Source organism: Shewanella sp. A32 (genome assembly GCF_029167175.1).
Lineage (GTDB): Bacteria > Pseudomonadota > Gammaproteobacteria > Enterobacterales > Shewanellaceae > Shewanella > Shewanella yunxiaonensis.
This window is the reverse complement of sequence record NZ_JARFTS010000002.1, coordinates 230367-283427: the sequence shown is the minus strand read 5'-3', so window position 1 is coordinate 283427 and position 53061 is coordinate 230367. Positions and strand designations below refer to the sequence as shown.

The following is a 53061-nucleotide window of genomic DNA, read 5'->3' as shown; positions in this document are numbered from 1 at the left end:
GCTAGCGGAAAGAGTCAATGGCATACTGAAGCAAGAGTTTTTCCTGTATCGATGTAAAACGCTGGAAGAGCTGAAGAGACTTGTTCGAGAATCGATAGCGATATATAACGAAATGAGACCGCACCTGAGTTTAGATATGGCAACACCCAATCAGGTGCACAATAGAAAAGGCCAGCTACGGGAGCTGGCCTAAAAACTGTCAACCTATCTTAGGACGGGACACTGATTAGCGACGCAGACCCAGTTTCTGGATCAGAGCAGCATAACGCTCTGCATCTTTCTTCTGCAGGTAGCTCAGCAGCTTACGGCGAGAGCTAACCATACGCAACAGACCACGGCGAGAGTGGTGATCTTTAGCATGTTCTTTGAAGTGATCCTGCAGATGGTTAATCTGGGCAGTCAGCAGGGCAACCTGAACTTCTGGTGAACCAGTATCGTTTTCGCCACGGCCAAATTCAGCCAGGATTTCAGCTTTCTTTTCAGTACTTAGTGACATGAGTCTCTCCAAATATTTAATCAAATTACCTTAGCCGATCACTAACTCAGCCAAGGGCGCAGAATAATAACCTGTTAGCCCTAGCAGCGCAAGCTCAGTCGATAGAGTTTTCGTGCATGACCATCAACCGCTTAGGTGCCAATAAACCATCATCATTCATGATGCCTACACCAATGAAACGATGCGCCTCTCCCAGCGTAATCCGCACTAACTCTCCAGGTTTCAGGCCATTGGCTCGCACGGGATTACCATTGAGCAAATATGCCCCCAACGCTTCCGGGACATTACATTCTTCCAGGTCAGCTACGGCTGCATCTGCGGGTAACAACAATGGATCTAATAACTGGGACGGCACAATATTCTGCGCGATGGCATCATCTAACAGCTGTTGCAGTTGTTCCAACGTCACCATGCGTTCAGTAGGGTAACGGCCGACCTGCAGCCGCCGCAGCATAATCACATGCGCGCCACAACCGAGCATTTCGCCCAAGTCGTCAATAATGGTCCGGATATATGTGCCTTTGGAACAATGAATTTCCAGCGTCAGTTCATCGTCATTCAGCGCTATGAACGTTAGTTCATAAACAGTGATGGGACGGGCTTCTCTGGGAACCTCTTTGCCCTCGCGGGCATACTTATATAGCGGTTGCCCTTGATACTTAAGTGCCGAAAACATTGAAGGCACCTGCATGGTATCGCCGCGAAAGTGATCCAGCGCCGCGTCCAACTGCACTGCACTGAAAGCCAATGGTCGCTGACTGACCACTTCACCATCGGCATCACTGGTATCAGTACGAACGCCGAGTTTAGCGGTCACCAGATAGCGTTTATCCGCATCCAGAAGATGCTGAGAAAACTTGGTCGCCTCTCCCAAACAGATCGGCAACATCCCGGTAGCCAGTGGATCCAGTGCTCCAGTGTGCCCGGCCTTAACGGCGTTATAAATCCGCTTCACTCTCTGTAAGGCGTGGTTGGAGCTCATGCCGGTGGGTTTATCCAGCAACACAACGCCATCCACGAAACGGCCCTTAGGTCGTTTTGCCATCAGTTGTTTTCCTCGTCCGCTGGCGCTTCATCATCATGGTCAAATTGCTCGTGCTTTGCCTTGTCGCTGTTAATCACCTGAGTAACCAGGTTGGACATCCGCATACCTTCAACCAGTGATTTGTCATACACGAAACGTAACTCCGGCATCACCCGCAACTGCATTCTGCCGGCCACCAGGGTACGGACATAAGGTGCCGCCTTGGTCAGCGCCGCCATTTTTTCCTGGATACGTTCAGGGTCTTCCTCAAACAAGGTGACATATACCTTAGCGAAACTGAGATCGCGTGACACGTCGACATCATTGACAGTCACCATGCCTATCCGAGGATCTTTCATGTCGCGTTGCAACACAAACGCCAGTTCCTGTTGCAGCTGCTGTGCTATGCGTCGGGTACGGCTGAATTCTCTTGCCATTGTAATATTCCCCCAAAATCAATAAAGGCGGCCGAAGCCGCCCTTTTCGTCGCAGTCACCGTTACAGAGTTCGGGCTACTTCGACAGTTTCGAACACTTCGATCTGGTCGCCTACGCGAACATCATTATAGTTCTTCACCCCGATACCACATTCAGTACCTGAGCGAACTTCAGCGACGTCGTCTTTAAAGCGACGCAATGACTCCAGTTCACCTTCGTAAATCACTACGTTGTCACGCAGCACACGGATAGGCGCACTGCGCTTCACCAGACCTTCTGTCACCATACAACCCGCGATAGCGCCGAGTTTAGGAGACTTGAACACATCGCGAACTTCCGCCATACCGATGATCTGCTGCTTGAACTCAGGAGCCAGCATACCACTCATCGCGGCTTTCACTTCGTCGATCAGGTCGTAGATCACGCTATAGTAGCGCAGATCAACACTTTCGCTTTCGATGGTCTTACGTGCCTGAGAATCGGCACGGACGTTGAAGCCCACCATAATCGCGTTAGACGCAGCAGCCAAAGTCGCATCAGTTTCGGTCAGGGCACCCACACCGCTAGCGATGATGTTCACTTTCACTTCATCGGTAGACAGTTTGGTCAAAGAGTCAGAAATCGCTTCCAGAGAACCTTGAACGTCCGCCTTCAGTACGATATTCAGTTCCTGAACTTCGCCTTCAGTCATGTTGGCGAACATGTTTTCCAGTTTCGCCTTCTGCTGACGCGCCAGTTTCACTTCACGGAATTTACCCTGACGATACAGCGCCACTTCGCGAGCCTTACGCTCATCTTTAACAACAGTTGCTTCGTCACCTGCAGATGGCACACCTGACAGCCCGAGAATTTCTACCGGGATAGATGGGCCAGCTTCAGTGATACTATTACCGTCTTCATCTTTCATGGCGCGAACTTTACCGTATTCCAGACCACAGAGTACGATATCGCCTTGATGCAGCGTACCTTCCTGAACCAATACCGTCGCGACAGGACCGCGGCCCTTATCCAGTTTGGATTCGATAACCACACCAGCGGCCATACCGTCTCTGACAGCGGTCAGTTCCAGAACTTCAGCTTCCAGCAGAATGGTTTCCAGCAACTCTTCAACACCTTGTCCGGTCTTGGCAGACACGTAAACAAACATGTTTTCGCCGCCCCATTCTTCGGACATTACGCCATACTGCGACAATTCGCTCTTCACGCGTTCCACATCGGCTTCAGGCTTATCAATCTTGTTGACTGCCACAATCAGTGGTACACCACCGGCTTTAGCATGCTGAATAGCTTCAATGGTCTGAGGCATCACGCCGTCATCTGCAGCAACAACCAGGATCACAATATCAGTAGCCTGAGCACCACGAGCACGCATTGCGGTAAAGGCGGCGTGTCCGGGAGTATCCAGGAAAGTGATCATGCCGTTGTCAGTCTGCACATGGTAAGCACCGATGTGCTGGGTAATACCACCGGCTTCGCCCGCTGCCACTTTGGTGCGGCGGATGTAGTCCAGCAAAGAAGTTTTACCATGGTCAACGTGGCCCATGATGGTCACAACCGGGGCACGAGGCTCAACTTTAACATCTTCGCCATCGCGATCAGCCAGCACTTCATGTTCCAGTTCGTTTTCACGCACCAGGATAACTTTATGGCCCATCTCTTCAGCAACCAGTTGAGCAGTTTCCTGATCGAGTACCTGGTTAATGGTCACCATAGAGCCCATCTTCATCATCATTTTGATGATTTCAGCGGCTTTCACTGCCATGCGCTGAGCCAGATCGGCAACCGTAATGGTTTCACCAATACGTACGTCACGGTTAACCGCAACCACTGGCTTATTAAAGCCATGCTTCATAGACTGTGGCGCTTTTGAACGCAATACACGTTCTTTGCCACCATCCCGGCTTAGGCGTTCTTCTTTTGAACGTTTCTTGCCAGAGTGCTTATGACGGTTGCGACGACCAGAACGTTCTTCGTCCATATCACTGGTATCTTCTGCGGCACGGGCCACTTTAGAGGTGGTGATATGATGATCGTTACGAGTCTCGGCTTCCACACGCTGGCGTTCTTCGTCGGCCCAACGCTTTTCATTCTCTTCAGCCAAACGACGCGCTTCTGCAGCCGCTTTCGCAGCTTCTTCATCCGCTTTACGACGCACGGCTGCGTCCTGAACCGCTTTCAATCGAGCAGCTTCCACGCGCGCAGCTTCTGCCGCAGCCGCCTCTTCCGGCGTTAATTCTTTCTTAGCCTTAGCAACGTCGTCTTTGTCAGCTTCGACAACAGCGGCTTCCGCCTTTGCTTTTGCAGCGGCTTCAGCTTTTGCCTTCGCTTTTGCCTTGGCTTCAGCGTCTGCTTGGGCAGCTTTAGCTTTCGCCTCGGCTTCGGCCTTCGCTTTCTCTGCCGCTTCGGCTTCAGCTTTTGCCTTAGCTTCGGCTTCCGCTTCAGCCTGACGAGCTAATTCGGCTGGATCACGTTTCACGAAAGTGCGTTTTTTACGCACTTCAACTTTCACATCTTTAGACTGGCCACCGGTGCCGGAAACACTCAATGTAGACACAGTTTTACGCTGCAGAGTCATACGCGCAGGAGCCCCTTCCAGGCCATGTTGCTGTTTCAAATATTCCAGCAATTGATGTTTTTCCGATTCGGTCACGCGATCATTGCGCTTTTTTTTCATACCGGCTTTGGAAAATTGTTCGATCAGTCGATCAACATCTTTTCCGACTTCCGTGGCCAGCTTTTCTACAGTAGTTTCTGCCATCAGTTACTTCCCCCTGTTGATCGACTTACTCTTCATCGCCAAACCAACAGATGTTGCGGGCCGCCATGATAAGCTCACCTGCTTTCTCTTCTGTCATTTGCTCAATTTCGATCAAATCATCTACGCCTTGTTCGGCTAAATCTTCAAGAGTCACAATGCCTTTGCTGGCAAGAATAAATGCGGTATGACGATCCATACCGGACAATTCCAGTAACTCTTCACTCGGTTGTGCGCCATCCAGAGCTTCCTCAGAAGCCAGCGCCCGGGTAGACAAAGCCGCTTTGGCGCGTTCTCTCAGCGCATTGACAATATCTTCATCAAACCCTTCAATGGATAACAATTCGGAAGTCGGTACATAGGCGACCTCTTCCAGCGTTGCAAATCCTTCATCAGCCAGTACTTGGGCAAAATCTTCGTCCACGTGTAACGCATTCATGAACAAGTGTGTCACCTTGGCACTTTCAGCCTGATGTTTAGCGTGCATCTCTGCAACAGTCATAACGTTGAGCTCCCAGCCAGTCAGCTGAGTGGCCAGACGCACGTTTTGACCGTTACGACCGATGGCTTGTGCCAGGCTATCTGCTTCAACAGCAATATCCATTGCATGTTTATCTTCATCAACAATGATGGAAGACACATCGGCGGGTGCCATAGCGTTGATAACAAATTGTGCTGGATTATCGTCCCACAGCACGATATCAATACGCTCACCACCTAATTCATTGGTCACGGCCTGCACACGAGCGCCACGCATCCCAACGCAAGCGCCGATAGGATCGATACGGCGGTCGTTAGATTTAACCGCAATCTTGGCACGTGAACCTGGGTCACGTGCGGCGCCCATCACTTCGATCATTTCGTCTGCAATTTCAGGAACTTCGACGCGGAAAAGCTCGATCAACATTTCCGGCTTAGAACGCGTCAAAAATAGCTGAGCACCTCGTGCCTCTGGACGCACAGCATACAGCAACGAACGCACACGATCGCCTGGACGGAAGGTTTCTCGTGGGATCAAATCTTCTTTATATAATACGCCATCGGCATTGCTACCCAAATCGACAATCACGCTGTCGCGGTTGGATTTTTTCACCACGCCGGTCACCAGTTCGCCCTCTTTATCGAGGAACTGTTCCACCACCTGGGCACGTTCAGCTTCACGTACTTTCTGCACGATCACTTGTTTAGCCGTCTGGGTAGTGATGCGATCGAACTGCACTGATTCAATCTCATCTTCAACATAATCACCGGCTTGGATTTCCGGGTTTTCGAATTGCGCAGCTTCCAGCGTAATCTCGCGATACGGGTTTTCCAGCGCTTGACCTTGGTTGTCGATAACCAGCCAGCGACGGAAAGTCTCGTAATCACCAGTTTTGCGATCGATGGCTACACGCACATCAATATCGCCTTCATATTTCTTTTTAGTAGCAGTAGCCAGCGCAATTTCCAAGGCTTCGAAAATCTTCTCACGGGGTACGGCTTTTTCATTGGACACCGCTTCAGCGACCAGCAAAATATCTTTATTCATCGTCTTGCCTCGTTCACCTTGAATCCATCAAAACTTTGCAATTAAATTGCCCTTACGGATGTTATCCAAGGCAATCGTCAATTCACTACCGGACACGTCGAGGGCGATCATCTGTCCCTCTACCCGTAATACGGTACCTTTCAAATTGCGACTACCCGCTACCGGCATAGTCAGCTGAACTTTTACCTCTTCACCGGTATACATCTGGTACTGTTCAGCAGTGAACAGTGGCCGATCTAAGCCAGGGGAAGATACTTCCAGTGTATATTCTGAAGCAATGGGATCTTCAACATCCAATAACGAGCTTACCTGTCGACTGGCATTAGCACAGTCTTCAACATTAATGCCTTGCTCGCTGTCGATGAATAAGCGCAGTGTTGAATGTTTGCCAGCGTTGACAAATTCAATCCCCCACAACTGGTATCCCAGCGCTTCGATGGTCGGCTTTAACATCTCTTCGAGTTTTGACTCTAAAGTTGCCAAATTACACTCCTGAAAACAAAAAAAGGGCCATAGAGCCCCGATATCACACCACCTTTATAGGCAGCAAAATACTACATCCCAGATAACAAAAAACCCCGTTTACTACGAGGTTCTTCTTATTTTATTACCTGTAATTCAGTACTGATTTCTTGAAAAATTCAATACCGGGAACTGGTTGCGGGGGCCGGATTTGAACCGACGACCTTCGGGTTATGAGCCCGACGAGCTACCAGGCTGCTCCACCCCGCGTCAATTGCAGCAAGTTTACTGATTCGACCTTCAACTTGCAATAACTCAGGAATATTAATGTCTTTTCCTGGCTATATGAATGGTGCCGAGGGCGGGACTTGAACCCGCACGACCGTTAGGTCACAGCCACCTCAAGGCTGCGCGTCTACCAATTTCACCACCCCGGCGAATTCTATTAATCAGGAATTTTATTCTCTGATTTTGGCGCTTGATTTTCTGGTTGTGGTGCTTGCTGAGTTTGCTCAGTAGTACCAAGATTCTTCCAAGAATCTTCCTGTTTGCTGTGGTTAGCACTCATGTTGCCAATCACCAGACTCAGGATAAAGAAAATTATCGCCAATACCGCTGTAGATCGGGTCAGGAAATTGCCTGAACCAGAGGATCCAAACAGCGTTGCTGAAGCACCGGCACCAAAAGATGCGCCCATGTCAGCGCCTTTACCTTGCTGGATCAAGATTAAAAAGACCAATCCCAACGCTACCAACAAGTAAACAACTATCAGAACTTCATACATAACTTATGCGCTCATCGCTATGGTACATAAACTCAAAAATTCGGTAGAGTTTAAACTGGCACCACCTATTAGTCCACCATCCACATCTGGCTGTGCGAATAAATCCGCAGCATTTGTTGGTGTAACACTGCCACCATAGAGAATGCGGATGTTTTCTCCAATGAATGGAGAAACCTCGGAAAGTCGCTTACGAATAAACGCATGAACTTCTTGCGCCTGTTCTGGCGTTGCACTCTTCCCGGTACCTACGGCCCACAGTGGCTCATAGGCAATAATTGCGTTATCAAAAGCCATGGTGCCATTCTTTTCGATCACCACATCCAGCTCTTCAGCAATGACTTCAAAGGTTCGTCTTGCTTCACGGGCCGGTCCTGATTCACCCACACAGAGTATTGGTGTCAGGCCATGCTTTTGAGCAGCAGCAAACTTATCTGCAACGATGTTGCTGGTTTCGCCGTACATTCTGCGACGCTCGGAATGCCCGATAATCACATAACGACAACCCACTTCACTTAACATCGCACCAGAGATTTCTCCGGTATAGGCACCAAAATCGTGCTGACTCAAATTTTGCGCACCCATACGCACAATAGAGCCGTTAAGCGCGTCTTTATTGGCTTCCATTTGCTGCCTTACGCTTTCCAGGTAAACCGTCGGTGGACACAGTACAACTTCCACAGCGTCGTTATGTAGCTTAGCGGCGAACTTTTTGAATAGCTCTTGCGCTAACTGCGCATTGCCATTCATTTTCCAGTTGCCGGCGACCATTGGGCGTCTGAGAGCCATCACCATCTCCTTTGAAAGCGGCGTGAATAATAGCGAACCACTTATGAAGTTACAATACCAGTCTGGGTAATTTTTGCGATTTGCCGTGTGTTCGACTAAATTTTACGCTCAAAGGCAGTAAATGCCTACTTTAAAAAAACTAACCCATTAATTTAATTATATTATTCTCTTATCAGCTAACTGACTGCGCTAGTGACTGACGCCGCTATTTGCTCAGCATAATGACGCACTAAGGCTTCATCATCTCCTTCAACCATCACCCGGATCAGCGGTTCGGTACCTGACTTTCGCAATAGCACACGGCCACGTTCACCCAGTGAACGTTCAACTTCTGCCACCGCAAATTTAACTTCGTCTGCTTGCAAAGGATCTACCGCGCCTTCATAACGCACATTGACTAACACTTGTGGTAACAGCGTAATTGGCGCTATAAGCTCCTCAAGCGTCATATCGCTGCGGCGCATTGCTGCGAGCACTTGAATACCGGCGACAATGCCATCACCTGTGGTGCCATGATCAAGGTTGACGATATGACCGGAATTTTCGCCGCCGATGCGCCAACCTTTGTCTAACAGCAGCTCCATCACATAACGGTCACCGACCTTAGAACGTAGGAATGGGATGTTCAGCGCTTTTAAGGCTAACTCCAGACCGAGATTGGACATCTGAGTGCCGACAACTCCGCCCTTAAGCACGCCGCGATTCAGCGCATCTTTGGCGAGGATATAAAGAATTTTATCGCCATCAATGACTTCCCCATGACGATTGACCATCATGATACGATCGCCATCACCATCTAGGGCAATGCCTAAATCTGCATTTTCTGCCAGCACGGTTTCACAGATTTTTGCCATCGAGGTGGCACCGACCTGGTCATTAATGTTGGTACCGTTTGGCTTGTCACCAATGACGACCACTTCAGCACCCAGTTCGCGAAATACATTTGGCGCAATATGGTAGGTTGCCCCGTGGGCACAATCGATGACTAATTTAAGACCTTCCAGTGTCTGATCAGCCGGAAAGTTCCCTTTACAGTACTCAATATAGCGTCCAGCGGCATCAGTAATACGAGAAACTTTTCCTAACTGAAGCGATTCGACACAATCTAATGGTTTTTCCAGCTCCGCTTCAATTTCCAGTTCAAGCTCGTCATCCAGCTTGGTGCCCTTAGAGGAAAAGAATTTGATGCCATTATCATAATAGGGATTGTGTGAAGCGCTGATCACCACGCCTGCCTCTGCACGAAAAGTACGTGTCAGATAAGCAACGGCTGGTGTGGGCATCGGCCCCATCAGCATTACGTTCAATCCAGCGGCGGATAACCCTGCCTCCAACGCCGATTCAAACATATAACCAGAGATACGAGTGTCTTTGCCAATCAACACTTTTTTAGTACCCGTACGAGACAGAACCCGTCCTGCGGCCCACCCCAGTTTTAATGCCAATTCCGGCGTCATTTTGCCGGAACCAACTTTGCCGCGGACACCATCGGTGCCAAAAAATTTTCTTGTAGAACTCACGTTTGTTGGCTCCATAACTCTGCCAAGGACAGAGCTATCTGTAATATTTATGATATTTAGTATGCCTTTCGCGTTGCCGCGAGTACCTTCAACACATCCAGCGTTTCCGGTACATCATGTACTCGAATAATATGGGCGCCATTAATCGCCGCCAGTAGTGCCCCACTCAGGCTACCCGCTAACCGTTCAGCAACCGGACGCCCCAAAAGATTGCCTATCATACTCTTGCGCGACAAACCGATCAGCAGTGGTAAATCAAATTTGGCGAAATCCTGCAGGTGAGCCAATAGCTGATAATTATGTTCTACCGTTTTCCCAAAACCAAATCCGGGGTCCAATAATAGTAGCTCTTTAGGTAAGCCAGCAGCTTCACAACTAGTGATACGTTCAATGAAGAAATCATCAACGTCTTTTAACAGGTTTTCATAATGCGGGGCAGACTGCATCGTACGGGGTTGCCCTTGCATATGCATAATGCATACTGGCACTTGTAACTTAGCAGCGACTTCCATCGCCCCCGGTTCGGTAAGACTGCGGATGTCGTTGATTAAATGTGCGCCTGCAGCGACAGATGCCTCCATCACCTCAGGTTTACTGGTGTCCACAGAAACCCAAACATCGGAGTTAGCGACGATATACTCCACCAACGGAACCACTCGGGCGAGCTCCTCAGCAACACTCACTTCCGCAGCGCCTGGTCGAGTAGATTCGCCGCCAATATCAATAAAGTGCGTCCCCGCCGCTATCATTGCATCGGCATGACGACACGCGGCGTCGAATGCGCGAAATTGCCCACCATCAGAAAAAGAATCCGGAGTAACATTGAGTATGCCCATCACTTTGGGCTCATCTAAATTCAGGCGTTTTGTGCCCGACACCAATTCAAACACCCTGCCTCCTATGTGCGTATTCATTTAATACGCTGGCATTTCACATTCAGAAAACAGAAAACCCCTTCCGGGGTTTTCTAAAGCACACAATCTTATTGCTTAATGCGTTTCACCAGGTTTACTCAAATCTGCCTGAGAAGCATCATCTTTAGGTTCTTCCACGTGTGGCTTTTGACCATTGCTACCATCTGAAGAGCCCTTATCGTCCATGTTCCAATCAGCAGGTGCACGCACCTCACGACGAGCCATCAAATCTGCAATCTGGTTGGCATCAATCGTTTCGTACTTGATCAACGCATCCTTCATCGCATGCAGAATATCGAGGTTATCGTTCAACAACTGACGTGCTCGCTGATAATTACGCTCAATTAACGCTTTCACTTCAGCATCGATGATCGCCGCAGTCTCGTCAGACATGTGCTTTGCCTTAGCCATTGAGCGGCCGAGGAAAACTTCACCTTCTTCTTCTGCGTACAACAGGGGACCTAGCTTATCGGAGAACCCCCATTGGGTCACCATGTTGCGGGCAATCGCTGTTGCCTGTTTGATGTCCTGAGAAGCACCTGTCGATACTTTTTCAGGGCCATAAATAATCTCTTCCGCCAACCGACCGCCATAAGCCACAGAAATTCGGCTTTCCAGCTTACGTCGGTTTTCACTGATTGAATCAGCTTCCGGCAGGAAGAATGTTACCCCCAAAGCACGACCACGAGGAATGATAGTGACTTTATGCACGGGGTCATGTTCCGGTACCAAGCAGCCGACAATGGCGTGGCCAGCTTCATGATAGGCGGTGGATTCTTTCTCCTGCTCTGACATCACCATAGAACGACGTTCAGCACCCATCATGATCTTATCTTTGGCGCGTTCAAACTCTTCCATGGTCACTACACGGCGGTTACCACGGGCAGCGAACAAAGCGGCTTCATTCACCAAGTTAGCCAAATCGGCACCAGAGAAACCTGGGGTACCACGGGCAATCACGCTGGCCTGCACATCATCTGCCACCGGGATTTTGCGCATGTGGACCTTAAGGATCTGCTCACGTCCGCGCACGTCGGGTAAACCCACCACGACCTGACGGTCAAAACGTCCGGGACGCAATAGTGCCGCATCCAGCACATCCGGGCGGTTAGTTGCGGCAATCACGATAACGCCTTCGTTACCTTCAAAGCCGTCCATTTCCACCAAGAGCTGGTTAAGGGTTTGTTCACGCTCGTCATGACCACCACCCAAACCGGCACCACGTTGACGACCCACCGCATCAATTTCGTCAATGAAGATAATACAAGGCGCGGACTTTTTAGCTTGTTCAAACATGTCGCGGACACGAGAAGCACCGACACCGACAAACATTTCAACAAAATCTGAACCGGAAATCGTAAAGAAAGGCACTTTCGCTTCACCGGCAATTGCCTTTGCCAGCAAAGTTTTACCTGTTCCTGGCGGGCCGACCATCAATACCCCAGTAGGAATACGGCCACCCAGTTTCTGGAATTTGGTTGGATCACGCAGGTAATCCACCATTTCCTTCACTTCTTCTTTAGCTTCATCACAACCGGCCACATCGGCGAAGGTGGTTTTGATCTGATCTTCACTCATTAACTTGGCTTTGCTCTTACCAAAGGACATTGCGCCTTTGCCGCCACCGCCCTGCATCTGACGCATGAAGAAAATCCACACGCCGATTAGCAGCAACATTGGGAACCAAGAGATGAAGATTTGTGTCAGGAAACCCGATTCCTCAGCTTCCTGGCCTTTCATATTCACGCCTTTACGGTCCAGATCATTAATCAAATCCTGATCGTAAATGGGCATAACGGTGACAAATTTCTCACCGCCTTTGGTTACGCCCTCGATGGTGCGCTGATCGCTTTTAAATTCAACAGAAGCAACCTGCCCAGAACGAACATCATCCAGAAACGTGGAATATTCCATCTTCTGCGACGAGGAAGAAGACGGCGAGAATCCTTGGAATACGGACATCAGCACAACGGCAATGACCACCCAAAGGATCAGATTTTTAGCCATGTCACTCAATTATTAAACCTCTCAGTCTTGAGACTTACTCTTTCAGGTTACTACAACTTGTAGCCGGTAGCCACCAGATACACTTCGCGAGAACGTGCTCTGGAAGACTCTGGCTTACGGGTTCTGACTGTCGTAAAAGCTTGCTTAACGGCTTTCATAAACTCGTCAAAACCCTCCCCCTGAAATACTTTGACAGCAAAACTGCCACCGGGTGCCAATACCTGATGACACATATCGAGTGCCAACTCCACCAGATACATGGCTCTTGGCTGATCCATCGCATCAGAACCGCTCATATTCGGTGCCATATCCGACAAAACAACATCAACCTTGTCGTCACCCACCATTTCTAACAAGGTCGCGAGTACCGATTCTTCACGAAAATCGCCCTGAAGGAAATCGACGCCCACGATTGGGTCCATCGGTAAAATATCACAAGCGACTAATTTTCCCTGTTCACCCACTAACTTAACCGCGACCTGAGACCAGCCACCAGGAGCCGCCCCCAAATCGACGACGGTCATGCCGGGCTTAATCAGCTGATCCTTCTGTTGCAACTCTTCAAGCTTAAAAGCTGCCCGTGAACGCAAACCGCGCTTCTGAGCCAACTTCACATAATGATCATCAAAGTGTTCTTGCATCCAGCGCGTTGAGCTGGCGCTACGTTTTTTCCCTACCATCAAACATCCGCAACAAATCAGAGTTACACGAAAGTGATATAAGGGTAGAATATCGGCTTTTCAACAGTAACTCAGCAAAAGTTGGTAAAAATGAACCTGACAACCAAACAGAAACAGTATCTGAAAGGGCTGGCCCACAGTCTGAAGCCAGTGGTACTGCTTGGTGCCAATGGCTTGACTGAAGGGGTACTGGCTGAAATTGATAACGCACTTGCCTACCATGAACTGATCAAAGTTAAGGTAGCAGCAGAAGATCGCGAACTGAAACATGCCATCGTTGATGCCATCACTCGCGAAACTCAGTCTGAAAAAGTGCAGGTTATCGGGCATGTACTGGTGTTATATCGCCAGTCTGAAGAGAAAAAAATCGCTTTGCCTAAAGCCAAATAACACCCTTCAACAAAAAGGCCACCTTAATGGGTGGTCTTTTTGTTTACCTTAGTCTCGGGCTATTTTGACAATACTCAATTAAGTCAGTCTTAATTCATCGTCTGCACGCCAACTGGAAAATCTTGTAAAAAAGTTATTTACTAGAGCTGACATATGCAAAAGCCGCCATTAAGGCGGCTTTTTCAGTCACATAAAGCTTAGATATAATCTACGGACACAATTTCAACATCAGTACGACCACCAGGGGTTTGGATACCGACTTCATCACCCAAATTTTTGCCAATCAAACCTCTGGCAATCGGGGAGTTTACTGAAATCAGATTCTCTTTGATGTTCGCTTCATCATCACCAACGATGCGATAAGTCATTTCAGCATCAGTATCCAGATTCAGAATTGTTACCGTTGCGCCAAAAATAACCCGGCCATTATTAGGCATTTTGGTCACATCAATGATCTGCGCATTGGAAAGCTTACCTTCGATATCACGGATACGGGCTTCACAAATCCCTTGCTCTTCACGAGCAGCATGATATTCCGCATTTTCTTTCAAATCGCCCAGTTCACGGGCGGTGGCAATGGCTTCACTCAGCGCTGGACGTCTTTCAAATTTCAGCATTTCCAGCTCTTTACGTAACTGTTCCGCGCCAGTCAGCGTCATAGGAACCTTATTCATGTCTCTGTCGTCTCCTGTAAAACAAAAGCGACCTATGCTGGCCTTAAATGGGCCTGCACAGTCTCAATGGGGGTGAATCAGCGCACAGACGTCAGATACAGTCGGCGCCAAAGATGTTTTTGTCTGATAACCGCGGCGATTACCGGGTAGGTATCACTTCACCATGGCACAAGCTTACCTAAGCTATGGCAGCCTTGCCAGTGATGTAGACAAATTTTATGAGATGCAGCGTGGATAAACTTTGGTTTTTTAGCTGCAAGCCGTTCCTATTACTTGCTGAATTGTCTTATGTTAATTTTTGCCCGCCATTATTTCAGTGGCGCCATCACGTGCTAAATCCTTTTACTCCTAAGTCTGAAAACTGCATCATCAAAAAATCAGCAATTTTTCAAACTTTTGACAAAAAATAAGGCCGCCCAAAGGCGACCTTATTCATCATGTTAGCGTAACGACTTACTTAGTGACGCGTGCATGCAGTTCTTGCACAGAAGATACCTTATTGCGATCGTCTGCAGTGTTTGCCATACAAGTTGCAAAGGCAGCGTTCATGGTGGTGGTGTAATTCACCTTGTAACGCAACGCTCCACGACGCAGTTGCTTGGAGTCTTCAATGGCCTGACGACCTTCAGTGGTGTTCACAATGTAGGTGTACTCGCCGTTCTTCATCCGATCGAGGATGTGAGGACGACCTTCATGCACCTTGTTCACCAACCGAGGGTTGATACCCGCTTCGCCCAGCACCACCGCAGTACCGTGGGTCGCATCAATCTCATACCCCAGGTCAATCAGCTTGGCAGCCAAATCGGCAACCCGCTTCTTATCGCTATTACGTACTGACAACAAGGCGCGACCGGATTTCGGGATATCCTTGGAAGTGGTACCTAATTGGGCTTTGGCATAGGCCTCGGCAAAGGTATCACCCACGCCCATCACTTCACCGGTAGAGCGCATTTCTGGGCCAAGCAATGGGTCAACACCAGGGAATTTATTAAATGGCAGAACTACTTCTTTCACTGAGTAGTAGGGAGGGATCACTTCTTTCGTGAAGCCCTGTTCTTCCAGTGATTGACCAGCCATCACGCGAGCCGCGATCTTCGCTAATGGCACACCGGTAGCCTTGGATACAAACGGCACGGTACGAGCAGCACGCGGGTTAACTTCAATCATGAAGATGGTGTTTTTCTGCACGGCGAACTGCACGTTCATCAAACCAACCACACCTAATTCAAAGGCCAGTTTCCGCACCTGTTCACGCATCTCGTCCTGAATCGCGTGGCTGAGTGTGTAAGGCGGCAATGAACAACCTGAGTCACCTGAATGCACTCCGGCCTGTTCGATATGCTCCATGATGGCACCGACAACCACAGTCTTGCCATCACAAACAGCGTCGATATCGACTTCGATAGCGTCATCTAGGAAGTGATCCAGCAGCACTGGTGAAGCGTTGGACACTTTAACCGCTTCTTTGAAGTAACGGCGCAGATCCTGTTCTTCATAGACGATTTCCATCGCACGGCCACCCAGCACGTAAGATGGACGTACCACCAGCGGATAACCGATTTTCTCGGCCGCAAGTACAGCGCCTTCCACGGTGGTCACGGTATCGTTTTCAGGCTGTCTCATCTCCAGGCGACGGATAGCCTGCTGGAAACGTTCACGGTCTTCGGCACGGTCAATCGCATCTGGGCTGGTGCCGATAATCGGTACACCAGCTGCTTCCAGAGCACGAGCCAGCTTCAGCGGAGTCTGGCCGCCAAACTGTACAATTACCCCTTTGGGCTTCTCGATACGCGCGATTTCCAGTACGTCTTCCAGGGTTACCGGCTCGAAATACAGACGATCAGAAGTGTCGTAGTCAGTCGAAACGGTTTCCGGGTTACAGTTGACCATAATGGTTTCATAGCCATCAGCTTTCAGTGCCAGCGAGGCGTGCACACAGCAATAGTCAAATTCGATACCCTGACCGATACGGTTCGGACCACCACCCAATACCATGATCTTGTCACGATTGGACGGATTGGCTTCGCACTCTTCCTCATAAGTGGAGTACATGTAAGCCGTGTCAGTGGCAAATTCTGCCGCACAAGTATCGACACGTTTGTAAACCGGGAAGATTTCCAGACGGTAACGCAGCTTGCGCATTTCTGATTCACTGATCCCCAGCACATCAGCCAGACGGGCATCAGAGAACCCTTTGCGTTTCAGCTTGTAGAGGAAATCGGCATCCATACCGGCCAGACCGGTTGCAGCCACTTTAGCTTCCAGTTGTATCAGCTCTTCAATCTGCACCAAGAACCAAGGATCAATGTTGGTCAGCTTGTAGATTTCATCCATGCTCATGCCAGCACGGAAAGCATCAGCCACATACCAGATACGCTCTGCGCCAGGCTCTTTCAGCTCATGACGCATACGCTGCATGGCATCGGGATCTTGCCAGTCCACAATCGGATCAAAACCGTTTTTGCCCGTTTCCAGACCGCGCAGTGCTTTTTGCACAGACTCCTGGAAAGTACGACCAATCGCCATTACTTCACCGACAGATTTCATCTGGGTAGTCAGTCGGTCATTGGCACCGGCGAACTTTTCAAAGTTGAAGCGCGGTACTTTAGTCACAACGTAATCGATAGATGGTTCAAACGACGCTGGTGTGCGACCACCAGTGATGTCGTTCATCAACTCATCCAGAGTGAAACCTACCGCTAGCTTTGCTGCAACCTTGGCAATCGGGAAACCAGTCGCTTTAGAGGCCAGAGCGGATGAACGTGACACACGGGGGTTCATCTCGATGATGACCATACGACCATCTTTGGGATTGATACCAAACTGTACGTTGGAACCGCCAGTTTCCACGCCGATTTCACGCAGTACTGCCATCGAGGCATTACGCATCAGCTGATATTCTTTATCGGTCAGCGTTTGTGCCGGTGCCACCGTGATAGAGTCACCAGTGTGCACGCCCATAGCATCAAAGTTTTCGATGGAACAGACGATGATGCAGTTATCATTGCGATCACGCACCACTTCCATTTCGTACTCTTTCCAACCGATAAGGCTTTCATCAATCAGCAGTTCATTGGTTGGAGACAGATCCAACCCACGGGTACAGATCTCTTCAAATTCTTCAACGTTATAAGCGATACCACCACCAGAACCACCCATGGTGAATGACGGACGGATGATGCAGGGAAAGCCTACTTGATCCAACACCTTATAGGCGTCTTCCATGCTGTGTGCGATACCGGCACGTGGACATTCCAGGCCGATTTTACGCATGGATTGATCGAAGCGAGCACGGTCTTCTGCTTTATCAATGGCATCGGCTGTCGCGCCAATCATTTCCACATTGAATTCTTTCAGAACGCCTTTGGCTTCCAGTTCCAGTGCACAGTTCAGTGCAGTCTGGCCGCCCATGGTAGGCAGAATGGCATCAGGGCGTTCTTTGGCGATGATGTTGCGCACCACTTCCCAATGAATCGGTTCAATGTAAGTGGCATCTGCCATTTCCGGGTCAGTCATGATGGTGGCTGGGTTAGAGTTCACCAGAATGACACGGAAACCTTCTTCACGCAGGGCTTTACAAGCCTGGGCACCGGAATAGTCAAACTCACAGGCCTGACCGATAACGATGGGACCGGCACCTAGGATAAGAATACTTTTTATATCAGTACGTTTTGGCATTGCTTGAATCTTCTCCCGGAATTACTGCTTAGCTTGACGGTATTGCTCAATCAGTTCGATAAAATGATCGAACAGCGGTGCGCAATCGTGCGGACCAGGACTGGCTTCTGGATGCCCCTGGAAGCTGAATGCAGGTTTGTCCGTCAGATGGATACCTTGCAGCGAACCATCGAACAGTGATTTATGCGTCACTTTGACATTCGCAGGCAGACTGGCTTCGTCAGCAGCAAAACCGTGGTTCTGACTGGTGATCATCACAGTACCTTTCTCGATATCTTTCACTGGATGGTTGGCACCGTGGTGACCAAACTTCATCTTCATGGTTTTGGCACCACTGGCCAGAGCCAATAACTGGTGGCCAAGACAGATACCAAAGACTGGGATATCGGTCTGCAAGAAGCTCTTAATTGCGCTGATGGCATAGTCACATGGTTCTGGGTCACCAGGACCGTTGGACAAGAAAATACCGTCAGGATTCATCGCCAACACTTCGCTCGCAGGCGTTTTAGCTGGCACCACAGTGACATCACAACCGCGGTCCACCAGCATTCGCAGAATGTTGCGCTTAACGCCGAAGTCATAGGCGACAACTTTGAATTTGAATTCATCGGCAGCTTTGTCTTGCGGTAAACCACCTTCCAGTGACCAGGTTCCCTGACGCCACTGATAAGCACGGTCAGTCGTTACTTCTTTAGCGAGATCCATTCCCTTCAAGCCAGGGAAAGCTTTAGCGGCTGCCAATGCCTTATCAGCATCAACATCGCCCGCCATGATACAGCCAGACTGAGCGCCTTTTTCACGCAAGATACGAGTCAGTTTACGGGTATCGATATCCGCAATACCTACTACATTGTTAGTGGTTAGGTAATCACTGAGTGACTGCTGTGAACGGAAATTACTTGCCAAGAGTGGTAAATCACGAATGATCAAGCCACAGGCATGAATCGCACTAGATTCAGTATCTTCGGTATTAGTACCGGTGTTACCGATGTGCGGGTAGGTTAAGGTTACTATCTGACGGGAATAGGAGGGATCAGTAAGAATCTCTTGATATCCCGTCATTGAAGTGTTAAAAACCACTTCTCCGACTGCTATTCCATCGGCACCAATCGCTGTGCCAGTAAAGACGGTTCCATCTTCGAGTACGAGTAAGGCAGACTTAGTCAACGCGACCTCCGTAATGAGCCAAGCCATTAAAAATTATATATTTTTAGTAATTTAAACCGGTAACTTCCGTTGCTTTACGAAATTTTGGCAAATTCCAAATATTTTATAGGTCATATCGACCTTCGTCTATAGTTTCAACGGTAATCACCGAAAAAAAACCGCCAACGGCGGTTTTTTCAAAACTATAACGGTTTCAGTCCTAACACTTGCTGCATATCATACAAACCAGCGCTTTGCTCAGGTAACCACAGTGCGGCTCGCATGGCACCATTGGCAAATGTCATACGACTCGACGCCTTATGAGTGATCTCCAACCTTTCACCAATATCGGCAAACATGGCGGTGTGTTCACCCACTAAATCCCCTGCACGAATAGTGGCAAAGCCAATAGTTTGCCGATCCCGTTCGCCAGTGATCCCTTCACGACCATAGACGGCCACTTTTTCCAGATCCCGACCGAGGGTCTCCGCTATCACTTCGCCCATTTTCAACGCGGTACCGGATGGCGCATCTTTCTTAAACCGATGATGACCTTCAATGATCTCGATGTCGGTGTAATCGCCCATCACCTTGGCAGTGATTTCCAGCAACTTCCACATCAGGTTCACGCCAACGGACATATTAGGTGCAAACACCACCGGCAATTGTTCAGCGAATGCTTCCAACTGCGCTTTCTGCGCAGAATTAAAGCCAGTTGTGCCGATAACTATCGGCTTTTCATGGCGCACACACCAGTCGATATTAGCCAAGGTTCCTTCTGGACTGGTAAAGTCGATCAGCACGTCAAAACTGTCGGCAACGCTATCCAGATTGTCCGTGACAAGCACATCCAGTTTTCCCACAGCGGCTAATTCACCAGCATCAACACCAACCAGACTGGACCCAGCACGCTCTATTGCGGCACCCAGCGTGATCATCGGTTGCTGAGAAGCGGCCTCGATAAGGGTACGGCCCATGCGTCCACCACTCCCGGCAATGGCAACTCTGACGCTTGTACTCATATTCCCTCCTAACTGCACACAAAAAAATCGCCTGGGCGGACCCAAGCGATTAACAATTACAAAATGTCGAGTAACTCGACTTCGAACACCAAGGTCGAGTACGGCGGAATCGCAGCTCCCGCGCCACGCTCCCCATATGCCAGATGATGAGGCACATACAATTTATATTTGGAACCGACAGGCATCAGCTGTAATGCCTCAGTCCAGCCAGCAATCACACCAGACACGGGAAACTCTGCAGGCTGACCACGAGTCACTGAACTGTCAAACACCTTACCGTCAGTGAAAGTACCGTGGTAGTGAGTACGAACGGTAGAATCATAGGTAGGTTTGGCACCAGTACCTTCAGTGATCACTTCATATTGCAGACCTGAATCTGTCACTACTACGCCTTCACGTTTGGCGTTTTCAGCAAGGAAAGCCTGTCCTTCAGCTGAAGCGGCTTCGGCAGCCTCTTCATGAGCGCGTTTGATGCGAGTGCTGATTTCGGTAAAGGCATTCTGCAGTTCCTGCATGCTAACGGCGCTTTCCACGCCAGCAAATGCATCAGCCAAACCCGCTTGTACAGCTGGAATATCCAGACCGTCAAAAGAGTTAGCAGCCAATTGTTCCCCTAACTGGCGGCCCACACCGTAGCTTGCTTGTTGTTCAACTGTAGTGAACTTTTCAGACATAATCGGATTACTCTCGGTTTATCGTTGAATTCAGCCGCGCAGTGTACCACATCCGAACCATTAATGGTGCAGTAATTTAATCCAAAACACTGTTCTGAAGTGTAGCCATTCCGTGTCCGGAATGGCAGTAATGACCCTGCTAAATCAGCAGATTTTCTGGAATGCAGTCGCAATCACTGTTGCAGATGCGGCATATTTTTCAGCTTCCGCCGCGGTAAGCGGAATAGGAATAGTCCGGATCACACCGCAGCGGCCAATGAGTGCTGGTTGACCGATATGAACCCCAAAACGCTGATCAATGGCTGAAACCGCATATACTCGGTGCGCATCGCTGAACACCGCATCCACTAATTTTGCCGCTGCAGTAGCAATACCAAAGCTGGTCCAGCCTTTACCCGACAATACATCCCAGCCACCGCGGCGAATGTCGGCTTCCATTTGCGCACAATCTGCGGTCTCAGCCTGTGGCCATTGGCTGAACGATAGTCCGCCAACACGTACGCTACTCCAGGCAACAAATTGCGATTCACCATGTTCGCCCAGTACATAACCATCCACACTAGCTGGGTCGACATCCAGCAGCTTACCCACTACCCGCTTCATACGGGCACTATCCAGCGAGGTGCCAGTACCGAAGACTCGCCCTTCAGGCAGTGCTAACCGACGTGCCAGACTCATGGTAATCACATCACAAGGATTAGTGATGTTGATCAGTACCCCGTCAAACCCCGCGGCTTGTAATTTTGGCGCCCAGGTAGCTACCGATGCAGAGGTTTCAGCCAACTCACGCAGACGATTTGAGGTTTCAGTTTTGCTTGGGCCAACAGCCATGATCACAATATCGGCACAGCTCAGTTGCTGTTCATCGTTATGATCAATGTGGACTCTGGAGCCAATATGCGCGGCCATATCCTCTAGTTCTAACTGCTCACTTGCGGCTTTAGCATCCTTGATATCGAACAGACTTAGATGGTCCACTAGATTCTGGGTGACCAGACTAAAAGCCACATCGGCTCCTACATGACCACAGCCAATAATGGCAACATGACGATTCACGGTTACAGCTCCCTTAAATGATAATAGATTGATCAACAGTTCAAGCTCTCACCTCAACAACATGCAAGAGCAAAATAATAACCTTCGATTATATAAAGGAAATTTACGCTTTTTTGAGAGCAGTGTATGTAAAATTTGCCATTTTTTGCGGTTGTCTTTCTGAATCACATTCGTGAGCTGACGCTATATTTATGTTAACCTCGCCTCACCGCATATCGCGGAAGGATAGCTCCCATATTGGGACTATTTCCTGTTATCTCTTATGCTTACCTTCATTACCAACTTTTTACTGGTTTGAGCTATCGTCATGCTTGAAGAATTAGCGCTCGGAGGACTGCTTTTCAGTCCTTTGGTGGTCTTTACACCACTGGCTTTTGTGATGTCATTTGTCACCCGCCAGATACTGCATGTATCCGGGCTGTATCAGAAAATCTGGAAAGTCGCCTGGTTTGAAGTGGCTTTATATATCTGTTATTTGGCCCTGGTTGTATATCTGTTCGGGAGATGAAAGCTGTTATGGGAAAATTACTGCGCATCACTATCACGTTGGCCGTTGTGGTTGCGGCGATCATCGCCGGTCGCTGGGTGTGGGATCATTACCTGTATTCACCATGGACCCGTGATGGGCGTGTCCGCGCCAATATCGTCACGATTGCGCCAGACGTTTCAGGCTGGGTAAAACAGCTTGATGTTCAGGATAATCAAAACGTCCATCAGGGCGATATGTTGTTTGCGGTGGACGATACCCGCTACCAGGCAGCCTTGGCAGAGCTGCAGGCACAACTTGAAAGTAAAAAATACGCCTGGGATCTGGCAACACATAAATATGAGCGCCGCAAGCAGCTCACTGGACGCGAACTTATCAGTGAAGAGGATCTGGAAACCGCGCGGATCAACACTGAACAGGCAAAAGCCGATTACGATTTAGTGCAGGCCGAACTCAATACTGCGCGGATCAATCTACAGCGTACGGCCGTTAAAGCCCCAGAAGATGGCACAATCATCAATCTCACCTTGAGACAGGGAAACTACGTAAAGCAGGGAACTGCGGTACTCTCTCTGGTACAGAGTAACTCTTTCTATGTTACCGGATACTTCGAAGAGACTAAGCTGCCGCTAATACATGTGGGTCAAAAAGCCAAAATCAGCTTGATGAGTGGTGGTCATCCCTTAACCGGCACCGTCACCAGCATCGGCAAAGCGATTGCGGATACCAATGTCAGCAGCAACGGCCAGCTACTGCCGGAAATCCAGCAAACCTTTAACTGGGTACGACTGGCACAGCGCATTCCCGTAGATATTAAATTGGATACCCTTCCTGATAATGTAAGTCTCAGTGCCGGTATGACCGTATCGATTTTCCTGCAGGATAAATAACCTCATGACCCTCTCGCCGGTACAGTCGGTATTTCTCACTCCCGACAAACGCACGCTGATCTTCGCCATCAAAGGCATTATCTCGATGACATTAGCGTTGTATGCGGCGATGTACCTGAATCTGGATCGGCCCTACTGGGCGCTGATCTCAGCGGTGTTTTTGCAGATCCGTCCCGAAGCTGGGCTGGTGATTGAAAAAGGGCTGATGCAGATTATCGGCACCCTAATTGGTGGCGCGGTCGGCATTGCGATTCTGCAAGCCTTTGCGGGTTATCCTGAACTGGCGATATTGTCACTGGCACTGTGGCTGGGGATTAACGCCGGCTTCTCGGCGATGGTCAGATCAATCAACTTTATCTATGCCTTTGCCATGGCCGGTATCACACCATGTTTGGTGGTACTACTGGTAATGGTATCGCCGGCTACCGCAACATCTGATGCTATTTTCCAAGTGGCTCAATCGCGTGTCAGCGAGATTATCCTGGGGGCAATCTGCGCGATGTTAGTCAGCTTGCTGCTGTGGCCACAAACCGTCGCCAGTGGACTACGACAACAAGCAAGAATAGTCATTAACCAAACCCTGGATTATCTGGCACAAGAGTTGGCGCCTGAAGGTTCGCATGAGCAACGTCACCAGTTTATTGACAATATTCTTGAGCAACTCGCCGCCTTTAATGATGACTCAAGCGCTGTGGTATACGAAGGTCCAGAAGGCCCGGGACGCGGCCGTGCGGCCAATATGATGTGCAATAAGGTGTTGTCGCTGTTGGCAGTTGTGCAAATTTTCGGGCGTTTGCAACGTAATCATCCGGAGCAACTATCCCCAGCTTTACACACTATGCTGCAAGAACTGCGGCACAGTTTTGCCCAAATGTCAGCCTCCCGCGATTATGACGAAGCGTATCAGCTTGCACAGCAACAACGCCGTAAATTGATTCACCTGCGTAACCAACTACCGTGCGGTCAGCCATTACAAAACCGATTACTGAAAGTCGCTAGTGAGCTCATTTCAGATTTAGTGATGGTGCTGAAAGCCTATGATGCGCTAGAGAACAGCACGACACAGATGTCAAATGCACCGGCCTTACGTCCGCATCGTGATCCATTGGTTGGCTTAACAACCGGATTTCGTACAGCAGTACTATTCCTGATCGGAGCGGGCATTTGGATCGGTACAGCAGCCAGTTCTGCGTTAATGCTGATGATCCTGCCGGTCATATTTTCGATGATGATGGCGCGACTGCCATTGACGTTACTGATGGTCGTGTTACGCCGACTGTTAGTGGGCGTGGCGATCTCTACGCCATTAGCCATCTTTTTCGCACTGAATTTATTAGCTCAAAGCTCAGGCGATTTCGAGATTCTGATCCTGGTGATGGCCGGACCGTTTTTTATTGGATTGATGGCATTAGCCAATCGCCCAACATTACCCTATGGTTTGGGCTTATGTATTCCGTTTGTGATCCTGGTACGCCCGGCAAACGATATGAGTTATGCCTTTTCCATCGGTTATACCTTAAGCAACGCCTTCGCTATTGCGGTCGGTGTGACCATCTTGTACTGGCTATTTAAGTTGATCACCGGGCCCGGCATTCCGCTGATGCAACGCCGTTTAATTCAGGCAACGGCAGACGATTTACTCGAGATTTCTGAACATGTAGAGCAGGAAGATTGGTTTAACGCCCGTATGGGAGATCGCTTGTTGCGGCTTGCCAACTATGACAAAGCAGCAGCGGATAATGCCAGGGAAATGACCGATTTAGGACTTACTGGCTTAAATCTTGGCCACATATCGGTGAGACTTAGAAGACTACTGCAAAGTGTCAGCGACCAACGGCTGGAGCCGCTGTTGGATAATTGGCAGCAAGCGCTGGCGCAAGCTTTCCTCGCCAGCAGCAAAGGCCAGCAATATCCCGCTTTTAAAACATCGAGTACCGCGCTACTAGAAGCGATCCATGAGGATCAGTTATCACCGGAACAGCTGGAGATGATCGAAGGGATGTTTACCCGGGTATCGCTGACCTTTGAACGCACAGCCAATACTATGGCGCAAAAAATCGTAAATGCTTAACTGAATTAACCGCCATAGCAACCGCACGGCGGTTATATGTAATAGCCGCTCACCAAGCGTAAACATTTCAATAACATTATGTTTAGTATGGATTTTTCATATCTAAATTACTTGCCAGTCCTTTTTTTCAGCGCTAGATTAGCCTCAATAACGTGATTAATATCACAATTTTTTCGACCCGATGACTGAGTTTGAGATCGGGCCACGACTGCAGTGCCCGACACTGCGAGATGAGGCGATAATGAGTTACAAAGAATATTCGGGCTCTGCCGGTGGTTGGGGGGCGTTGAAAGCCACCACGGAACACCTGCTGAAAAGTGAAAACGTAGCCAAGAATCTGATGAATCTATTACGGACGAATCAGGATCATGGGTTTGATTGTCCAGGCTGTGCCTGGGGTGAAAAAGGAGTGCCCGGTCACTTCCGCTTTTGTGAAAATGGTGCCAAAGCCGTCAACTGGGAAGCCACTTCTAAGCACGTTGATAGCAAATTTTTTGCAGAACACAGCGTCAATTGGCTCAATAAACAAAGTGATTATTGGCTGGAATTTCAGGGGCGACTGAGTGAGCCAGTAAGTTACAACGCAGCGACAGATCATTATGAGGCGATCAGCTGGGACGACGCTTTTGCATTTATTGCGCAACATCTGAATGCCCTGGATAATCCGGATCAGGCAGAATTTTACACCTCTGGCCGCGCCAGTAATGAGGCTGCCTTCCTGTATCAACTATTTGCCCGCCGCTATGGCACTAATAATTTTCCCGATTGCTCCAATATGTGCCATGAGGCCACCAGTGTCGGACTCGCAGAAGCCATAGGTGTTGGCAAAGGCACTACCCGCATTGAGGATTTTGAAAAGGCCGATGCGATCTTTTTGTTTGGGCAAAATCCCGGCACCAACCATCCACGAATGCTGGAAACGCTCGCAAGTGCCTATAAACGTGGCGCTCGTATTGTTGCTTTTAACAATTTGAAGGAACGTGGTCTGGAGCGGTTTACTAACCCGCAGGACCCGCTGGAGATGCTTAGCAACGGCTATACCCCCACCACCAGTGATTATTTTATTCCTAAACTGGGTGGCGATATGGCGGCTGTGCGCGGCATGGTTAAGGTTTTGCTAGCCCGTCATCGAGACGCCGTGGCTAGCGGTAATACTGTGTTTGATCTGCCTTTTATTGAACAACATACGCAAGGGATTGATGCTTATCTGGCGCAGGTAGATGCCACTTCCTGGCAGCAGATTGAACAACAATCCGGTCTCAGCCAACAGCAGATTACTCAGGCGGCCGATATTTATCAAGCGGCCGACAGCGTGATCGTCACCTGGGCCATGGGCGTGACCCAACACAAACATTCTGTACAAACCATTCAGGAACTGGTGAATCTGCAATTACTGTTTGGTCAGGTGGGAAAAGAAGGCGCGGGATTATGTCCGGTGCGGGGTCACTCCAATGTTCAGGGAGACAGAACAGTTGGCATTAATGAGAAACCTACCGCGGCGTTTCTCGACAAAATGGAACAGGTTTTTGGCTTTGCGCCACCACGGAAGCCGGGGCATGGTGTGGTCGCCGCACTGGAAGCGCTGCGCCGCGGTGACAGCAAAGTATTTATTGGTCTTGGTGGCAATCTGGTAGCGGCAGCGCCCGATACCAGCAGAGTGGCTAGCGCCATGCGAGGTGCAGCGCTCACCGTGAATATTGCTACCAAGCTTAACCGAACCCACGTCAATCCGGGGCAAAACGCACTCATTCTCCCCTGCCTAGGTCGGACTGATATCGATCTGCAAGCGGCCGGCCCACAGCAAATTACTGTGGAAGACTCGTTTTCGATGGTGCACGGTTCTGCTGGAAAAGTGGATATGCGAGATGAAGATATCCGTTCCGAAATCGCGATTGTGGCAGGCATAGCGAAAGCAACCTTGGGAGAACACACCCCGGTAGACTGGCAAGCACTGACAGATAACTATGATCGCATCCGCGATCTGATTGAACAGGTGATCCCCGGATTCAGTCAATTTAATCAGCGGCTCAATGCGCCGGGGGGATTTTATCTGGGCAATTCCGCCCGTGAACGCCAGTGGCACACCGTATCCGGTAAAGCTCAGATGTTAAGTTATCCCTTGCCAGACGCCATAGTGCCTCTGCCCAAGGCCAAGACTAACGGCCAGCAAATATTCCTACTGCAAACCATGCGCTCACACGATCAGTACAACACGACTATCTATGGTTACGATGACCGCTACCGCAGTGTTTTCGGCGAACGCAATGTGGTGTTTGTCAATCCGCAAGACATGCAGCAGTTAGGACTAAACACCGGCGATTTGGTGGATATCACCAGTCTCTGGCACGATGATATTGCGCGGCATATTTATGCCTTTAAAGTTGTCCCCCATGAAATCGCCCGAGGTAATCTGGCAGCCTATTTCCCAGAAGCCAACGCCTTGATCCCACTGGATAGTTTTGGTGATCGCAGTGAAACTCCGACCTCAAAATCGGTGGCAGTAGTGATCCAAAAGAGCTGCCACGCACCATTATTGGTAAGTACTGACTAACTGGGTGCTGCTCCGTACCTGAATAACGCCTCCACAACGGGGGCGTTATTGTTTACGCCGCTAATCGGCAGTACTGTAACAAGCATCATTAACAAATCAGGAAGGTACTATGACGTGTTTTCTGGCGTTATTTTCAGATAAGAAAGCGGAAAGCCTGACCACTGAGTTATTACAGGCGCATGTAAACCATCTACAATCTCTTAGCAACAGGGGCGTATTGCGTTGCTGTGGGCCATTTGCCAACAATCAGGGTGCCATGCAATTGCTGGAATGCAGTGACAGGCAAACCGCAGAGCAGCTCATTAAAGCCGATCCTTTCATTGCAGCAGGCTACTACAAGCAATTTCAATTGCAGGAAGTGATTGAAGCCAATGCAGCGAATGAATGGCTGCTGCAAGACCCGCAAACACGCCAAAATCTTATCCCATAAATAACTCAAACTACCGCCGTTATGCCTGATAACAGTACTGAATAAGTTTTGTAACAATTCCCTGTGTAAAGATTACCGGGCAACGTCATTAAGACTCTCGTCTAGTGCCGCGTCAGTTGTTATGTTATGAGGTCTGTTAGCTTCAACTGAATCACCTCCGCTGTCAGTTGAGTTTGTCTGCTGAAAACAACAATAAAGGAACCGTTATGCTTAATTGGCTCAGGGCAACCGCCGTATTTATGGCGGGCTGTTCGACGTTGGCCGTTGCCGCGCCAGATGCCCAGAACTCTTCTACCTATAACCCTCAAACCCTGTTTGCTCCGCTGTCCATGCCAAATCCGGCGACCGCTATTCGCAGTGGTGCAGGAAAGCCTGGGGCCATGTTCTGGCAAAACCGGGTCGACTATAAACTTCATGCCACTATCGATACTGACCATGACACTATCCATGGTACAGAAGTTATTACCTACACCAACAACAGTCCTGATGCACTGCCAGAACTCTGGATACAGCTGGATCAGAACATGTACCGTAAAGACAGCCGTTCTACCATGGCAACCGAGTGGCGTCGCGGCAGTTTCACTGATGGTTATCAGCTCGATAAAGTTACCGTGCGCCTTGATGGCGAAAGCTACGACGCTAAATTTCTGGTCGATGACACCCGTATGCGCGTCGACTTGAGTGAACCCCTCGCAGCCAAGGGGGGCAAATTGCAACTGGAGATCAACTACAGCTATCAAATGCCCGGTACCTGGGGCGGCCGCACGGCAGTGACCCCTTCAGAAAAAGGTAAAATTTTTGAAGTGGCACAGTGGTTCCCACGGATGGCGGTCTATGACGATCTTCATGGCTGGAACAACAACCCCTATATCGGCTCTGAATTTTATCTGGAATACGGCACCATTGATTACACCGTAACCGTACCGTGGAATTACTGGGTGGTAGGTTCCGGTAAGCTCATCAACCCGAAAGATGTGCTGACAAAGACCGAGCAACAACGCCTAAAACAAGCCGAAGCAAGCGATAAAACTGTTTATATCCGTCGCGCAGATGAAGTGGAAAGTGCCGACAGCCGTCCAGTTAATCATGGCAATCTTGACTGGCATTTCCGGATGGAACATACCCGTGACGTGGCATTTGCCGCATCGCCTGCGTTTGTCATCGATGCTGCCCGTATCAATCTGCCGAACGGTAAGACCTCATTAGCCATGTCTGCCTACCCACCTGAAGCCGCTGGCGCAAAAAAATGGGACCGTTCGACTGAGTATGTCAAAGGCGTGATTGAGCACTTTTCTCAGTGGTATCCTTATCCTTGGCCGGTAGCTGTCAATCTGGGCGGTCACGGTGCAGGCATGGAATATCCTGGCATTGTGTTTGATGGTATGCGTGATCATGATGAATTCCTGTTTTGGATCACTGCCCATGAAATCGGGCATAGCTGGTTCCCTATGATTGTGGGTTCAAATGAACGTCGCTATGCCTTTATGGATGAAGGTTTTAACACCTTTATCGACGTTTACGCTTCCGACGCGTTTAATCACGGAGAATTTGCGCCAAAACGTGACGGTGAATATGCACCCAAAGGTGGCAATCCCGTGGATGAAATTCTGCCGGTGCTGGCAGATCCTGAAGCACCGACACTGATGGCACCGGCTGAAGCCACTGCCGAGAAATACCGTCATCCGGTTCCCTACTTTAAAGGGGCTTTGGGACTGGTGCTGTTGCGTGAACAGATCCTCGGCCCGGAACGCTTTGACCCGGCATTCAAACAGTACATTGCCACTTGGGCTTACAAACACCCATCCCCTTCAGATTTCTTCCGCTTTATGGAAAGTGCTGCTGGAGAAGATTTGTCCTGGTGGTGGCGCGGTTGGTATCTCAACAACTGGCAATTAGATATGGGGATCACTGCGGTCAAAGCCGTTGATGACAAGAAAGGCAAGGGCACTGCGGTGAGCTTTATCAGCAACCAGAAACTGGTAATGCCAGCCACCTTACGTCTGCAATACACCGATGGCACCAGTGAGAACTTCCGGATCCCCGTTGAAAGCTGGATGCGCTCCGGTACGCCAACCGTGGTGTTACCGGTAACCAAAGCAGTGAAAAACGCTACTTTAGATCCGGATCATAAGTTGCCGGATGCTGATCGCAGCAATAACAGCCTCACGCTGTAAAACTAACAAGACAAGAGGTGCCAACGGCACCTCTTTTTATTGATATAATTCCGTTGCGAATTGTTGTATATCAACCACATGATGATGAATGGCAGCTTCACCACTCGCCTAAATTGTGACTATCAGGATGGAACCCAATTACCGTCACTACAGCACCGAAGAACTGGAAGATGTGTTTGAGCACATCGATAGTGAGCAATACCCCGAACGCTACCACGCTGTAAGACAGCGGTTATTGCAACGGTATTCGCCAATGTCAAACACGCCGCCAGTTGCCGCGGATGCGCCCCCTTCCCCGCCGGCATCAGGGCAAACGACATATCAACACGAGGCAGTACCGGACTGCGTTGATATCGATCTTGCCTTGCTGAAACCGGTAGAAAATAATCAACAACCTTTGGGTGTTGTTCCTTACCTCCTCAGTGGCATCGGCTTTATTCCGTTATTGGGGATCCCTTTTGCGGTTATTGCATTGATTTGGGGGCTGTTAACTTCCCGCCCAGGAGGAAAACGCCTGGCACTTATCGGCTTAGTCGCCCTGCTCAGTGCTAACGGTTATTTGTATCTGGTGCTTCATAAAACCAACATTAGCGGCAATGACAACGAACAGCGCCAAACTCAGCAGTTACAGGACAATCTAAATACCCTTTACTCACAAGTAGAGTTATACCGATTTCGCCATGGTGAATATCCGCCGTCATTACCAGCACTGCGACAAGCCTTTCCGCTAAGTAAGGTATCGCTACAGGACACCTCTTTTAAAAACAGCCAGGAGGATTTTTATTATCAGCGGCTGGATAGTGCGCACTACCAACTGCTGGCGCGTGGTGATGATGGCAAACCGTTAACCGACGATGACATCCTGCCCGCTACCGACCGTAATATTAATGATGTGAGTGGCCTGCTACCCAAATCGGCCAGTTCAGCAGAAGGCGCAACTGCTGCTCAGTAATTTGAGCAATTGGCATACTTAACTTGAATTCACGCGATAGCAATTAACTGATATTTATAGCATTTTTTCCAGAACATTATTCATAAAAGCAACAGTCGTTGCGTTACCACCACATAAAAATATTAAAGGCTGCCAGTAACAGCTCACGCTGAAGGAATGCATTAATGAACTGCCTGAAAGGACTCATCATCGCTGCCATTTTGTGCAGTGCCCATGCGGCCTATGCCTGTAATCCGCTGCCCAAAGCGGTTGCTGATGCGGTACATCAACATCAGATTGTGATGGTAGGTGAATATCGTGGGACTAACGAAGCACCGCAGGCTTTTTACGATGTCGTCTGTGCAGCGTTGGCCGACAATCCAAAAGCAATTACTGTCGGCTTAGAGCTGACGGCTATCAAAGGCATAACGCTCACGAATAAAATTCACTACAGCAGTGGTTGGCAGTAGATAAAGAGTGGAAAGGTTCCCATAATGGCCGCAGCAGTAAAGCGATGTATCAGTTGCTGGAGAAACTCATAGATGTCAGACAGACCTATCCGCAACGCTCCATATTGCTGTTTAACAGTCCTGCCGACGACCGCGATGCAGTAATGGCACAAAATATTATGGATGAGTATCACGGGCAGAAACTGCTGACTTATTCGGGGGATTATCATGCAAAGCATGACGCCTGGTACCACATGGGATCCCCGCGCAATATTCATGGGACAAGGGCTTAAACAGCACAATCCAAAGCAAATTTACAGTATCAGCTTGCGCTATGCAGGCGGCACCGCCTGAGCTTGGCAAGATACCATTGGTGTGCATACCATGTGGTCAACCACTGCACCAGCACCGTTTACTACTCAAATCCCGACTCATGCCGCTTATGACCTGCTGTGGAATATCGGCCCGGTCACCGCTTCAATGCCATATATCGCAACAGCGGCAGAAAACCAGACAAAATCCGGTAGTTGAGACTAAACGCCACGTTAAGTGCTGGCATTCGCTAAGCGATTATTGCAGTATGGAAACCCTGCTGTCGTAATCGTTAACTTTCACAACCAAATGCTTATTCAGAATCTGAAATACCAAACCGCTTCCAGCAAACTGTTTATTGAAGAGTGGCACATTGCCGCGGGTGAACACTGGGGCGTGTTTGCCGGACAAGGCCAGGCAGCCGAACTGCTCGTCGGGCTGCTCAGTGGTGAGTTAACACCACATAAAGGTACGATTGAAGGACTACCCGCCAGCGTGGCTTGTGTGTCGCTGCAACAGCAACAAAAACTATTGGATCAACAGATTGCAGAAGATGAAAGCGACATGCAAAGCGGCGACACTGTATCGCAGATCTTGCTGGATAATGGTTGTGATCTGCAGACACTACCCGAGCTATTAGCGATCACCGACCTAACCCATCTCAAAGATCGTGGTTTTCGCCTGTTATCTACCGGTGAAACCCGGCGCTTAATGCTGGCAAAAGCCATTGCCGGTCAACCGCAATGGTTGATCCTGGATGAGCCTTATGCCGGACTCGACGTTGCCCATCGCGCCGCATTGACCAAACTGTTGCAAACGCTCGCCAAGCATACGCAGTTGCTGCTGCTCACCAGTCGTGAAGATGAACTGCCTGCCTTTATCAGCCATATGGCGTTGTTTGATGACCACCAGCTGACACAAACGCTGAGCCGTGAAGAATGGCAACAGCATCCGTTACTGGCGCAGATGCAGGCGTTATCTGAAGAGAAAAGTGCACGGATGCTGGCGCTGCTAAAGCAGCAAGATCATGCTAATTATCCCAATCCGCTGGTGCAGTTAAATGACGTAAGAGTGGCTTACACCGATTCTCTGATTTTTGAACATGTAAACTGGACGATTAACCGCGGTGAACACTGGCAATTACGGGGTCCCAATGGGGCGGGCAAAAGTACCCTGCTAGGGCTGATCCTGGGTGATCATCCGCAGTGCTACAGCAATGACATCACCATTCTTGGCGTTAAACGCGGTAGCGGGGAAAGCATCTGGGAAATTAAAAAGAATATCGGCGTCGTGTCTTCGTCACTGCATCTGCAATACCGGGTTAACTGCAGCGCCATAGAAGTCCTACTCTCGGGTTATTTTGATTCCATTGGTCTGTACCAGAAGCCCTCTGCGCTACAAATCAGCAATGCGCAGACCTGGCTGGAAATGCTGGAGATGAGTGACTTTGCCAAGACCGGCTTCCGCTCACTGGATTATGGTCAACAACGACTGTTACTGATCGCCCGGGCGCTGATCAAACAGCCAGCGCTGCTAATCCTTGATGAACCCTACCAAGGATTAGACTACCTCAACCGCAAGCTGGTGTTTCATGCCCTAAATCGCATCGCCGCCAGTAATATCAGTCAGTTGCTGTATGTCACCCACCATCATGAAGATACACTGGATGCGGTGCAAAACTTTGCTGATTTTGTGCCAGCAGGCAACGGTAGCCATAAGTTAGTACTGACGCCGGCCGCCGCACGCTGACGGCGGTTTACTGCGGGTTAGTCGCGCATTTATCGCCACCGACCCGCAGTTCTGCTTCCCGAAAAACGTTTGCGATAGGACCGGCGGCAGATTCCCACATTCAACTCTTTGTTAACCTTTAACCTATCCCCCCCTTTGGTGTAGAATCCCCCATTCCCGAATGGATCTCCTAAGGCATTGCTGATACATGAGCCAAGCACTGTTTTATCTGTTGCCTGCTAATCCGGCCGCCAATGTCAGCGAACAGGTGTCGCTACTGGCCTGCCGTTTGGCACAGCAGTATTTTCAGCAGGGGCAATGGCTATATGTGCATTGTGAAGATCAGCAGCAGGCGTATCAGGTTGATGAGTTGCTGTGGCAATTTGAACCCACCGCATTTGTGCCCCATAACCTCAAAGGAGAAGGGCCGAAAAACGGTGCGCCGGTAGAGATAGGTTTTGACAGACTTGGCCCCAATGTGCGGCGGCCAGTGCTGATCAATCTGGCAAACGAGGTCCCTGCATTTGCGGGCAACTTCAGCCAGATCATTGATTTTGTTGCGGGTGATGAAGCACAAAAACAGCAAGCGCGAGCGCGTTACCGCCAGTATCGCACTCAGGGCATAGCGCTCAACACTCAAGATTTAGCAACACAACCCATTAATTTTGTTTGAGAAAACTGGTTCCCATGGAAAAAACATATAACCCCAAGTCGATTGAGCAGGCCCTTTACCAAATCTGGGAAGAAAAAGGCTATTTCAAACCCAGCGGCGACAGCAGCAAAGGCAACTACAGCATCATGATCCCGCCGCCAAACGTCACCGGCAGTCTGCACATGGGCCATGCGTTCCAGGACACCATCATGGACACGCTGATCCGTTATCAGCGCATGAAAGGGAAAAATACCCTGTGGCAAGTGGGAACTGACCACGCGGGTATTGCCACCCAGATGCTGGTTGAGCGCAAGCTGGAAGCCGAACAAGGCAAGAGCCGCCATGACTTGGGCCGTGATGCCTTTATCGACAAAGTCTGGGAATGGAAGGAACAATCTGGCGGAACCATCACCAAACAGTTACGCCGTATGGGCGCGTCTGTTGACTGGGATCGTGAACGTTTCACCATGGACGCTGGCCTGTCAAAAGCGGTACAGGAAGTGTTTGTCCGTCTCTACAAAGACAATCTGATTTACCGTGGCAAACGCCTGGTGAACTGGGACCCGAAACTGCACACTGCGATTTCCGATCTGGAAGTGGAAAACAAAGAAAAACAGGGCCACATGTGGCACTTCCGTTATCCACTAGCGGGTGATGCACTGACCGCCGATGGCAAAGATTATCTGATTGTTGCCACTACCCGCCCGGAAACCATGCTCGGTGATAGTGCCGTGGCGGTGCATCCAGAAGATGAGCGTTATGCATCATTGATTGGCAAAGAAATCATCCTGCCTATCGTCAATCGCCGCATTCCGATCATTGCTGATGAATATGTCGATCGTGAATTTGGTACTGGTTGCGTGAAGATTACCCCAGCGCACGATTTCAATGACTATGAAGTCGGCAAACGCCATAGTCTGCCGATGTTTAGCATTATGACCCTCAACGGCGATATCCGCAGTATTGCTGAGGTACTGAACAGCGATGGCAGCCAGAACACCACGCTGGATAACAGTCTGCCAGAACGCTACGCCGGACTGGAACGCTTCAAAGCCCGTGACGCTGTGGTGGCAGAATTTGAAACCTTGGGTCTACTGGAAAAAATCGAACCTCATGCACTGAAGATCCCTTATGGCGACCGTTCCGGCGTGGTAATCGAACCGCTGCTGACTGACCAATGGTACGTGTCGGTCAAACCACTGGCGAAAACCGCCATCGAAGCGGTCGAAAACGGTGATATCAAATTTGTGCCGCAGCAGTATGAGAACATGTATTTCTCCTGGATGCGCGACATTCAGGACTGGTGTATCTCCCGTCAATTATGGTGGGGCCACCGTATTCCGGCCTGGTATGACGAAGCAGGCAATGTTTACGTCGGCCGCAACGAAGCAGAAATTCGCGCCGAATACCAACTGGCTGACAGCATTGCACTGCGCCAAGATGATGACGTATTGGATACCTGGTTCAGCTCTGCGCTGTGGACCTTCTCCACCCTCGGCTGGCCAGAACCAACACCTGAACTGAAAACCTTCCATCCCTCAGATGTGCTGGTGACCGGCTTTGACATCATCTTCTTCTGGGTGGCGCGCATGATCATGATGACCATGTACTTCATCAAAGACGAAGATGGCAAGCCGCAGGTGCCGTTCAAAACCGTGTATGTCACCGGCCTTATCCGTGATGAACAAGGCAACAAGATGTCCAAATCCAAGGGCAACGTGCTGGACCCGCTGGATATGATCGACGGTATCGATCTGGAATCGCTAGTCCAAAAACGTACCGGCAACATGATGCAGCCACAGTTGGCCGCCAAGATTGAAAAGAGTACCCGCAAAGAGTTTGCCGATGGCATTGAAGCCCACGGTACAGACGCGCTGCGCTTTACTTTAGCCGCCATGGCGTCAACCGGCCGCGACATCAACTGGGATATGAAGCGTCTTGACGGCTATCGCAGCTTCTGCAACAAGCTGTGGAACGCCTCGCGCTATGTGTTGATGAACACCGAAGAGCAAGATTGTGGTCAAAGCGGTGGTGAAATGACACTGTCACTGGCGGATCGCTGGATCATCAGCCTGTTTAACGAAACCGTGAAAACCTTTGATGACCACATCAATGCGTTCCGTTTCGACCTAGCCGCCAACACTCTGTATGAATTTACCTGGAACCAGTTCTGTGACTGGTATCTGGAGCTGACCAAGCCGGTATTGCAAAGCGGCAGCGAAGCTGAATTGCGCGGTACTCGCCACACACTGGTCATGGTACTGGAACAATTGCTGCGCTTAATGCACCCATTGACGCCATATATCACCGAAACTATCTGGCACCGGGTGAAACCACTGGCCGGGGTTGAAGGTGAAACGCTGATGTTGATGCCCTTCCCTGAATATCAGTCAGCTAAAGCCAATCCAAGCGCACAGGCGGATCTGGAATGGGTGAAACAGGTGATCACCGCAGTGCGTAACATTCGTGCCGAGCTCAACATCGGCCCCGGCAAGCCACTGAACATGCTGCTGCGTGGTGTCAGCGTTGAAGATCAAGCGCGATTGGATGCCAATCAGTCATTTTTGATGGCACTGGCAAAACTGGAATCTATCCGCGTACTGACCGCCGATGAAACTGCGCCTATGTCTACCACGCAATTAGTGGGTGAAATGGAGCTGTTGATCCCGATGGCAGGCCTTATCGACGTTGCCGCTGAAATGACACGTATTGATAAGCAGCTGGAAAAACTCACCCAGGAAATGGCCCGGGTGGAAGGCAAACTCAGTAATGAAGGTTTTGTCGCCAAAGCACCTGCAGCTGTGCTGGAGAAAGAACGCGCCAAGCTAGCAGAATTCAAACGCGATCAGGAAAAACTCTCCGAACAGAAAGCCGAGTTAGCCAAACTTGAAGGCTAATTAAACTAAGACATCGAGAAGAAGCGGCCCATGGGCCGCTTTTTTGTTATGCACTACCTAACTCAGAACTACATGATTGTTTTCGTACAACATCCTCTTTAGAATGCCAACTAAATGACGATAGTAAGATAACCGGCAGGCATATTTGTCAGACTATAGTCAGCACGTTCAAGCGAGGCATTACACATACACGTCCGGGTAGCTACGCTGATGCACGGTGAGTTTTTTCAAAGGACTGGCAGCTGTACTAAAACAGCAATATAAATGCGCTTGAATACCCAATAAGATGGACAAATTCGGGACAAATAATGACAGGCAGTCTTTATTGTGTAGGTGTAGGAATGACGCTCGGGGCACATCTCTGCCCGCTGAGTCGCAGTTACATCGAGAACGCTGATGTAGTGTTTTCAGGCGTTTCTGACGGATTTGTCGAACTCTGGTTACGTGAAATTCATCAGGATGTTCGCAGTTTGCAGCCCTTCTACGGCAAAAATAAATCTCGCCACATTACGTATCGCGAAATGGTCGACACCATGCTCGATGAAGTCAAGCAAGGAAAGAATGTGGTCGGTGCTTTTTACGGTCATCCCGGTGTATTTGCCAAAGCGCCCCATGATGCCATCGCCCGTGCCAGAGAACTGGGCTACGAAGCCAAAATGATCCCCGGTATTTCAGCAGAAGATTGCCTTTACGCCGATCTGGGCATGGATCCAGGCAAGCAGGGTTGCCAGCATTACGAGGCCAGCCAATTTATGCTGTATAAGCGCCGGATTGATCCCACTGCCATGCTGATTTTGTGGCAGGTGGGTCTGGCGGGTGATCTGACCATGGGGATTGAAGCCACTGGAGCCGCTGAATGCCGGTTATTACTGGAGATCCTCGCGCAAGATTATCCGCTGGAGCATCCCTGTTGGTTATATGAGGCTGCAACGAGTCCATTGCAAATCCCACGAATGGAACAGATGCCGCTGAAATCATTGGTATTTGCTGATATCTATCTACACACCACATTGGTGATCCCACCTTTGACCCCGATGATCCCCAATCCACTGCTGCGGGCGCGGCTCCAGCAACTCCAGCGGAAAGACATACATAAGGTGACAGCACATAAAAACAACGTAATCCCATTCGATACAAATAGGAGTAAACACTGATGATGGATGTGATCGCTTTATTGGAAAAACTTGGTAGTGATGCAACATTATTACAGCCTGAAAAACTTGAGCAGCTATTACTGAAAAGTGAATTAAGCGATGAACAAATTTACTGTATAAAGACACGAGACTTAACAGGTTTAAGAACTGAACTGAACATCGAGAATACTGTTATATGCTGTGCTCAAGCAGTACCCGATGAGGAAGAACCAAACGAAGATGAGCAACCCCAAAAAGATGATGCGGTTAACGGTTAACCGTTATTTCAAACTCATAATATTGTTGCTTTCACTGGCTTCAGTTTCCACTTTAGCCAGTGACTTCATGCTGCAACTGAAAGCCGCAGATGAAATTCGTTCAAGTGATCCCCGCACCTTTAGTGTTAAGTTGAATGAAATACGTAAACATAGCCTCGAACTATCAGAACAAGAAACATACTACCTACAATATCTTTCAGGTTATGAGCTCGCTTTTAAAGGAGATATCGACGCCGCGATCAGCATTTATAAGAATTTACTACAATCAAATGCCGACCAGGAACAAAAATTCAGAGCAAAAATTTCAATTGTCAATGAGTTTGCGATCCTGAAGAATTGGATTGAAGGACTTCAGTACCTAGATGACGCTTTAAAACAAAAGGAGTCCATAAAAAATGAACAACTACAATCACTTTCTATAATGGTTGCAGCAATATTTTATAATGCTCTGGGTCAGTATCAACTGGGATATACCTATAGTGAACAACTAAAGAAAATTGCAACGACTGAACGCCAAACATGTTTTGCGGCCCAACTAGCACTCGATGCGGCTAGTCAATTAGGCTATATAAAAGCTTCTGCTCAAGCATTCTCTGATGCAATAACCCAATGTGAAGCTAATGGTGAGATATTGATGGCAAGCATTATTATTGGGGTTCAAGCAAAGGGTTATCTATCAGATGGTCACCCAGAAGAGACCCTCACAAAGTTAGAACAACAAATGCCCTTGCTGTTAAAAACGGGATATCAACCAACTATTGGAGAATATTACTCCGTCCTCAGTGAAGCTTATTGGCAGTTAAATATGCAGGGGAAAGCATTCCGAGCCGCCAATAACGCAGTAAAAGTCCAAAGTTCTCAAGCTCCATTGAACGGCGCTAGGACTAGAGCTTACAAGGTGCTGTACCAGTATTACCGAAGTCACGGAGATAATGCCGCGGCCCTAGATGCATATATTAATTACGCTGAAGCCGATAAAGCGAATCTTGATGAAATCAAAACCAAGACCATGGCTTATCAGTTAGCACAACACCAAAGTATTGAGCAGCAAAATCGTATTACTTTGTTGAACCAACAAAATAAAGTACTGACGCTGCAACAAAAGCTGGCGGAAAACGAAAGCCATACACAACGAGATTTGATTGTGGCGCTGATTTGTGTGATTGCGCTATTAATCCTTGGTGCCGCACAATCCTGGCGTAACCAACGCCATTTTCGCAAATTGGCTGAATATGATGGCCTTACCAATATCTTTAGCCGTACCCATTTCACTGCGCTGGCGCATCAACTGCTGGAATGTAGTCAGCAACATCAAGAGCCAGTAAGTTGCGTGATGTTCGATATAGATCACTTCAAACAGATTAACGACAGCAAAGGCCATAAAACCGGTGACTGGGCACTCCGCAATGTGGCGCAAGTGAGTCGCCAGGTATGCCGACATAACGATGTGTTAGGACGTGTCGGCGGGGAAGAGTTTTGTGTTTTGTTACCGCAGACCAATATCATGCAGGCGAAAGAGATGGCTGAACGTTTAAGGCTACGCCTCGTTGAGCTCTACACCCGCGATAGCGGCTATGATTTCAGTCTGACGGCCAGTTTTGGCGTTGCAGCAACCAGCGGTTCCAGTTACAAATTAGAAGCACTGATGCACGATGCCGACCAAGCCATGTATCAGGCCAAACTACGCGGTCGTAATCGGGTTTGTATATTTGCTAAAGAGGAGTGCAACAGTCTGGAACCAGCGATACTACCCGTCACGACAACGCCAACCGTGAATATCAGCCAGTCGTAACATTACCAAGAATCAATTACTCGTTATTCCAATTTAAAATCGCTGAAATCTAGGGTTTCGCTGTCGCGTCCTGCTTCCTCAAAATGCAACTGCTGATTCAGTGCTGCCACCTCTTCACGTTGTTGTAATTGACGTTGTTTCAAAATCGCCAGTTGTCGGCGACGCTTACGCGCGTTACACAGACGGATCACATCAGCTTTTTGTGCATTAGATAAATTCAGCCAACCAAAGCGCTCATCGCGGCTGCGCATACAACCTTTGCAATAGCCGCGTTCATCTGACTGACAGATGCCAACGCAGGGACTGGGAATATCAAAAAATGCCAGCTGTTCCATATTTCGTCGCTTCAATTACCTGTAAGTTTTACTGTTTATACACATCAAAACCGCATGACAGTGTAGTTTAGGTATATCATTAGTTGCTTAAAAAGGCGATTTTCGCTACCTAGATGGTGCTGAAACACCCTCACAATTTTATGTGATTTTCATCACATTTCAATCAGCATGCTGCAAGCGCCCGCTGCAAATGAGTAAACTAGCGGGCATCACGCCGTAGGGCGTTTCACAATAACCACAAAGGTACCCACAAATGATAGGCACTCCCCTGTGTGAAGGCGCCAAGCGCGCGATGTTGCTCGGCTGCGGAGAGTTGGGCAAAGAAGTTGCGATTGAACTGCAACGGCTTGGTGTGGAAGTCATTGGTGTAGATCGCTACCCGAATGCACCGGCCATGCAGATAGCCCACCGTTTCCACGTCATCAATATGTTGGATGGCGCAGCGTTGCGTCAGGTTATCGCCGACGAACAACCGCATCTGGTGATCCCGGAAATTGAAGCAATTGCCACGCAAACGTTGGTCGAGCTGGAAGCTGAAGGGCTGCATGTGGTGCCGACAGCGCGTGCGACTCGGTTAACCATGGATCGTGAAGGGATCCGCCGCCTTGCGGCTGAAACACTCGGTCTGCCAACCTCGCCATATGTTTTCTGCGATACAGAAACCGAATTTAAGGCAGCGGTAGCGCAAATTGGCATTCCTTGTGTTGTGAAACCAGTGATGAGTTCTTCCGGCAAAGGCCAGAGCATTATCCGCAGTGAAGATAAAATCGCTAGTGCCTGGCAATATGCTCAACAAGGTGGCCGCGCCGGTCAGGGCCGTGTCATTGTCGAAGGATTTGTGCCATTTGATTACGAGATTACCCTGCTGACTATCAGCGCAGTTAACGGCATTCACTTCTGTGCGCCGATAGGTCATCGCCAAGAAGATGGTGACTACCGTGAAAGCTGGCAGCCGCAAATGATGAGTGAGTCAGCATTGGCAAAAGCCAAAGAGATTGGTCAGAAGGTGGTGACCGAACTTGGTGGCTACGGTTTATTTGGCGTAGAGCTGTTTGTTAAAGGCGATGATGTTTACTTCTCGGAAGTCTCCCCACGCCCACATGACACCGGAATGGTTACCTTGATCAGTCAGGATCTGTCCGAATTTGCACTGCATGTGCGTGCGATTCTCGGGCTGCCAATTGCTAACATTCAGCAACACGGCCCCAGCGCTTCGGCGGTAGTGCTACGTGAAGGCGATTCCTGCAATATCCGCTATGACGGTATTGCCGAAGCATTAGCAGAACCAGATACCCAACTGCGCCTGTTTGGTAAGCCGGAAATTCATGGACGCCGTCGTTTGGGAGTCGCGCTAGCGCGAGATAATGATGTACAAAGTGCCATTGAAAAGGCACTACGCGCCGCAGCCTGCGTCAAGGTCACGTTCTAAGTATTACATAAACAAACGCCCGCATTGCCGGGCGTTTGTTCTCGCAATAACAGTGTTAGTTCACCTGATTCTGGGTCTTACCCCGCAGATACGCCGCCACATTATTGATGGCAATATCCATTAACTTTTGTCGCGCTTCGGTTGTTGCCCAAGCGCTGTGTGGGGTAATACTGATGTTCGGCGCGGTGATCAGTGGATTGTCAGCTTTCGGCGGTTCGCTGGACAGCACGTCAACACCCGCGCGAATCCGCCCAGCATGTAGCGCCTCTGCCAGCGCCGCTTCATCGACCAGACCGCCACGCGCAGTGTTGATCAGAATCGCGCCTGGCTTCATCAGCGCGATAGTTTCCTTATTGATCATCCCCGCTGTGGTATCACTCAACGGGCAATGCAGTGACATAACATCCGATTGCCGGTACAGCGTCTCCAAATCCACCTGAGTGACACCTTCCGGCAACCCTGAGCGTGGTGAGCGTGTGTGCAGCAATACTTTCATCCCCAGCGCCAACCCGATGCGGACGACCTGAGAACCAATATCGCCATACCCCACAACGCCCAAGGTTTTGCCACTAAGCGATGTCAGTGGTGCCAAGGTAAAACAAAAATCGATGCTATTGGTCCAGTCTCCACGAGCAACAGCTTCATGATGACTGGCAACCTGCTGTGTATGATGCAGGATGTGGGCAAAAACCATCTGCGCCACTGCATCCGGGCCATAAGCGGGAACGTTAGTCACCACAATTCCCTGCGCTGCTGCCGCCTTCAAATCCACGACATTGTAACCAGTGGCCAATACGCCAATATAACGCGCATCTGGTAACTGCTTTAAGGTCGCCGCATCCAATACGGTTTTATTGGTCAGTAAAATTTGCGCCCCTTTTGCTCTGGCGACAGTGTCTACGGCCGGGGTGCGATCATATACCTGTAATTGGCCTAACTTAGCCAGTGGTTCCCAAGAAAGATCACCGGGGTTAAGGGTGTAGCCATCAAGTACCACAATCTTGATTGCTTCGGTCATAGCAACTATCTCCTTTTGTCTAAAACTGTAACGTCAATCCTATATTGGCCTGTCCTTGCCACACAGCATCACCACTGTAATACCAAGCACATTGCTGACTTTGTTCACAATCATACCCGTTGTTATTACCAACGAAGGTAGCAAATCCGCGAATTTCAGTCATTAACGCAAGGTTATCTGTCAGCAGTAGCTGCGCACCGACGCCAAAACTCATCGAAAAATAGTTTGAAGCATCCAATGACTGCGCGGGTTTGAGACGAGTAAGTCCAAAACTGCCGGTCATATAGGGACGAAAATCGCTGCGGGAAAAGTACAAGGTACCACCGGTGTGCCAGTAATCGACCGAAAACTCATCAAGCCGCTGATCGACACTATTTACTTGTTGAATAAGATCGGTTTGTTGATGACTGTATAACACGTAACTGTTGGCTAAAGGCGACACAGTTAAACCGACAATTACGCCATAATGGGCCGAGTCTTCAGCTTTACCACGGTTGTAGTAATCGGTGCTATTTACAGCAACACCCTGACCACCAAAACTATAACCACCGAATGGCGTCACATACAGGCCTTCAGCGCTGGCACTGCAACACAATAAACTCAACAACAGTATTCCGTAGCGTTTCATCATGCGTTTCCCCCAACGGGCTGCAACGTGAATTTATACAACCGTGAAAGTTGCAGGCGCGTACTCTGAATGCTCTGTCATGACATCAGGCTTAGCGCATACCACGCGCTAATCGCACTCGCTCATAAGCAGCCTGAATATCCTGAGCTTTACGTTTCGCAATTTCCATCATTTCTTCCGGCAATCCTTTCGCCACCAGCTTATCAGGATGGTATTCATTCATCAGTTTACGATAAGCGCGCTTAACCTCTTGATCGCTAGCGGAAGGTGTCAGACCCAAAACATGGTAGGCATCGTGCTCAGAAGGAGCATTGTTGTTGGGCTGCTGAAAGTGGAACTCTCCCTGCCAACGACGCAGCAACGCGTCCAATTGGGCCTGACTGAAGCCCAGCTCACGGGCAATAGTCTGTAAAATAGCCAGTTCTTTAGGGTGCAGCTCGCCGTCAGACAGTGCCGTCTGAATCTGGATCTCCAGAAACATCTGCTGCACCTCGCGGCGACCAAACGTCAGCGTGCGAAAACGACGCAGACACTGCTCCAAATCAAAGTCAGCCGCTTTGCCTTCGCGAAAAGCCTGCTGCGCTTCACGGCGTGCGTTGCTGTCCAGTCGCAGGGTATCCATCAGCATTGATGCGATACGAATATCATTTTCGGTGACGCGACCGGATGCTTTAGCGATATGGCCCATCACCGCAAAGGTGGTATTGAAGAACTGCGCCTGGCGCGTTACCGCATCACCACCGTCTGACATACGCTTGTCAAACTGATGGCCTAACCAGATCCCCAGTAACGCACCGAAAAAGCGGCCGAACATAAAACCAATCACGCCGCCAAAGAATTTTCCCCAAATTTGCATGGTTTATCCTGTCTTTCTACACATCCGCAGCATCAGCCAATGTGTTTGTATTCTTAACTAATGGCGCTTACGCGAGACGCTGTTCTAACGCCTGCAGGCGTTCCATCGTACCGACATCACACCAATATTTGCGCCAATGCTCACCACTGACACGGCCTGCAGCAATCTGTGCCTTTAAGAGTGGCCCGAGTGCGAAACGCTGTTCCGTTATCGCGGAAAACAGTTGTGGGCGATAAATACCGATACCGGAAAACGTCAACTTGTCGTCACCGCCGGCTTGTAGCGTGTTACCAGCTAGCACAAAGTCACCCTGAGGATGATGCGGCGGATTGTCCACCAGCCACAAATGGGCCAGGCGATTGTCCGCCAGCTCCGGCAGCGATGGCAGTTGGTCGATATAAATATCACCATTGATCACCAAAAAAGGTTCTGTTCCCAAAAATGGCAACGCCTGTTTGATGCCGCCACCGGTCTCCAACGCTTCGGCTTCAACACTATACTGAATATTCACACCAAAGCGACTACCGTCTCCCAACGTCTCCATCAATAACGGAGCTAACCAGGCGCAATTTATCACAACCTCATGAATCCCAATTTCAGCAAGGTGTCGCAGATGGTAGGTAATCAATGGTTGACCGGCGACTGGAACAAGTGGTTTGGGTAAGGTATCTGTTAGCGGCCGCAGCCGCTCTCCACGGCCAGCAGCCAGGATCATTGCGCGCATCAACGATTCTCTCCACACAAAGGCAACAAACGTTGCCGTACCCACTGGCTGAAAGAAAACAGCTCGGGGTAGCGCTCACTGATATCGGCTACATATGCCAGTGTAAGCGGAATATCCTTGATATAGCCTGACTTGCCATCACGATGTAATAACCTTGCGAAAATACCCGCCGCTTTGAGATGGCGCTGCAATCCCATCAGATCGAACCAGCGGCAAAACTGCTTCGCACTGGTTTGACGGTCCAGCAAACCAAGGGTAATACAATGCTGATAATATTCATCACGTAGCGCATCTACGACCGCATCCGGCCAGCGAACATAACAGTCACGAAGCAATGAAACCGCATCGTAGGTGATGGGCCCCAGCACCGCGTCCTGAAAATCGATCACATACAACTGCTTCTCCATCACCATCAGATTGCGACTGTGAAAATCGCGATGCATACCGACCAATGGCTGCGCCAAGGCATTTTCAGTGAGCAATGCAAACACTTGTTGTAATTGCTGTATTTCGGCGTCTCTTAGCGTTAAATGCCAATGTTTCGCCAGTAACCACTCCGGAAAAATCTCTAGTTCCCGTTGCACAAACGCCGCATCATACTGAGGCAACGGCCCTGAACTGCTGGCTTTCACCGCGGCAATTTGCGGCAGCAACGCCAGCGCCTGTTGATACCAGCGTTTGACATTGTCGGAAGTCAACAATGACAACAACGACTGGTCGCCCAGATCCTGCTGCAAAATAAAACCCTGTGTTGCATCCACCGAGATAATCGCCGGGACAGGTATTCCTTGCCGATGATAAGCATCGGCTAACGCCAAGAATGGCCGGTTATCAACCTTTTCAGGCGGGGAATCCGCAACGATGTAGGATTTATCAGCGGTTGTTACCCGGAAATAACGGCGGAAACTGGCATCCCCCGAAATCAACTGCATGTCTACAGAAGCATCAAACTGCTGCTGTAACCATTGCTTTAATTGAAGAAATCTGGCGTCCGACAAGGTCACCTCGTGGCTCTTGGGATAAAATTGCTTTATTATAGCGGCGGAAAAAAACAGGAAACAGCCCATGATTACAGAGTTTTTCATTGGCTGGCGTTGCAACTATGCGGATGCAACTATACTCTCCGTGACACGATTCCAGACACAGAAGATCCTATAAAGACCCAAGATGCGGAAGCGACTTATACTGGCATTGAGCCTCGTCACCCCCATGGCCGTAGCAGCCACCGATCCTCAACAGGAAGAAACCTACGGCCAGTGCGTTATTGTGCCCCCGGTTCCTTATAATCCATCGGCACAGAACGACGCCAAAAAGAATAACCAACGTATTGAAATTTCTTCTGATTATTCAAAGACTACCATAGGTCACAGTGCGACATTTGAGGGCGATGTTGCGTTGTCTCAAGCTGATCGTCGGATTACCGCCGATAAAGCTGAAGTTGATCAATTAATGCAACAACTAAAGGCAAACGGTAGCCTGGTATTTCAGGATTCTATGGTGACAGTCACGGCTGACTCGATGGAAGCCCAAATGCGCTCCAATGTCGCCACCTTGTCCGGAGCCCAGTATTGGCTCCACGGTCAACAGTTGCACGGCAAAGCCCAAAGTCTGCAAATAACCAAAAACAACAATCTCATTTTGCAAAACAGCAGCTTCACGACCTGTCCACCCGATGATGAATCCTGGATACTGGAAGCTCGACGCATCCGCATCGATTCAAAAGATGAATGGGGGGAGATCTGGGATGCGAAGCTAAGGGTCGGTGGCGTGCCGGTGTTTTATATGCCGTATATGACCATCCCGATCACTGATAAACGTAAAACCGGTTTTCTGTTTCCGTCATTCAGTTCCAGTACCACCAACGGTCTTGAAGTGTCCACGCCGTTTTATTGGAACATCGCGCCCGAATATGATCTTACCTTTACCCCAACTTACATGAGTTCGCGCGGTTTATTTACCAAAACGGAATTTCGTTACTTAGCCGGCGAAGATCAACAGGGCCAGCTCAATCTGGAATACCTTGGAAGCGATGGCATGCTGGAAAATAGCCCTAACCGCTATATGATCCACTGGCAGCAGCAAGGGGAACTGAACAAGAACTGGCGCATTCGTTCCAACTTTACCGATGTTTCTGATAACAACTATTTTAATGACTTAAAATCCGATGTTAACCGCGCTACAGATAACCAGCTAAACCGTGTTGGCGACCTTGGTTACTATACCGATAACTGGGATTTTGGCGTACGGGTACAAGACATTAAAGTGCTGGGTGAAGACGAAGCCCCTTACCAGGTGATGCCACAGCTCACCTATAATTTCCGAGCGCCGCAGTTTTGGCATGGTCTGGATTTTAACCTGTATTCCGAGTTAACCAACTTTGAACACCGCGGTGAAGACTGGAATACGGCCGATCGGCTGCATCTGGAGCCCACAATCACCCTACCACTTCAGGGACCGGCAGGCTCACTGACCAGCGAATTGAAACTGCTGCAAACCAATTATTGGCAACACAATATTCAGGACGATACGCTGAAGCAGTCAGTGAGCCGGACATTGCCACAAGTTCGGGTTCATGGTCAGATTAACTTTGAACGCCAGACCAGTTACTTTGATGATAACTATCGGCAGACACTGGAACCTCAGTTTCAGTACCTTTATGTCGGCTATCAAAATCAGGATGGCATCGGCATTTACGATTCAGCCGATCTGCAACAAGATTATATTGGGCTATTCCGTGATCGCCGCTATTCCGGACTCGATCGCATCGCCGACGCCAATCAGTTAACGCTCGGTCTGACCACCCGCTTGTTTGATGAACATAATCTGGAGCAACTAAAATTCAGTCTCGGTCAGATCATTTATTTTGATAATAGCAAGGTCAATCTCTATTCAGATCAGTTGCAAGACGACAGTTCAACATCAGTGCTAGCGTCAGAATTGGATGCTCACTTGTATAGTGACTGGTTCATCAGTGGTGCCATTCAATACGACACTACCAACAAATCTACTAAGAAAAGTGAAATCACGCTGGATTATCGTCCGGGCGCAAACAAACTGGTGCAGTTGAGTTACCGATATGTGCCAGATCTATTGAATACCAATACCAATGACCGCGTAGATATCTCTCAGACCGGATTCCGTACCACCTGGCCGGTGACTGACAGCCTGTATTTTGTCGGTAACTGGTATTATGACCTCAATGAAAAACGCTCTGTGGAAACCTACACCGGCTTTCAATACGAATCCTGTTGTTGGGCAGTACGCTTAGCCTATCACTACCACATCAAGACCAATTATCAGGACAACTATAATCCGGCGATCAACAACCGCGAGTTGTTTGAAACAGGATTTTACCTGAACTTTGTTATCAAAGGCTTGGGTGGTACAGGCCCCTTGGGCGTCAGTGATATGATGAACGACGGACTGTTCAATTACCGTAAACCACTTTATCTGAGGAATTAGTGCAGAATTGTGGTAGATTGCTGAACCTCAGACAAAACTGACAGTCAAAACTGGACAACTGCGGCTGCGCAATAGCGGCTGACCTAATAAGAATGTGGCAAGGATTTTGTTAATGACCCCCAGTAAAAGTTTATTGTTTGCATTGTGTACTCTTGTACTGAGCCAATTTGCGATGGCAGCACCACAACCGTTGGACCGTATTGCGGTACAGGTAAACAACGGGGTAATTCTGGAAAGTGAAATCCAGACGATGATGACCCAGGTCAAAGATGATGCCCAGAAAAAGGGTCAAAAACTGCCATCGGACGATGCCCTGCGCACCCAGGTTATTGAACGTCTCATTCTGACTAAACTGCAACTACAAACTGCTGAGCGTATCGGCCTGCATATTGGGGATCTGCAACTGGATCAGACAATTGCCAATATTGCAAAGCAGCAGAATATGACAGTGCCAGAGCTGCAAGCCAAGGTTGAAGCTGATGGTCAGAGTTTCAGCCAATACCGTGAGCAGTTACGTGAAGACATCACGCTGGGTGAAATTCAGCGTATTCAGGTGCAGCGCCGTATCCAGGTGTCGCCACAGGAAATTGATAACCTGGTCAAACTGATCCAGGAGCAGGGGTTGAAAGATGTGGAATTCCAGATCGGTCATATCCTGATCGAAGTGCCCGCCAATGCCACACCTGATCAAGTTGAAAATGCGCGTAAACGTGCCGATACCGTATTATCCAGATTGAAAGAAGGCGCGGATTTCCGTGAGATGGCGATTGCTGCGTCAGCTGGTCCTAAAGCGCTGGAAGGCGGTATTTGGGATTATATGAACATCAACGAAATGCCAACACTGTTTGCTGAAGTGGTAAACGGTGCGAAGAAAGGTGACATCATCGGCCCAATCAAAAGCAGCGCTGGCTTCCATATCATCAAAATCATGGATGCGCGCGGATTGGAAACCAAAGAAGTACAGGAAGTTAAAGCTCGCCACATCCTGTTGAAGCCATCACCCATTCTCTCCGAAGAACGCGCTAAGGCGACCCTTGAGAAATTCATTAAGGATATCAAGAGTGGTAAAGAGAAATTTGAAGATCTGGCCCGTAAATATTCTGAAGACCCAGGCTCTGCTACAAAAGGTGGCGAATTGGGTTGGGCTGAACCAAGCATTTATGTTCCTGAATTCGCCCAGACACTCGCTCAACTGAAAGAAGGTCAAATCAGCGAACCTTTCCGTTCCTCTTTTGGCTGGCATATCGTCGAGCTTGAAGGCCGCCGCACCACTGACGCCACTAAAGAGTTCAACACAAACCGCGCTCATGAATTAATATTCCGTCGTAAATTCAACGAAGAATTGCAAAACTGGCTGGACGAAATGCGGGCGAGCGCATACATTGAAATTCTTGATTCTCAATCTAACAGAGGTTAAGCAGATTGGACACTAAACGTATTGCCATCACCGCCGGTGATCCCGCCGGGATTGGCCCGGAACTGGTAGTACAATTGGCTCAGCGCAGCTGGCCAGCAGAGCTGGTGGTCTGCGCCGATCCGTCGCTGTTACAATCCCGCGCAAAAATGCTGGGACTGAGTCTACAGCTCCGTCCATATCAACCGTCACAACCGCCAAGGCCACAAGAGGCCGGTACACTCACTATCGTACCGTTTCAGATGGCCGTTGAAGCGCGCTGTGGTGTGCTTGACGAACAAAACAGTACCTATGTAGTAGAAACCCTTAGCTACGCCGGTGAAAAGAATATGAACGGTGAGTTTGATGCCGTGGTCACCGGTCCTGTGCACAAGGGCATTATTAACCAGGCAGGCATTCCCTTTTCTGGTCATACTGAATTTTTTGCCCACCAAGCCGGCTGTAAAGATGTGGTGATGATGCTGGCTTGCCCTGGTCTTCAGGTTGCCCTGGTTACAACCCATATTCCGCTTGCCTATGTTGCTAAAGCGATTACCCGTGACCGTCTGCATCAAGTGATTAATATCCTGCATCACGATCTGGTTAATCGGTTCGCCATCGAAAATCCGAAAATATACGTCTGCGGCCTGAATCCTCATGCAGGAGAAAATGGTCATCTGGGCCGTGAGGAGTTAGATGTGATAATTCCGGCACTCGATGAGTTGCGTCAGGAAGGAATGCATATCGTCGGTCCACTGCCTGCCGACACCTTATTCCAGCCAAAATACCTGGAAGATGCTGACGTAGTGCTATCGATGTACCACGATCAAGGCTTGCCTGTGTTAAAATCCATGGGATTCGGAAAATCCGTTAACATCACACTTGGATTGCCTTATATCAGAACCTCTGTTGATCACGGTACTGCACTGGAGTTAGCGGGCACCGGTAAAGCAGATCTCGGCAGTTTTGTCTGCGCGCTGAATAAGGCTATTGAACTGGCGCATAAGAACTGATCCCCACAGAGCATTAATGAGCAATAAAGTACATTTAGGCCATACGGCCAGGAAACGTTTTGGTCAGAATTTTCTGACTGATAGTAATATTATCAACCGCATTGTTGCTGCTATCTCGCCAGATAACGAGCACGTAATGGTTGAGATTGGTCCCGGATTAGCCGCATTGACTGAACCGGTTGCGGAAGGCATCGACCGCCTTACCGTCATCGAGCTCGATCGTGACTTAGTCGAACGGCTTAAACATCACCCAGTTCTCAAAGATAAATTAGAGATCCACCAAGGTGATGCCCTGCAATTCGATTTCAATAAGCTGTTGCAGCCAGGCAAAAAGCTCAAGGTGTTTGGCAACTTGCCTTACAACATCTCTACGCCATTGATGTTTCATTTGTTTAGTTTTGCTGAACACATCGCCAACATGCACTTCATGCTGCAAAAAGAAGTGGTGTTACGTTTATCAGCGGCGCCGGGTAGCAAAGCATACGGTAGACTGACCGTCATGGCCCAGTATTACTGCCAAGTGGTGCCAGTACTTGAAGTGCCGCCACAAAGTTTCACGCCACCGCCCAAAGTTGATTCGGCCGTTGTGAGGTTAATACCCTATGAGCAGAAGCCATGGCAATGCCATGATGTACACTTATTAGAAAGTATCACGGCTACTGCCTTTAATATGCGGCGGAAGACATTAAGGAACAATCTTAAGCAGCTATTCAGTGATGAAGATTTTGCCACGCTCAATATTGATCCTGGGATGAGACCAGAGCAGATTAGCGTAAGTCAATACGTCGCACTGGCTAATCACCTATACCAAAAACAACAGTAAACTGCAGGGACGCCAAATGGCGTCCTTTGTTTCCCCCGTCAAGTCACATGCCATAGGAAGGGAAATGAATCAGCAAGCACCAATAAAAATCGAGGTTAAAACCGAATATATTGCCCATCAGTCTGCCCCTGAAGAAGACCGATATCTGTTCAGCTATACCATTACCATCGTCAATTTGAGTGACGAAAACGTCACCTTGAAGAGCCGCCACTGGATTATTACTGACGCTAACGGTAAAAAGACAGAGGTACAAGGGGCTGGAGTGGTTGGAGAAACGCCCAAAATTCAACCAAACACGGCGTATCAGTATAGTAGTGGTACAGTGTTAGAAACTCCCCTTGGTTTTATGGAAGGTCGATATCTGATGGAAACGGATCAGGGTCAAAGCTTTTATGCCCCGATAAAAGCTTTTCGCCTGGCTGTCCCCGGAATGATCCATTAGGAAGGAAAGTTGTAGTGGCAAATTATTTTGTAGGCGATATTCATGGTTGCTTCAGCGAATTAAAAAAACTGCTGGAAGTTGTTGATTTTAATCCATCACAAGATGTTCTTTGGTCCGTTGGGGATCTGAT

Annotated in this window: 49 protein-coding genes and 2 tRNA genes (1 of these 51 cut by a window edge); 25 read left to right on the top strand and 26 right to left on the bottom strand. The window is 49.2% G+C overall.

What is annotated here, in order from left to right; all coding sequences use genetic code 11:
* Positions 1–193: integrase core domain-containing protein (locus PY479_RS03270; protein ID WP_275482861.1), on the top strand; the 193-nt coding region annotated here is incomplete at its 5' end.
* 33 nt (positions 194–226) lie between these two features.
* On the opposite strand, the gene rpsO is transcribed toward PY479_RS03270, so the two are convergent.
* The 14 genes from rpsO to rlmE all read right to left on the bottom strand — a co-directional run bounded on the left by rpsO (position 227) and on the right by rlmE (position 13393).
* Positions 227–496, bottom strand: a complete 270-nt coding sequence (gene rpsO / locus PY479_RS03265) for a 30S ribosomal protein S15 (protein WP_212595642.1) — start codon at positions 494–496, stop codon at positions 227–229.
* A gap of 94 nt (positions 497–590) precedes the next feature.
* Positions 591–1541, bottom strand: coding sequence for a tRNA pseudouridine(55) synthase TruB (gene truB, locus PY479_RS03260; RefSeq protein WP_275482860.1), 951 nt, complete (start codon positions 1539–1541; stop codon positions 591–593).
* On the bottom strand, positions 1541–1957 hold the full coding sequence (rbfA, locus tag PY479_RS03255; RefSeq protein ID WP_212595640.1) for a 30S ribosome-binding factor RbfA: 417 nt from the start codon (positions 1955–1957) through the stop codon (positions 1541–1543). Before rbfA ends, truB begins: the two co-directional genes overlap by 1 nt.
* A 61-nt stretch (positions 1958–2018) precedes the next feature.
* Positions 2019–4715 (bottom strand): translation initiation factor IF-2, encoded by a 2697-nt coding sequence (infB, locus tag PY479_RS03250; RefSeq protein ID WP_275482859.1) that lies wholly within the window; start codon positions 4713–4715, stop codon positions 2019–2021.
* 25 nt (positions 4716–4740) lie between these two features.
* On the bottom strand, positions 4741–6240 hold the full coding sequence (gene nusA, locus PY479_RS03245) for a transcription termination factor NusA (RefSeq protein ID WP_212595638.1): 1500 nt from the start codon (positions 6238–6240) through the stop codon (positions 4741–4743).
* A gap of 27 nt (positions 6241–6267) precedes the next feature.
* Entirely contained in the window at positions 6268–6723 is a 456-nt protein-coding gene (rimP, locus tag PY479_RS03240) for a ribosome maturation factor RimP (protein WP_212595637.1), read from the bottom strand.
* A gap of 172 nt (positions 6724–6895) precedes the next feature.
* A tRNA-Met gene (locus PY479_RS03235) sits at positions 6896–6972 on the bottom strand.
* 80 nt (positions 6973–7052) lie between these two features.
* A tRNA-Leu gene (locus PY479_RS03230) sits at positions 7053–7139 on the bottom strand.
* A gap of 8 nt (positions 7140–7147) precedes the next feature.
* Positions 7148–7486, bottom strand: coding sequence for a preprotein translocase subunit SecG (gene secG, locus PY479_RS03225; protein ID WP_212595636.1), 339 nt, complete (start codon positions 7484–7486; stop codon positions 7148–7150).
* A gap of 3 nt (positions 7487–7489) precedes the next feature.
* Positions 7490–8272, bottom strand: a complete 783-nt coding sequence (gene tpiA, locus PY479_RS03220) for a triose-phosphate isomerase (protein ID WP_212595635.1) — start codon at positions 8270–8272, stop codon at positions 7490–7492.
* A 176-nt stretch (positions 8273–8448) separates the two neighbouring features.
* Complete coding sequence (gene glmM / locus PY479_RS03215) at positions 8449–9792, bottom strand: phosphoglucosamine mutase (RefSeq protein ID WP_228730416.1); 1344 nt, start codon at positions 9790–9792, stop codon at positions 8449–8451.
* A 56-nt stretch (positions 9793–9848) separates the two neighbouring features.
* Entirely contained in the window at positions 9849–10682 is an 834-nt protein-coding gene (gene folP, locus PY479_RS03210; protein WP_275482858.1) for a dihydropteroate synthase, read from the bottom strand.
* Between the two features lie 99 nt (positions 10683–10781).
* Positions 10782–12722, bottom strand: coding sequence for an ATP-dependent zinc metalloprotease FtsH (gene ftsH / locus PY479_RS03205; RefSeq protein WP_212595632.1), 1941 nt, complete (start codon positions 12720–12722; stop codon positions 10782–10784).
* Between the two features lie 41 nt (positions 12723–12763).
* On the bottom strand, positions 12764–13393 hold the full coding sequence (gene rlmE, locus PY479_RS03200) for a 23S rRNA (uridine(2552)-2'-O)-methyltransferase RlmE (RefSeq protein WP_275482857.1): 630 nt from the start codon (positions 13391–13393) through the stop codon (positions 12764–12766).
* A gap of 90 nt (positions 13394–13483) precedes the next feature.
* On the opposite strand from rlmE, the gene yhbY reads away from it, so the two are divergent.
* Positions 13484–13783 carry a ribosome assembly RNA-binding protein YhbY gene (gene yhbY / locus PY479_RS03195; protein WP_212595630.1) on the top strand — a complete coding sequence of 100 codons (300 nt, stop codon included), beginning with the start codon at positions 13484–13486 and terminating at the stop codon, positions 13781–13783.
* Positions 13784–13980: 197 nt separating this feature from the next.
* Here yhbY and greA read toward each other — a convergent pair whose 3' ends face one another.
* The 6 genes from greA to PY479_RS03165 form a co-directional block, all read right to left on the bottom strand.
* On the bottom strand, positions 13981–14457 hold the full coding sequence (gene greA, locus PY479_RS03190) for a transcription elongation factor GreA (protein WP_212595629.1): 477 nt from the start codon (positions 14455–14457) through the stop codon (positions 13981–13983).
* Between the two features lie 453 nt (positions 14458–14910).
* Entirely contained in the window at positions 14911–18135 is a 3225-nt protein-coding gene (gene carB, locus PY479_RS03185) for a carbamoyl-phosphate synthase large subunit (protein ID WP_275482856.1), read from the bottom strand.
* A gap of 21 nt (positions 18136–18156) precedes the next feature.
* On the bottom strand, positions 18157–19329 hold the full coding sequence (gene carA / locus PY479_RS03180) for a glutamine-hydrolyzing carbamoyl-phosphate synthase small subunit (protein WP_212595627.1): 1173 nt from the start codon (positions 19327–19329) through the stop codon (positions 18157–18159).
* 155 nt (positions 19330–19484) lie between these two features.
* Complete coding sequence (gene dapB, locus PY479_RS03175; RefSeq protein WP_212595626.1) at positions 19485–20303, bottom strand: 4-hydroxy-tetrahydrodipicolinate reductase; 819 nt, start codon at positions 20301–20303, stop codon at positions 19485–19487.
* Between the two features lie 56 nt (positions 20304–20359).
* Complete coding sequence (locus tag PY479_RS03170; protein ID WP_212595625.1) at positions 20360–20977, bottom strand: FKBP-type peptidyl-prolyl cis-trans isomerase; 618 nt, start codon at positions 20975–20977, stop codon at positions 20360–20362.
* Positions 20978–21121: 144 nt separating this feature from the next.
* Positions 21122–22033, bottom strand: coding sequence for a hypothetical protein (locus PY479_RS03165; protein ID WP_275482855.1), 912 nt, complete (start codon positions 22031–22033; stop codon positions 21122–21124).
* 307 nt (positions 22034–22340) lie between these two features.
* Between PY479_RS03165 and PY479_RS03160 the strand changes: the two genes are divergently transcribed.
* The 16 genes from PY479_RS03160 (at position 22341) to PY479_RS03085 (ending at position 40808) form a co-directional block, all read left to right on the top strand.
* On the top strand, positions 22341–22541 hold the full coding sequence (locus tag PY479_RS03160) for a DUF1656 domain-containing protein (protein WP_212595623.1): 201 nt from the start codon (positions 22341–22343) through the stop codon (positions 22539–22541).
* An 8-nt stretch (positions 22542–22549) separates the two neighbouring features.
* Positions 22550–23410 carry an HlyD family secretion protein gene (locus tag PY479_RS03155; protein ID WP_212595622.1) on the top strand — a complete coding sequence of 287 codons (861 nt, stop codon included), beginning with the start codon at positions 22550–22552 and terminating at the stop codon, positions 23408–23410.
* A 4-nt stretch (positions 23411–23414) separates the two neighbouring features.
* The gene (locus PY479_RS03150; protein ID WP_275482854.1) at positions 23415–25481 is read left to right on the top strand and encodes an FUSC family protein; all 2067 of its coding nucleotides are present in this window, start codon (positions 23415–23417) and stop codon (positions 25479–25481) included.
* A 241-nt stretch (positions 25482–25722) separates the two neighbouring features.
* Entirely contained in the window at positions 25723–28032 is a 2310-nt protein-coding gene (locus PY479_RS03145) for an FdhF/YdeP family oxidoreductase (protein ID WP_275482853.1), read from the top strand.
* Positions 28033–28141: 109 nt separating this feature from the next.
* Entirely contained in the window at positions 28142–28462 is a 321-nt protein-coding gene (locus tag PY479_RS03140; protein ID WP_275482851.1) for a YciI family protein, read from the top strand.
* A gap of 206 nt (positions 28463–28668) precedes the next feature.
* A complete protein-coding gene (locus tag PY479_RS03135; RefSeq protein WP_275482850.1) occupies positions 28669–30636 on the top strand; it encodes a M1 family metallopeptidase in 1968 nt (655 codons plus the stop codon).
* 127 nt (positions 30637–30763) lie between these two features.
* On the top strand, positions 30764–31588 hold the full coding sequence (locus PY479_RS03130) for a hypothetical protein (RefSeq protein ID WP_275482849.1): 825 nt from the start codon (positions 30764–30766) through the stop codon (positions 31586–31588).
* A 164-nt stretch (positions 31589–31752) separates the two neighbouring features.
* A complete protein-coding gene (locus tag PY479_RS03125) occupies positions 31753–32037 on the top strand; it encodes a hypothetical protein (protein WP_275482848.1) in 285 nt (94 codons plus the stop codon).
* Positions 32028–32309 carry a hypothetical protein gene (locus tag PY479_RS03120; RefSeq protein WP_275482847.1) on the top strand — a complete coding sequence of 94 codons (282 nt, stop codon included), beginning with the start codon at positions 32028–32030 and terminating at the stop codon, positions 32307–32309. Before PY479_RS03125 ends, PY479_RS03120 begins: the two co-directional genes overlap by 10 nt.
* A 91-nt stretch (positions 32310–32400) precedes the next feature.
* Positions 32401–32547, top strand: coding sequence for a hypothetical protein (locus PY479_RS03115; RefSeq protein WP_275482846.1), 147 nt, complete (start codon positions 32401–32403; stop codon positions 32545–32547).
* A 90-nt stretch (positions 32548–32637) separates the two neighbouring features.
* Positions 32638–34077, top strand: a complete 1440-nt coding sequence (locus PY479_RS03110) for an ATP-binding cassette domain-containing protein (RefSeq protein ID WP_275482845.1) — start codon at positions 32638–32640, stop codon at positions 34075–34077.
* Between the two features lie 187 nt (positions 34078–34264).
* Positions 34265–34729, top strand: coding sequence for a DNA polymerase III subunit chi (locus PY479_RS03105; protein ID WP_275482844.1), 465 nt, complete (start codon positions 34265–34267; stop codon positions 34727–34729).
* 14 nt (positions 34730–34743) lie between these two features.
* Positions 34744–37605, top strand: a complete 2862-nt coding sequence (locus PY479_RS03100; protein ID WP_275482843.1) for a valine--tRNA ligase — start codon at positions 34744–34746, stop codon at positions 37603–37605.
* Positions 37606–37913: 308 nt separating this feature from the next.
* Positions 37914–38759: an SAM-dependent methyltransferase gene (locus tag PY479_RS03095; RefSeq protein ID WP_275482842.1), complete on the top strand. Its 846-nt coding sequence runs from the start codon at positions 37914–37916 to the stop codon at positions 38757–38759.
* On the top strand, positions 38759–39016 hold the full coding sequence (locus PY479_RS03090; protein WP_212595610.1) for a hypothetical protein: 258 nt from the start codon (positions 38759–38761) through the stop codon (positions 39014–39016). Before PY479_RS03095 ends, PY479_RS03090 begins: the two co-directional genes overlap by 1 nt.
* Positions 38979–40808 carry a GGDEF domain-containing protein gene (locus PY479_RS03085; RefSeq protein WP_275482841.1) on the top strand — a complete coding sequence of 610 codons (1830 nt, stop codon included), beginning with the start codon at positions 38979–38981 and terminating at the stop codon, positions 40806–40808. Before PY479_RS03090 ends, PY479_RS03085 begins: the two co-directional genes overlap by 38 nt.
* A gap of 23 nt (positions 40809–40831) precedes the next feature.
* Here PY479_RS03085 and PY479_RS03080 read toward each other — a convergent pair whose 3' ends face one another.
* Entirely contained in the window at positions 40832–41143 is a 312-nt protein-coding gene (locus tag PY479_RS03080) for a DUF1289 domain-containing protein (protein ID WP_275482840.1), read from the bottom strand.
* Positions 41144–41396: 253 nt separating this feature from the next.
* On the opposite strand from PY479_RS03080, the gene purT reads away from it, so the two are divergent.
* Positions 41397–42572 (top strand): formate-dependent phosphoribosylglycinamide formyltransferase, encoded by a 1176-nt coding sequence (gene purT, locus PY479_RS03075; protein ID WP_212595607.1) that lies wholly within the window; start codon positions 41397–41399, stop codon positions 42570–42572.
* 55 nt (positions 42573–42627) lie between these two features.
* On the opposite strand, the gene PY479_RS03070 is transcribed toward purT, so the two are convergent.
* The 5 genes from PY479_RS03070 to PY479_RS03050 all read right to left on the bottom strand — a co-directional run bounded on the left by PY479_RS03070 (position 42628) and on the right by PY479_RS03050 (position 46802).
* Positions 42628–43578, bottom strand: a complete 951-nt coding sequence (locus PY479_RS03070; protein WP_212596518.1) for a D-2-hydroxyacid dehydrogenase — start codon at positions 43576–43578, stop codon at positions 42628–42630.
* A 31-nt stretch (positions 43579–43609) separates the two neighbouring features.
* Positions 43610–44221 (bottom strand): outer membrane beta-barrel protein, encoded by a 612-nt coding sequence (locus PY479_RS03065; protein ID WP_275482839.1) that lies wholly within the window; start codon positions 44219–44221, stop codon positions 43610–43612.
* 88 nt (positions 44222–44309) lie between these two features.
* Positions 44310–45074, bottom strand: coding sequence for a co-chaperone DjlA (gene djlA / locus PY479_RS03060; protein ID WP_275482838.1), 765 nt, complete (start codon positions 45072–45074; stop codon positions 44310–44312).
* A gap of 67 nt (positions 45075–45141) precedes the next feature.
* Positions 45142–45798, bottom strand: coding sequence for an N-acetylmuramate alpha-1-phosphate uridylyltransferase MurU (gene murU / locus PY479_RS03055; protein WP_275482837.1), 657 nt, complete (start codon positions 45796–45798; stop codon positions 45142–45144).
* Entirely contained in the window at positions 45798–46802 is a 1005-nt protein-coding gene (locus tag PY479_RS03050) for a phosphotransferase (protein WP_275482836.1), read from the bottom strand. The genes murU and PY479_RS03050 overlap by 1 nt, the downstream gene beginning before the upstream one ends.
* A 163-nt stretch (positions 46803–46965) precedes the next feature.
* On the opposite strand from PY479_RS03050, the gene lptD reads away from it, so the two are divergent.
* The 6 genes from lptD to PY479_RS03020 form a co-directional block, all read left to right on the top strand.
* The gene (lptD, locus tag PY479_RS03045) at positions 46966–49260 is read left to right on the top strand and encodes an LPS assembly protein LptD (RefSeq protein ID WP_212595603.1); all 2295 of its coding nucleotides are present in this window, start codon (positions 46966–46968) and stop codon (positions 49258–49260) included.
* Between the two features lie 112 nt (positions 49261–49372).
* Positions 49373–50677 carry a peptidylprolyl isomerase SurA gene (surA, locus tag PY479_RS03040; protein WP_212595602.1) on the top strand — a complete coding sequence of 435 codons (1305 nt, stop codon included), beginning with the start codon at positions 49373–49375 and terminating at the stop codon, positions 50675–50677.
* Between the two features lie 5 nt (positions 50678–50682).
* Positions 50683–51666 carry a 4-hydroxythreonine-4-phosphate dehydrogenase PdxA gene (gene pdxA, locus PY479_RS03035; RefSeq protein ID WP_275482835.1) on the top strand — a complete coding sequence of 328 codons (984 nt, stop codon included), beginning with the start codon at positions 50683–50685 and terminating at the stop codon, positions 51664–51666.
* A gap of 16 nt (positions 51667–51682) precedes the next feature.
* Positions 51683–52489 carry a 16S rRNA (adenine(1518)-N(6)/adenine(1519)-N(6))-dimethyltransferase RsmA gene (gene rsmA, locus PY479_RS03030; protein ID WP_212595600.1) on the top strand — a complete coding sequence of 269 codons (807 nt, stop codon included), beginning with the start codon at positions 51683–51685 and terminating at the stop codon, positions 52487–52489.
* Positions 52490–52553: 64 nt separating this feature from the next.
* Positions 52554–52931: a Co2+/Mg2+ efflux protein ApaG gene (apaG, locus tag PY479_RS03025; protein WP_275482834.1), complete on the top strand. Its 378-nt coding sequence runs from the start codon at positions 52554–52556 to the stop codon at positions 52929–52931.
* 14 nt (positions 52932–52945) lie between these two features.
* Positions 52946–53061, top strand: partial view of a symmetrical bis(5'-nucleosyl)-tetraphosphatase gene (locus PY479_RS03020; protein WP_275482833.1) — the 5' portion only. Its footprint extends 706 nt past the window's final position; 116 of the gene's 822 nt are visible here — the first part of the coding sequence; its start codon is at positions 52946–52948; its stop codon lies beyond the right edge, outside the window.

Bases quoted from the DNA above. Each gene is read 5' to 3' on its own strand.
- rpsO (WP_212595642.1), bottom strand. From the start codon at position 496: ATGTCACTAAGTACTGAAAAGAAAGCTGAAATCCTGGCTGAATTTGGC.
- truB (WP_275482860.1), bottom strand. From the start codon at position 1,541: ATGGCAAAACGACCTAAGGGCCGTTTCGTGGATGGCGTTGTGTTGCTG.
- rbfA (WP_212595640.1), bottom strand. From the start codon at position 1,957: ATGGCAAGAGAATTCAGCCGTACCCGACGCATAGCACAGCAGCTGCAA.
- infB (WP_275482859.1), bottom strand. From the start codon at position 4,715: ATGGCAGAAACTACTGTAGAAAAGCTGGCCACGGAAGTCGGAAAAGAT.
- nusA (WP_212595638.1), bottom strand. From the start codon at position 6,240: ATGAATAAAGATATTTTGCTGGTCGCTGAAGCGGTGTCCAATGAAAAA.
- secG (WP_212595636.1), bottom strand. From the start codon at position 7,486: ATGTATGAAGTTCTGATAGTTGTTTACTTGTTGGTAGCGTTGGGATTG.
- tpiA (WP_212595635.1), bottom strand. From the start codon at position 8,272: ATGGCTCTCAGACGCCCAATGGTCGCCGGCAACTGGAAAATGAATGGC.
- rlmE (WP_275482857.1), bottom strand. From the start codon at position 13,393: ATGGTAGGGAAAAAACGTAGCGCCAGCTCAACGCGCTGGATGCAAGAA.
- yhbY (WP_212595630.1), top strand. From the start codon at position 13,484: ATGAACCTGACAACCAAACAGAAACAGTATCTGAAAGGGCTGGCCCAC.
- greA (WP_212595629.1), bottom strand. From the start codon at position 14,457: ATGAATAAGGTTCCTATGACGCTGACTGGCGCGGAACAGTTACGTAAA.
- carB (WP_275482856.1), bottom strand. From the start codon at position 18,135: ATGCCAAAACGTACTGATATAAAAAGTATTCTTATCCTAGGTGCCGGT.
- carA (WP_212595627.1), bottom strand. From the start codon at position 19,329: ATGGCTTGGCTCATTACGGAGGTCGCGTTGACTAAGTCTGCCTTACTC.
- dapB (WP_212595626.1), bottom strand. From the start codon at position 20,303: ATGAGTACAAGCGTCAGAGTTGCCATTGCCGGGAGTGGTGGACGCATG.
- PY479_RS03170 (WP_212595625.1), bottom strand. From the start codon at position 20,977: ATGTCTGAAAAGTTCACTACAGTTGAACAACAAGCAAGCTACGGTGTG.
- PY479_RS03160 (WP_212595623.1), top strand. From the start codon at position 22,341: ATGCTTGAAGAATTAGCGCTCGGAGGACTGCTTTTCAGTCCTTTGGTG.
- PY479_RS03155 (WP_212595622.1), top strand. From the start codon at position 22,550: ATGGGAAAATTACTGCGCATCACTATCACGTTGGCCGTTGTGGTTGCG.
- PY479_RS03150 (WP_275482854.1), top strand. From the start codon at position 23,415: ATGACCCTCTCGCCGGTACAGTCGGTATTTCTCACTCCCGACAAACGC.
- PY479_RS03145 (WP_275482853.1), top strand. From the start codon at position 25,723: ATGAGTTACAAAGAATATTCGGGCTCTGCCGGTGGTTGGGGGGCGTTG.
- PY479_RS03140 (WP_275482851.1), top strand. From the start codon at position 28,142: ATGACGTGTTTTCTGGCGTTATTTTCAGATAAGAAAGCGGAAAGCCTG.
- PY479_RS03135 (WP_275482850.1), top strand. From the start codon at position 28,669: ATGCTTAATTGGCTCAGGGCAACCGCCGTATTTATGGCGGGCTGTTCG.
- PY479_RS03130 (WP_275482849.1), top strand. From the start codon at position 30,764: ATGGAACCCAATTACCGTCACTACAGCACCGAAGAACTGGAAGATGTG.
- PY479_RS03125 (WP_275482848.1), top strand. From the start codon at position 31,753: ATGAACTGCCTGAAAGGACTCATCATCGCTGCCATTTTGTGCAGTGCC.
- PY479_RS03115 (WP_275482846.1), top strand. From the start codon at position 32,401: ATGTGGTCAACCACTGCACCAGCACCGTTTACTACTCAAATCCCGACT.
- PY479_RS03110 (WP_275482845.1), top strand. From the start codon at position 32,638: ATGCTTATTCAGAATCTGAAATACCAAACCGCTTCCAGCAAACTGTTT.
- PY479_RS03105 (WP_275482844.1), top strand. From the start codon at position 34,265: ATGAGCCAAGCACTGTTTTATCTGTTGCCTGCTAATCCGGCCGCCAAT.
- PY479_RS03100 (WP_275482843.1), top strand. From the start codon at position 34,744: ATGGAAAAAACATATAACCCCAAGTCGATTGAGCAGGCCCTTTACCAA.
- PY479_RS03095 (WP_275482842.1), top strand. From the start codon at position 37,914: ATGACAGGCAGTCTTTATTGTGTAGGTGTAGGAATGACGCTCGGGGCA.
- PY479_RS03090 (WP_212595610.1), top strand. From the start codon at position 38,759: ATGATGGATGTGATCGCTTTATTGGAAAAACTTGGTAGTGATGCAACA.
- PY479_RS03085 (WP_275482841.1), top strand. From the start codon at position 38,979: ATGAGCAACCCCAAAAAGATGATGCGGTTAACGGTTAACCGTTATTTC.
- PY479_RS03080 (WP_275482840.1), bottom strand. From the start codon at position 41,143: ATGGAACAGCTGGCATTTTTTGATATTCCCAGTCCCTGCGTTGGCATC.
- purT (WP_212595607.1), top strand. From the start codon at position 41,397: ATGATAGGCACTCCCCTGTGTGAAGGCGCCAAGCGCGCGATGTTGCTC.
- PY479_RS03065 (WP_275482839.1), bottom strand. From the start codon at position 44,221: ATGATGAAACGCTACGGAATACTGTTGTTGAGTTTATTGTGTTGCAGT.
- djlA (WP_275482838.1), bottom strand. From the start codon at position 45,074: ATGCAAATTTGGGGAAAATTCTTTGGCGGCGTGATTGGTTTTATGTTC.
- murU (WP_275482837.1), bottom strand. From the start codon at position 45,798: ATGCGCGCAATGATCCTGGCTGCTGGCCGTGGAGAGCGGCTGCGGCCG.
- lptD (WP_212595603.1), top strand. From the start codon at position 46,966: ATGCGGAAGCGACTTATACTGGCATTGAGCCTCGTCACCCCCATGGCC.
- surA (WP_212595602.1), top strand. From the start codon at position 49,373: ATGACCCCCAGTAAAAGTTTATTGTTTGCATTGTGTACTCTTGTACTG.
- rsmA (WP_212595600.1), top strand. From the start codon at position 51,683: ATGAGCAATAAAGTACATTTAGGCCATACGGCCAGGAAACGTTTTGGT.
- apaG (WP_275482834.1), top strand. From the start codon at position 52,554: ATGAATCAGCAAGCACCAATAAAAATCGAGGTTAAAACCGAATATATT.